Origin of the sequence: Tepidimonas aquatica, assembly GCF_007556585.1 — a bacterium.
Lineage (GTDB): Bacteria > Pseudomonadota > Gammaproteobacteria > Burkholderiales > Burkholderiaceae_C > Tepidimonas > Tepidimonas aquatica.
Genome location: NZ_VJNA01000018.1, coordinates 1 through 55,415, shown reverse-complemented (window position 1 = coordinate 55,415; position 55,415 = coordinate 1). Strand labels below are relative to the sequence as shown.

At 69.0% G+C, this 55,415-nt stretch carries 49 protein-coding genes and 5 pseudogenes; 38 read left to right on the top strand and 16 right to left on the bottom strand.

The window, feature by feature from the left end; translation table 11 throughout:
* The 4 genes and pseudogenes from Taqua_RS13525 to Taqua_RS08275 form a co-directional block, all read left to right on the top strand.
* A pseudogene (locus Taqua_RS13525) lies at positions 1 to 132 on the top strand (IS481 family transposase); the annotation flags it as partial.
* Positions 133 to 159: 27 nt separating this feature from the next.
* Positions 160 to 651, top strand: a complete 492-nt coding sequence (locus Taqua_RS08290; protein WP_144326227.1) for a chemotaxis protein CheW — start codon at positions 160 to 162, stop codon at positions 649 to 651.
* Positions 652 to 681: 30 nt separating this feature from the next.
* A pseudogene (locus tag Taqua_RS13520) lies at positions 682 to 2,174 on the top strand (methyl-accepting chemotaxis protein).
* A 19-nt stretch (positions 2,175 to 2,193) separates the two neighbouring features.
* Positions 2,194 to 4,374 carry a putative bifunctional diguanylate cyclase/phosphodiesterase gene (locus Taqua_RS08275; protein ID WP_144326225.1) on the top strand — a complete coding sequence of 727 codons (2,181 nt, stop codon included), beginning with the start codon at positions 2,194 to 2,196 and terminating at the stop codon, positions 4,372 to 4,374.
* A gap of 55 nt (positions 4,375 to 4,429) precedes the next feature.
* Here Taqua_RS08275 and Taqua_RS08270 read toward each other — a convergent pair.
* Positions 4,430 to 5,224 (bottom strand): annotated as a pseudogene (locus Taqua_RS08270) (hypothetical protein).
* A gap of 140 nt (positions 5,225 to 5,364) precedes the next feature.
* Between Taqua_RS08270 and gshA the strand changes: the two are divergent.
* Genes gshA through Taqua_RS08255 form a run of 3 tightly spaced genes read left to right on the top strand, consistent with a single transcriptional unit; the run spans position 5,365 to position 8,004 of the window.
* A complete protein-coding gene (gshA, locus tag Taqua_RS08265; RefSeq protein WP_144326224.1) occupies positions 5,365 to 6,660 on the top strand; it encodes a glutamate--cysteine ligase in 1,296 nt (431 codons plus the stop codon).
* Positions 6,653 to 7,648: a glutathione synthase gene (gshB, locus tag Taqua_RS08260; protein ID WP_144326223.1), complete on the top strand. Its 996-nt coding sequence runs from the start codon at positions 6,653 to 6,655 to the stop codon at positions 7,646 to 7,648. The genes gshA and gshB overlap by 8 nt, the downstream gene beginning before the upstream one ends.
* On the top strand, positions 7,645 to 8,004 hold the full coding sequence (locus tag Taqua_RS08255; RefSeq protein ID WP_068607021.1) for a hypothetical protein: 360 nt from the start codon (positions 7,645 to 7,647) through the stop codon (positions 8,002 to 8,004). The genes gshB and Taqua_RS08255 overlap by 4 nt, the downstream gene beginning before the upstream one ends.
* A 7-nt stretch (positions 8,005 to 8,011) precedes the next feature.
* Here the strand turns inward: Taqua_RS08255 and Taqua_RS08250 are convergent, their stop codons facing one another.
* The 6 genes from Taqua_RS08250 to Taqua_RS08225 all read right to left on the bottom strand — a co-directional run bounded on the left by Taqua_RS08250 (position 8,012) and on the right by Taqua_RS08225 (position 13,431).
* Positions 8,012 to 8,788, bottom strand: coding sequence for a class II glutamine amidotransferase (locus tag Taqua_RS08250; RefSeq protein WP_144326222.1), 777 nt, complete (start codon positions 8,786 to 8,788; stop codon positions 8,012 to 8,014).
* A 10-nt stretch (positions 8,789 to 8,798) separates the two neighbouring features.
* A complete protein-coding gene (locus Taqua_RS08245; RefSeq protein ID WP_144326221.1) occupies positions 8,799 to 9,131 on the bottom strand; it encodes a DMT family transporter in 333 nt (110 codons plus the stop codon).
* A gap of 19 nt (positions 9,132 to 9,150) precedes the next feature.
* On the bottom strand, positions 9,151 to 9,978 hold the full coding sequence (locus tag Taqua_RS08240) for an ABC transporter permease (RefSeq protein WP_068607020.1): 828 nt from the start codon (positions 9,976 to 9,978) through the stop codon (positions 9,151 to 9,153).
* Positions 9,979 to 10,002: 24 nt separating this feature from the next.
* Positions 10,003 to 10,818 carry an ABC transporter ATP-binding protein gene (locus Taqua_RS08235; protein ID WP_144326220.1) on the bottom strand — a complete coding sequence of 272 codons (816 nt, stop codon included), beginning with the start codon at positions 10,816 to 10,818 and terminating at the stop codon, positions 10,003 to 10,005.
* Position 10,819: 1 nt separating this feature from the next.
* Entirely contained in the window at positions 10,820 to 11,851 is a 1,032-nt protein-coding gene (locus Taqua_RS08230; RefSeq protein ID WP_144326219.1) for an ABC transporter substrate-binding protein, read from the bottom strand.
* Between the two features lie 95 nt (positions 11,852 to 11,946).
* Positions 11,947 to 13,431 (bottom strand): MFS transporter, encoded by a 1,485-nt coding sequence (locus Taqua_RS08225; protein ID WP_246094663.1) that lies wholly within the window; start codon positions 13,429 to 13,431, stop codon positions 11,947 to 11,949.
* A gap of 32 nt (positions 13,432 to 13,463) precedes the next feature.
* Between Taqua_RS08225 and pyrF the strand changes: the two genes are divergently transcribed.
* Entirely contained in the window at positions 13,464 to 14,306 is an 843-nt protein-coding gene (gene pyrF / locus Taqua_RS08220; protein WP_144326218.1) for an orotidine-5'-phosphate decarboxylase, read from the top strand.
* A 9-nt stretch (positions 14,307 to 14,315) separates the two neighbouring features.
* Here the strand turns inward: pyrF and Taqua_RS08215 are convergent, their stop codons facing one another.
* From Taqua_RS08215 to sucC, 3 genes are all read right to left on the bottom strand, one after another.
* A complete protein-coding gene (locus Taqua_RS08215; protein ID WP_144326217.1) occupies positions 14,316 to 15,113 on the bottom strand; it encodes a Stp1/IreP family PP2C-type Ser/Thr phosphatase in 798 nt (265 codons plus the stop codon).
* A gap of 103 nt (positions 15,114 to 15,216) precedes the next feature.
* The gene (gene sucD, locus Taqua_RS08210; RefSeq protein WP_144326216.1) at positions 15,217 to 16,110 is read right to left on the bottom strand and encodes a succinate--CoA ligase subunit alpha; all 894 of its coding nucleotides are present in this window, start codon (positions 16,108 to 16,110) and stop codon (positions 15,217 to 15,219) included.
* Between the two features lie 20 nt (positions 16,111 to 16,130).
* Positions 16,131 to 17,300, bottom strand: a complete 1,170-nt coding sequence (sucC, locus tag Taqua_RS08205) for an ADP-forming succinate--CoA ligase subunit beta (protein WP_144326215.1) — start codon at positions 17,298 to 17,300, stop codon at positions 16,131 to 16,133.
* Positions 17,301 to 17,446: 146 nt separating this feature from the next.
* Between sucC and argC the strand changes: the two genes are divergently transcribed.
* Positions 17,447 to 18,367, top strand: coding sequence for an N-acetyl-gamma-glutamyl-phosphate reductase (gene argC / locus Taqua_RS08200; protein ID WP_144326214.1), 921 nt, complete (start codon positions 17,447 to 17,449; stop codon positions 18,365 to 18,367).
* A gap of 14 nt (positions 18,368 to 18,381) precedes the next feature.
* On the opposite strand, the gene Taqua_RS08195 is transcribed toward argC, so the two are convergent.
* Genes Taqua_RS08195 through Taqua_RS08185 form a run of 3 tightly spaced genes read right to left on the bottom strand, consistent with a single transcriptional unit; the run spans position 18,382 to position 21,496 of the window.
* Complete coding sequence (locus tag Taqua_RS08195; protein WP_144326213.1) at positions 18,382 to 19,335, bottom strand: MBL fold metallo-hydrolase; 954 nt, start codon at positions 19,333 to 19,335, stop codon at positions 18,382 to 18,384.
* Between the two features lie 9 nt (positions 19,336 to 19,344).
* Positions 19,345 to 19,746 carry a GGDEF domain-containing protein gene (locus Taqua_RS13720; RefSeq protein ID WP_185969585.1) on the bottom strand — a complete coding sequence of 134 codons (402 nt, stop codon included), beginning with the start codon at positions 19,744 to 19,746 and terminating at the stop codon, positions 19,345 to 19,347.
* 55 nt (positions 19,747 to 19,801) lie between these two features.
* Entirely contained in the window at positions 19,802 to 21,496 is a 1,695-nt protein-coding gene (locus Taqua_RS08185) for an AMP-binding protein (RefSeq protein ID WP_144326211.1), read from the bottom strand.
* A 195-nt stretch (positions 21,497 to 21,691) separates the two neighbouring features.
* Between Taqua_RS08185 and Taqua_RS08180 the strand changes: the two genes are divergently transcribed.
* The 12 genes from Taqua_RS08180 to Taqua_RS08125 are packed head-to-tail and all read left to right on the top strand — an operon-like array spanning position 21,692 to position 34,479.
* Complete coding sequence (locus tag Taqua_RS08180) at positions 21,692 to 22,348, top strand: GNAT family N-acetyltransferase (RefSeq protein ID WP_144326210.1); 657 nt, start codon at positions 21,692 to 21,694, stop codon at positions 22,346 to 22,348.
* A gap of 54 nt (positions 22,349 to 22,402) precedes the next feature.
* Positions 22,403 to 23,644, top strand: coding sequence for an AAA family ATPase (locus tag Taqua_RS08175; RefSeq protein ID WP_144326209.1), 1,242 nt, complete (start codon positions 22,403 to 22,405; stop codon positions 23,642 to 23,644).
* Positions 23,645 to 23,690: 46 nt separating this feature from the next.
* Positions 23,691 to 24,563: a CorC family transporter gene (locus tag Taqua_RS08170; RefSeq protein WP_144326208.1), complete on the top strand. Its 873-nt coding sequence runs from the start codon at positions 23,691 to 23,693 to the stop codon at positions 24,561 to 24,563.
* A complete protein-coding gene (gene lnt, locus Taqua_RS08165; RefSeq protein ID WP_144326207.1) occupies positions 24,560 to 26,188 on the top strand; it encodes an apolipoprotein N-acyltransferase in 1,629 nt (542 codons plus the stop codon). The genes Taqua_RS08170 and lnt overlap by 4 nt, the downstream gene beginning before the upstream one ends.
* A 12-nt stretch (positions 26,189 to 26,200) precedes the next feature.
* Positions 26,201 to 27,124 carry a glycine--tRNA ligase subunit alpha gene (gene glyQ / locus Taqua_RS08160; protein WP_144326206.1) on the top strand — a complete coding sequence of 308 codons (924 nt, stop codon included), beginning with the start codon at positions 26,201 to 26,203 and terminating at the stop codon, positions 27,122 to 27,124.
* Between the two features lie 2 nt (positions 27,125 to 27,126).
* Positions 27,127 to 29,250, top strand: a complete 2,124-nt coding sequence (gene glyS, locus Taqua_RS08155) for a glycine--tRNA ligase subunit beta (RefSeq protein WP_144326230.1) — start codon at positions 27,127 to 27,129, stop codon at positions 29,248 to 29,250.
* Positions 29,251 to 29,275: 25 nt separating this feature from the next.
* On the top strand, positions 29,276 to 29,860 hold the full coding sequence (gmhB, locus tag Taqua_RS08150; RefSeq protein ID WP_144326205.1) for a D-glycero-beta-D-manno-heptose 1,7-bisphosphate 7-phosphatase: 585 nt from the start codon (positions 29,276 to 29,278) through the stop codon (positions 29,858 to 29,860).
* Positions 29,857 to 30,621 carry a lysophospholipid acyltransferase family protein gene (locus tag Taqua_RS08145; protein WP_144326204.1) on the top strand — a complete coding sequence of 255 codons (765 nt, stop codon included), beginning with the start codon at positions 29,857 to 29,859 and terminating at the stop codon, positions 30,619 to 30,621. Before gmhB ends, Taqua_RS08145 begins: the two co-directional genes overlap by 4 nt.
* Positions 30,587 to 31,201: a M48 family metallopeptidase gene (locus tag Taqua_RS08140; protein ID WP_144326203.1), complete on the top strand. Its 615-nt coding sequence runs from the start codon at positions 30,587 to 30,589 to the stop codon at positions 31,199 to 31,201. The genes Taqua_RS08145 and Taqua_RS08140 overlap by 35 nt, the downstream gene beginning before the upstream one ends.
* Positions 31,202 to 31,206: 5 nt before the next feature.
* Complete coding sequence (locus Taqua_RS08135) at positions 31,207 to 32,457, top strand: efflux RND transporter periplasmic adaptor subunit (RefSeq protein WP_144326202.1); 1,251 nt, start codon at positions 31,207 to 31,209, stop codon at positions 32,455 to 32,457.
* On the top strand, positions 32,441 to 33,739 hold the full coding sequence (locus Taqua_RS08130; RefSeq protein ID WP_246094662.1) for an ABC transporter permease: 1,299 nt from the start codon (positions 32,441 to 32,443) through the stop codon (positions 33,737 to 33,739). The genes Taqua_RS08135 and Taqua_RS08130 overlap by 17 nt, the downstream gene beginning before the upstream one ends.
* Positions 33,736 to 34,479: an ABC transporter ATP-binding protein gene (locus Taqua_RS08125; protein WP_144326201.1), complete on the top strand. Its 744-nt coding sequence runs from the start codon at positions 33,736 to 33,738 to the stop codon at positions 34,477 to 34,479. Before Taqua_RS08130 ends, Taqua_RS08125 begins: the two co-directional genes overlap by 4 nt.
* Before the next feature lie 6 nt (positions 34,480 to 34,485).
* Here Taqua_RS08125 and Taqua_RS08120 read toward each other — a convergent pair whose 3' ends face one another.
* The gene (locus Taqua_RS08120; protein ID WP_144326200.1) at positions 34,486 to 35,433 is read right to left on the bottom strand and encodes a prenyltransferase; all 948 of its coding nucleotides are present in this window, start codon (positions 35,431 to 35,433) and stop codon (positions 34,486 to 34,488) included.
* Between the two features lie 100 nt (positions 35,434 to 35,533).
* On the opposite strand from Taqua_RS08120, the gene Taqua_RS08115 reads away from it, so the two are divergent.
* The 10 genes and pseudogenes from Taqua_RS08115 to Taqua_RS08070 all read left to right on the top strand — a co-directional run bounded on the left by Taqua_RS08115 (position 35,534) and on the right by Taqua_RS08070 (position 47,102).
* Positions 35,534 to 35,956, top strand: a complete 423-nt coding sequence (locus Taqua_RS08115) for a MerR family transcriptional regulator (protein ID WP_144326199.1) — start codon at positions 35,534 to 35,536, stop codon at positions 35,954 to 35,956.
* Positions 35,957 to 36,087: 131 nt separating this feature from the next.
* Entirely contained in the window at positions 36,088 to 36,462 is a 375-nt protein-coding gene (locus Taqua_RS08110) for a PaaI family thioesterase (protein ID WP_144326228.1), read from the top strand.
* A 38-nt stretch (positions 36,463 to 36,500) separates the two neighbouring features.
* Positions 36,501 to 37,682, top strand: coding sequence for an isovaleryl-CoA dehydrogenase (locus Taqua_RS08105; protein WP_144326198.1), 1,182 nt, complete (start codon positions 36,501 to 36,503; stop codon positions 37,680 to 37,682).
* Positions 37,682 to 38,356 (top strand): carbonate dehydratase, encoded by a 675-nt coding sequence (gene can / locus Taqua_RS08100; RefSeq protein ID WP_058616744.1) that lies wholly within the window; start codon positions 37,682 to 37,684, stop codon positions 38,354 to 38,356. Before Taqua_RS08105 ends, can begins: the two co-directional genes overlap by 1 nt.
* Before the next feature lie 16 nt (positions 38,357 to 38,372).
* Positions 38,373 to 40,307: a bifunctional isocitrate dehydrogenase kinase/phosphatase gene (gene aceK / locus Taqua_RS08095; RefSeq protein ID WP_144326197.1), complete on the top strand. Its 1,935-nt coding sequence runs from the start codon at positions 38,373 to 38,375 to the stop codon at positions 40,305 to 40,307.
* Complete coding sequence (locus Taqua_RS08090) at positions 40,304 to 41,494, top strand: acetyl-CoA C-acyltransferase (protein WP_144326196.1); 1,191 nt, start codon at positions 40,304 to 40,306, stop codon at positions 41,492 to 41,494. Before aceK ends, Taqua_RS08090 begins: the two co-directional genes overlap by 4 nt.
* Positions 41,495 to 41,508: 14 nt before the next feature.
* Positions 41,509 to 42,636: an acyl-CoA dehydrogenase family protein gene (locus Taqua_RS08085; RefSeq protein WP_144326195.1), complete on the top strand. Its 1,128-nt coding sequence runs from the start codon at positions 41,509 to 41,511 to the stop codon at positions 42,634 to 42,636.
* Between the two features lie 124 nt (positions 42,637 to 42,760).
* Entirely contained in the window at positions 42,761 to 44,152 is a 1,392-nt protein-coding gene (gene trkA, locus Taqua_RS08080) for a Trk system potassium transporter TrkA (RefSeq protein ID WP_144326194.1), read from the top strand.
* Between the two features lie 15 nt (positions 44,153 to 44,167).
* Positions 44,168 to 45,639 (top strand): annotated as a pseudogene (locus Taqua_RS08075) (TrkH family potassium uptake protein).
* Positions 45,640 to 45,650: 11 nt separating this feature from the next.
* A complete protein-coding gene (locus Taqua_RS08070; protein ID WP_144326193.1) occupies positions 45,651 to 47,102 on the top strand; it encodes a TrkH family potassium uptake protein in 1,452 nt (483 codons plus the stop codon).
* A 66-nt stretch (positions 47,103 to 47,168) separates the two neighbouring features.
* Here Taqua_RS08070 and Taqua_RS08065 read toward each other — a convergent pair whose 3' ends face one another.
* A complete protein-coding gene (locus Taqua_RS08065) occupies positions 47,169 to 47,543 on the bottom strand; it encodes a carboxymuconolactone decarboxylase family protein (protein ID WP_144326192.1) in 375 nt (124 codons plus the stop codon).
* A 143-nt stretch (positions 47,544 to 47,686) separates the two neighbouring features.
* Between Taqua_RS08065 and Taqua_RS13785 the strand changes: the two are divergent.
* Both Taqua_RS13785 and Taqua_RS08055 read left to right on the top strand, forming a co-directional pair.
* Positions 47,687 to 47,797, top strand: a pseudogene (locus tag Taqua_RS13785) (IS481 family transposase); the annotation flags it as partial.
* A gap of 337 nt (positions 47,798 to 48,134) precedes the next feature.
* A complete protein-coding gene (locus tag Taqua_RS08055; RefSeq protein WP_144326191.1) occupies positions 48,135 to 48,314 on the top strand; it encodes a hypothetical protein in 180 nt (59 codons plus the stop codon).
* A 44-nt stretch (positions 48,315 to 48,358) separates the two neighbouring features.
* Here the strand turns inward: Taqua_RS08055 and Taqua_RS08050 are convergent, their stop codons facing one another.
* Positions 48,359 to 49,477, bottom strand: coding sequence for an AraC family transcriptional regulator (locus Taqua_RS08050; RefSeq protein WP_144326190.1), 1,119 nt, complete (start codon positions 49,475 to 49,477; stop codon positions 48,359 to 48,361).
* Between the two features lie 78 nt (positions 49,478 to 49,555).
* On the opposite strand from Taqua_RS08050, the gene Taqua_RS08045 reads away from it, so the two are divergent.
* From Taqua_RS08045 to Taqua_RS08025, 5 genes are all read left to right on the top strand, one after another.
* Positions 49,556 to 51,163: a carboxyl transferase domain-containing protein gene (locus Taqua_RS08045; RefSeq protein ID WP_144326189.1), complete on the top strand. Its 1,608-nt coding sequence runs from the start codon at positions 49,556 to 49,558 to the stop codon at positions 51,161 to 51,163.
* Positions 51,164 to 51,204: 41 nt separating this feature from the next.
* Positions 51,205 to 52,026 carry an enoyl-CoA hydratase/isomerase family protein gene (locus tag Taqua_RS08040; protein ID WP_144326188.1) on the top strand — a complete coding sequence of 274 codons (822 nt, stop codon included), beginning with the start codon at positions 51,205 to 51,207 and terminating at the stop codon, positions 52,024 to 52,026.
* 25 nt (positions 52,027 to 52,051) lie between these two features.
* Entirely contained in the window at positions 52,052 to 54,085 is a 2,034-nt protein-coding gene (locus Taqua_RS08035; protein WP_144326187.1) for an acetyl/propionyl/methylcrotonyl-CoA carboxylase subunit alpha, read from the top strand.
* A 26-nt stretch (positions 54,086 to 54,111) separates the two neighbouring features.
* Positions 54,112 to 55,020: a hydroxymethylglutaryl-CoA lyase gene (locus tag Taqua_RS08030; protein ID WP_144326186.1), complete on the top strand. Its 909-nt coding sequence runs from the start codon at positions 54,112 to 54,114 to the stop codon at positions 55,018 to 55,020.
* A 95-nt stretch (positions 55,021 to 55,115) separates the two neighbouring features.
* On the top strand, positions 55,116 to 55,415 hold a 300-nt coding region (locus Taqua_RS08025), incomplete at its 3' end, for a type I restriction-modification system subunit M N-terminal domain-containing protein (protein ID WP_144326185.1).

The following is a 55,415-nucleotide window of genomic DNA, read 5'->3' as shown; positions in this document are numbered from 1 at the left end:
CTGTACAATCACCACATCCCCCAGAAAGCCCTGGGACATGTCCCGCCCATCGAGGCCATGAAAAGATGGTACAAAGAAAAACCGGAACTTTTCATAAAAGTGCCACGCAATCGTCCGGGACCTGACACTTAGGGCTTTGGGCCGATGAGGAGTGCTGCCATGACCGCCATTGCCGCCGCGCACAGCCACGACGCTGCCGCACGCGACAGCGCCGAGTACTTGACGTTTCGCCTTGGCGCCGAGGAATACGGCATCGACATCCTGCGCGTGCAGGAAATCCGCTCGTACGAAAACCCCACCCGCATCGCCAACGCGCCGCGGCACATGCTGGGCGTGGTCAACCTACGCGGTGTCATCGTGCCGGTGGTGGACCTGCGCATCAAGCTGGGCTGCCCCAGCGTCGAGTACAACGGCCTGACCGTCGTCATCGTGCTCAACGTCAAGGGGCGCGTGGTGGGCGTCGTTGTCGATTCGGTGTCCGACGTGCTGGAGCTGCCGCGCGACCAGATCCGCGCCGCGCCCGAGATGACATCGACCACCGTGGACACGGCCTTCATCACCGGCATTGCCAGCGTTGGGGAGCGCATGCTGATTCTGATGGACATCGAGGCGCTGATGAGCAGCCCCGACATGGGCCTGATGGACGCCTGAGACAGTAGCCCCTACCTCCGAGGCCATACGATGAACAGCAACCATTGGATGCGAGCGTGGCGCGTACGCACACGCATGCTGGGTGCCATTGCCGTGGTGCTGGTGCTGGTGCTGCTGCTGGCGCTGGCGGGTGTGGGCGTGTGGGCGGTGCATCACATGCAAATCGCCCAGCACGAAGCCTTGACCCTGGCCTGGACCGCTGCCGGCAACGGCGGCGACGAGGCGTTTGCGCAGCAGATGATCCAACTCACCGAGCGCGGCGAACAGATTCGTCAGCAAAGCCTGTGGGCCTTGGGGGTGGCGCTGCTGGTGGCCATGGCGGTCGTGGCGCCGACCACCTGGATCAACATGCGCAGCATCGTGCGCCCGGTGCAGCAAGCGCAGGCGCTGGCCGTGGCCATTGCGCGCGGCGACCTGACCACCCGTGCCGACACCCGAGGCCAGGACGAACTGGCCGAGCTGATGCGCAGCCTGGCCGACATGCAGGCGTCGCTGGCGCGCACCGTGGGCGCCGTGCACGAAACCGCCGCACGGCTGCGCGCCACCGCCGAAGCGGTGGCCAGCGGCAGCCAGGACCTGGCGCAGCGCACCGAGCAAACCGCCGAACACCTGCGCCAGACGGTCGCCAGCATCGACGAGCTGACCCGCCATGTGGCGGCCAGCAGCGAGGCCGCGCAGGCCGCGATCGAACTGGCGCGACGCAACGCCGAGGTGGCCGAGCGCGGTGGCGAGGCCGTCGGCCAAGTGGTGGCGACGATGGACGGCATCCAGGCCGCCAGCCGCAAGATCGCCGACATCATCGGTGTCATCGACGGCATTGCCTTCCAGACCAACATCCTGGCGCTCAACGCGGCGGTGGAGGCGGCGCGCGCCGGCGAGGCCGGCCGCGGTTTTGCCGTCGTGGCCGGCGAGGTGCGGCAACTCGCGCAACGCAGCGCCCAGGCCGCCAGGAGATCAAGACGCTCATCGAGGCCAGCGTGGTGCAGGTGGGCACGGGCACGGCCCAGGTGCATGCGGCCGGGGCCACCATCCGCGACATCGTCGCCAACGCCGAGCAGGTGTCCGCCTTCATCCGCGAGATCACCGCCGCCACCCAGCAGCAGGCGCAGGGCTTGTCCCAGATCAATGCGGCAGTGGGGCAGTTGGACCAGACCACACAGCAGAATGCGGCGCTGGCCGAGCAGGCCACCGCCGCAGCCCAAAGCCTGCTCGATCAAGCGCAGCGCTTGCGGGAGTTGGTGTCGTTTTTTCATACCAGCGATGCCACGGTGATGGTGGCGCGTGCGCCGACGTCCAAGGCGATGGGGAGCGTTTCCGCGCGGCCGGTACCCAAGGCCGTGGGCAACGCCGCCAAACCCGCTGTCCGTTTGAGTGCTCCCGCCTCCAAGCCATCAAGCGGACCGGCTGCCGCTTTGGCGACCCCAGCGCAGGGGGCCGCCGGGCCGGCCCAATCGACGCCGGCTCGGCCGGTGGCGGCCCCTGCGTCCAAGCCAGCCGACGACGGCGACTGGGAAACCTTCTGACCCTGGCTGACCGCGCGCGATGACCGACGACTTCATCGCCACCCTGCCCGGGATGGCCAGTGCGGCCGCCGACGAGGCCGCGCGCGCCGGCCGGCTGTCGGTGGCGGAGCTGCTGGACCATCTGCAGCATGCCTTGGTGGTGATCGATGCGCAGGGTCACATCATCGGGTACAACGCCAGCGTGCTGACGCTGCTGGAGCTGCCTGAAGACCTCATGGCGCGCGGCCCGCTCATCGACGAGGTGGTGCGCTGGCAGGCCGCGCGCGGCGACCTGAAGGGCGACCCGGAGCGCCTGCTGCGGCGTGTCTGGCACCACCTGCGCGCCACGCAGACCAGCGGCCAGCCGCACGTCTATTCCTACACCACCGCCAGTGGCCGCACGCTGCAGGGCTCCACGATCGCATTGCCCGGTGGGGGGTGGGTGCGCATCTACACCGATGTTTCCAAGCATGCCCAGGCACTGGCCGCGCTGCGCGACAGCGAGGCGCGGTTTCGCAGCCTGACCGAGCTGTCGGCCGACTGGTACTGGGAGTGGGACACCGAGGGCCGCTACACGCGGCTGGAGGGGCGCGTGGTGCGCGAGCGCGACATCGCGCCGTTGTTTATCGGCCGGCGGCCGTGGGATGTGCCGGCGCCCAACCGGCCGCGACCCGAGGACTGGCGTCCGCTGCTCGACGCGGTCGAGCGGCGCGAGCCGTTTCGCCACTTCGAGGTGCAGCGCGTGCTGCCCGATGGGCGCACCTATTGGTTTGCCCTGAGCGGCGAGCCGGTGTTCGACGCGCACGGCACCTTCGTTGGCTACCGCGGCATCGGCCGCGACGTCACCGCGCGCAAACAGGCCGAGGCGACCATCGAGCGCCTGGCGTACTACGACGGTCTGACCGGTTTGTGCAACCGGCGCTCGTTCCAGGACCGGGTGGTGCAGGCGCAGGCCTCCAGCGCGCGCAGCGGCCAGTGGGCGGCGCTGTGCTTCATCGACCTGGACAACTTCAAGGACATCAACGACGCGTTCGGCCACGCCGCGGGCGATGGGCTGCTGCGCGAGATGGCGCAGCGCCTGCGCGAGTCCGTGCGCGCCGAGGATATGGTGGGCCGGCTGGGCGGCGACGAATTCGTCGTGCTGCTGGAGGATTTGCGCGAGGACGAGGAGCAGGCCGCCTGGCGCGCCCAGCACGTGGCCGAGAAGCTGCGCCAGGCGCTGGAGCGGCCGGCCGTCATCGACGGACACGACCTGCAGGCCACGCCCAGCATCGGCATCACGCTGTTTCGCGGCCAGACCGACACGGTGGAGGACATCCTCGGCCGTGCCGACCTGGCGATGTACCACTCCAAGGCCGCCGGGCGCAACGCGGTGCGCTTCTTCGACCCGGCGATGCAGGCGCGCGTCGTGCAGCGCGCCACGCTGCAGCGCGAGCTGCGCCACGGCTTGCGCGACGGCGAACTGCTGTTGTTCGGCCAGCCGATCGTCGACGTGCGCGCGCAGGTCTGCGGGCACGAGGCGCTGCTGCGCTGGCGCCACCCGGTGCGCGGCATGGTGCCGCCGGCCGAGTTCATCCCGGTGGCGGAGCAGACCGGGCTGATTCTGCCGATCGGCCAGTGGGTGCTGCGCGAGGCGTGCCGGGTGCTCGCGCGCTGGGCGGCCGACCCGGCGCGCGCCGGCTGGACGCTGGCGGTCAACCTCAGCGCCCGCCAGCTGCGCCAGCCGGACTTCGTCGACAGCGTGCGGCAGGCCCTGCACGCCGCCGGCGCCGACCCGCGCCGGCTGAAGCTGGAGCTGACCGAAAGCCTGCTGCTGCACGACGTGGAGGACACCATCGCGAAGATGGAGGCGCTCGCCGGCCTCGGCATCCAGTTCGCGCTGGACGACTTCGGTACCGGCTACTCGTCGCTCAGCTACCTGAAGCGCCTGCCGCTGACGCAGCTCAAGATCGACCGCAGCTTTGTGCGCGACCTGCTGACCGACCCCAACGACGCCGCCATCGTGTGCACCATCCTGCAGCTGGCGCAGAGCCTGGAAATGGAGGTGGTGGCCGAAGGCGTGGAGACAGCCGAGCAGTTCGAGGTGCTGCGGGCGATGGGGTGCCGGCTGTTCCAGGGCTACCACTTTGGCCGGCCAGCGCCGCTGGAACCCGCCCAGCCGCTGGGCGAAACCCCAACCGGATTTGGTGTCACCATCATCGGCGCCGCACCGCCCGCGTGATGCGGGCACGGCCCGTGCGGGGCGGTGGGTGGTGCCGTCGGCTGGATGCCGCTGTTCAGGTCCCCGAACCTGCGGCCGCGGTGCGTTGCCGCCACGCCAGCGCGGCCAACGCCACCGCTATCACGGCCACCGGCACCGTCGAGCCGACGTTGAGCCACCACCACCCCTGCGTCGTCACCAACGCGCCCGACGCAAACGAAGTCAGCGCCATCGTGGCGAACACGCCGAAGTTGATCAGCGCCTGGGCGCGGTCTTTTTCCTCCGCGCGGTACGCCTGCATGGCCAGCGTGGTGCTGCCGGTGAACAGAAAATTCCACCCTACCCCCAGCAGGAACAGCGCCACCACGGCCAGCGCCAGGTAAGCGCCCAAAAACGGCCCGCCCAGCACGTCGCGCGTGTGGTTGGCCAGGTTGGGGCCGGCGATAGCGCCGATCAGCCCCCCGGCCAGCACCAGCGAGACGGCCTTCTCGCGTTCACTCGGGGCGGCCAGTTCGCCGGCGGCGAAGCGGTACAGCTGCCCGTTGGCACTGTAGTAACCAGCCACCACGGTGGCGGCCACCAGCAGCGCAAAACTGCCCAGCTACACCGCCCGGGCCGCCAGCAAGGCCGAACCCAGCGCCACCAGCAGCCCGAACTGGAACGCGCGCTGGCGGCCCCAGCGTGCCTGGGCGCGTGCCACCCAACCGGTGGACAGCGCGCCACCGACCACGTAGCCCATCACCGGTAGCGTGGCCATCCAGCCCACCGGCGCCAGCTGCAGGCCCACCAGCCCGTTGATGGCGATAAACACCACGTTGTTGGTTAGAAACAGGCCTTGCGCGGCGGCCAGCAGCCATAGGTTGCGGTTCACGGGGCGCTGTTATAGCGCATAGCGGTTGGCGACAACGCCGCCGGCTGGGGCTTCCGCGGGGCGGGGAGCTTTCTACAATGCAGCCCATCGCGCCCTTGCTTGCGCCTGGGCATCCACAACGCGCAGGAGGACACCCCCCCATGGTTCCGCACCTCGTCACCGCACTGACCGGCCCCATCAACGAGCTGGAGCAGCGCATTCTCGAGTCCACCCCGGTCATTGAGCGTTGGTTTCGCCTGGAATGGATGGAGCACACGCCGCCGTTTTACACCTCGGTGGACATCCGCAACGCTGGCTTCAAACTGGCCCCGGTGGACACCAACCTGTTTCCCGGCGGCTGGAACAACCTGACCAACGAAATGCTGCCGCTGGCCGTGCAGGCGGCCATGGCGGCGATCGAAAAAATCTGCCCCGAGGCCAAAAACCTGTTGTTGGTGCCGGAAAACCACACCCGCAACACGTTTTACCTGATGAATGTGGCGCAGCTGCAGCGCATTTTTTACTCGGCCGGGCTCAACGTGCGCATCGGCTCGCTCAACCCCGAGGTCAAGGAACCCACGCCGATCGTCCTGCCCAACGGCGAGCGCATCGTGCTGGAGCCCATCATCCGCCAGGGGCGCCGCATTGGCCTGAAGCACTTCGACCCGTGCACCATTCTGCTCAACAACGACCTCAGCGCTGGCGTGCCGGGCATGCTGGAGGACCTGCACGAGCAGTACGTGCTGCCCCCGCTGCACGCGGGCTGGCACGTGCGGCGCAAGAGCAACCACTTCCGCGCTTACGAGGAGGTTGCCAAGCGCTTTGGCAAGTTGGTCGGCATCGACCCGTGGCTGATCAACCCCATGTTCGCGCACTGCGGCCAGGTCAACTTTGCCGAAGGCACGGGGTTGGAGTGCCTGCAAACCAACGTCGACGCGCTGCTGACCAAAATCCGCCGCAAGTACAAGGAGTACGGCATCCAGGAGCGGCCCTTTGTCGTCGTCAAGGCCGACAACGGCACCTACGGCATGGGGGTGATGATGGTGCGCGACGCCGCGGAACTGAGCAACCTCAACCGCCGCACCAAGAACAAAATGAACGTCATCAAGGACGGCCAACAGGTCAGCGACGTCATCATCCAGGAGGGCGTCATGACGCACGAACGTATCCACGACGCCGTGGCCGAGCCGGTGGTGTACATGATGGACCGCTACGTGGTTGGGGGGTTTTACCGCGTGCACGCCGAGCGCGGCGTCGACGAAAACCTCAACGCCCCCGGGGCCAGCTTCGTGCCGCTGGCGTTCGAAAAAAGCGCGCTGCAGCCGCAGCCTGGCAGCAAACCGGGGGCCAGTGTGCCGAACCGCTTTTACATGTACGGTGTGGTGGCGCGGCTGGCCATGCTGGCCGCAGCCTACGAGCTGGAAGCCACCGACCCGGAGGCCGAGCACGATGCCTGAGCCAGCGTTCTGGCACGGTCGGCGCGTGCTGGTGGTGGCCGACCCGCTGCACACCTTCGTCACCTACAAGGACAGCACCTACGCCATGATGCGCGAACTGGCGCGCCGCGGGGCCCGGCTGGCCGCGTGCGAGCCGCAGCACCTGCAGTGGAGCAGCGGCGGCCCGGTGACGGCGTGGGTACGCGACATCGAGCTGCGCGACGACGCGCACGATTGGTTCCACGTGCGCGCGCAGGCGCGCGAGCCGCTGCACGGCTTCGATGCGGTGCTGATGCGCAAGGACCCCCCGTTTGACGCCGAATATTTCTACGCGACGCACCTGCTGCAGCAGGCCGAGCGCGACGGCGCGCGCGTGTTCAACGCCCCGGCGGCGCTGCGTGACCACCCGGAAAAGCTGGCGCTGATGGAGTTTGCCGCGTTCGCGCCGCCGACGCTGGTGACGCGCTCGACCGAGGCGATCCGGGCCTTCCACGTCGAACACCGCGACATCATCCTCAAACCGCTGGATGGCATGGGCGGGCGCGGCATTTTCCGCGTCGGACCTGATGGCCTCAACCTCGGCGCGATCGTCGAGACGCTGACCCAGCACGGCCACACCACGATCATGGTGCAGCGCTTCGAGCCCGCCATCGCGCAGGGCGACAAGCGCGTGCTGATCATCGGCGGCGAAGCGGTGCCGTACGCGCTGGCGCGCATTCCCCAAGGCGGCGAGGTGCGCGGCAACCTGGCCGCCGGAGGCAAGGGGGTGGCGCAGCCGCTGACCGAAGCGGAGTGGGCGATTGCCCGCGCGCTGGGGCCGCGGCTGGCCGCGCGCGGGCTGCTGCTGGTGGGGCTGGACATCATCGGCGAGCACCTGACGGAGGTCAACGTCACCAGCCCGACGTGCTTTCAGGAAATCACGCAGCAGACCGGCTTTGACGTGGCGGCGCGCTTCGTCGACGCGCTGCAGGCGGCGGTCGTCGCCGCGGCGGCGGAGGGCGGGGCGTGAGCGCGCGCTGGGGGCTGGCGCGGCTGGCGTTCGCGGCGGCGCTGCTGGCGGTGACGGTGCTGTCGCTGCTGCCGCCGCGCCACCTGCCGCAGGTCGCCGTCGACGTCTGGGACAAGGCGCAGCACGCGCTGGCCTACGCGGGTCTCGCGCTGCTGGCGTGGGCCGGCTGGCCGCGCGCGCCGTGGGCAGTCGTGGCCGCGGCGCTGCTGGCGCACGGGGCCGCCGTCGAGCTGGCCCAGCAGGCCAGCGGCTGGCGCCAGGGCGACCCGCTCGACTGGCTGGCCGACGCGGTGGGGGTGGGCATGGGCTGGGGGTTGTGTATCGCCTGGCTGCGCCAGCGGCCGGGCGCGGCCTGAGCCGCGTTCAGGTGCCCGTGTCGGTCATCGGGGCGCCATCGACGAACACGCGCAGTTCCCCTGGGGCGAACGGAATCCAGACCTCGTCCCTCGTCAGCGGGGTGGTGACGATCACCGCCACGCGGTCGCCCGGTTGGGTGACGGTGGAAAAGTCGATCGTCCAGTCTTCGTCGGCCAGTGTGGCGCGAGAAAACGGGTAATCCCGCACCCGGTAGTGCAAATGCGTGCTGCAGTGGGCCCACATGGCATCGCCGCACGACAGCAGAAAGTTGAACGTGCCGTGGCGGCTGATGTGCGGGATCAGCTCGCGCAGCGTCGCGGTCAGCTCCGGCACCGGCGGCAGACTGGCGTGCGATTTGTCCAGCTCCTGCAGCAGCCAGCAAAAGGCGCGCTCACTGTCGGTGTCGCCCACCGGGCGGAAGTGGCGGTGCAGCTTGGGCTGGTGGCCGTGCAGGTCGCCGTTGTGCGCAAACACCCAGTAGCGTCCCCACAGCTCGCGCATGAAAGGGTGGGTGTTTTCCAGCGCCACCGCGCCGGTGGTTGCCTTGCGCACATGGGCGATCACGTTGCGGCTGCGGATCGGGTAGCGCTGCAGAAAGTCCGCCATCGGCGAGCGGGCTGCCGCATCCGGGTCGATGAACAGCCGTACCCCCCGGCCTTCGAAAAAGGCCACCCCCCAGCCGTCGGCATGGGTGTCGGTGGCACCGCCGCGCCGACGAAATCCCGTGAAGCTGAACACCGCATCCGTCGGTGTCGCGCAGTTGAGGCCGAGCAGCTGACACATGGCCCCGTGCTCAATGCGCCGAGGCGCGCGAGAACAGGTTGAGTACGAGCACGCCGGCGATGATCAGCCCCATGCCGATCCAACCCGCCAAATCGATGCGCTGGCCGTACAGGACGAAGGCCGTCAGCGTGATCAGCACGATGCCCAGCCCCGACCACACCGCGTAGGTGATGCCCACTGGAATGTGGCGCAGCACCAGCGATAGGCAGTAGAACGATACGACATAGCCCACGACGACCACGACCGACGGCAGCAGCCGCGTGAAGCCGTCGCTGGCTTTGAGCGCGCTCGTGCCCACCACCTCCGCGACGATGGCCAGCGCCAGCAGCAGCCACGGGTTCATCGCTTCCCGTTCCCAAGCGTTACAGCTTTTCGGTCTCGCCCGCCTTGGGCTGCCAGGTGAGCAATCTGCGCTCGATGCGGCCGACCAGTCCGTCCAGCACCAGCGCAAAGGCCGTCAGCACCAGGATGCCGGCCATGACGGTGTTGATGTCGAAGGTGCCCTCGGCCTGCAGGATCAGGTAGCCCACGCCCTGGCTGGAGCCCAAATATTCGCCCACCACCGCGCCGACGAAGGCCAAGCCCACGCTGGTGTGCAGCGAGCTGAACACCCAGCTCGTGGCGCTGGGCAGATAGACGTGGCGCAGCAACTGCTTGGGCGCAGCACCCAGCATGCGCGCATTGGCCAGGATGACCGGGCTGACCTCCCGCACGCCTTGGTAGACGTTGAAGAACACGATGAAGAACACCAGGGTCACGCCCAAGGCGACCTTGGAGCCGATGCCCAGGCCAAACCACACGGCAAAAATCGGCGCCAGGATGATGCGCGGCATGGAGTTGAGCGCCTTGATGTAGGGCTCCAGGATGGCCGAGGCCATGGGCGACAGCGCCAGCCACAGCCCGGCGGCCAGCCCCGTCACCGAGCCGATGCCAAAGGCCAGCAGCGTCTCGGCCAGCGTCACGCCCAGGTGGCGGTAAATATCGGCATCGGTCACGAACCAGGCCCAGATGCGCTCCAGCACCTTCAGCGGCTCGCCAAAAAAGAAGGCGGCCTGCCGGTCGTTGTCGAACAGAAAGGGCGGGATCAGGCCCGGCTGCGTCAGCACGTGCCACAGCAGGAACAGCGCGACCAGCAAGCCCAGTTGCCACAGCCGCAGGTTGCCCGGTCGGGGTTTGATCAATTGCCACATAGCGGGGGTCGGGGTTGGGTACGCTCAGGCGGCGCGGCGCAGTTGCTGTTGGTAGCCCTTGAGCACCTCCTCGCGCAGCACGCCCCAGATGGCGGCGTGCAGCTTCAGGAAGCGCGGGGTCATCTTCACCTCGGCCACGTCGCGCGGGCGCGGGATGTCGATGGCGAATTCGCCGATCGGGCGCGAGGCCGGCCCGGCGCTCATCACCACCACCCGGTCGCTCATCGCGATGGCCTCGTCCAGGTCGTGCGTGATGAACAGCACCGCCTTGCGTTTGGCCTGCCACAGCGCCAGCACCTCGTTTTCCATCAGCTGCCGGGTCTGGATGTCCAGCGCCGAGAACGGCTCGTCCATCAGGATGATGTCGGGGTCGAGCACCAGCACCTGCGCGAGGCTGGCACGCTTGCGCATGCCGCCGCTCATCTGGTGCGGATAGCGGTCGCCAAAGGCCCCCAGACCCACGCGGCGCAGCCACTCCTCGGCCTGTGCGCGTGCCTCGGCCGGCGGCATGCCGCGAAACTCCAGCCCCGCCATCACATTGCCCAGCGCCGTGCGCCACGGCATCAGGCTCTCGGCCTGGAACATGTAGCCCGCGCGCGCATTCAGGCCCGTCAGCGGCTGGCCAAAAATGCGCACCGTGCCCCGGCTGGGGGCCAGCAGCCCCGCGGCGACGTTGAGCAGCGTGCTCTTGCCGCAGCCGGTGGGGCCGACGACGCTGACGAATTCCCCAGCCCCCACCGTCAGCGAGACGTGCTCGACCGCCGTGTAGCGCTGGCCCGGGGCGTCCTTGCTGATGAAGGTGCAGGCGATGTCCTGCAGCTCGATCGCCGGGGTCGTCACGTCAGCCTTTCGGATACTTGGCGTTGGCCTTTTGCACGAAGGCGTTGGTGTAGACGGCGTTCAGGTCCAGCTTGGCCGCGGCCAGCTTGTCGTCCACGCTGCCCAGTGCGCGGAAGGCGGTTTCCGCCCCCTTGGCCGGGAACGCCCCGTCCGGCGACAGCGCGGGCTTGGACGCCAGAAAGCCGTCGATGTACACCGCCCGGTCACCCAGCAGGTAGCTCTCAGGCACGACCTTGATGATGTCGCCCGGGCCGGCTTGCTGGATCCACTTGTTGGCGCGCACCATGGCGTTGGTCAGGGCCTGCACGGTGGCGGGGTGCTTGTCGACGAAGGCCGCCGGGGCGTACAGGCAGCCCGCCGGCATCGGGCCGCCAAAGACTTGTTCAGCCTCGGCGGGCTTGCGCGTGTCCACCACCACCTGCAAGTCGCCCGAGCGCCGCAGCAGTGTGATGACGGGGTCCAGGTTGCTGATCGCGTCGATTTGCCCAGCACGCATGGCCGCCACTGCGCCGTTGCTGGCACCGACGCCGATGACGCTGACGTCGCTGGGCTTGAGCCCGGCTTTGGCCAGCACGAAGTTCAGCATGATGTGCGTGGAGCTGCCCGGCGCGGTGACGCCGACCTTTTTGCCCCTGAGGTCGGCCACCGTCTTGAAGCCCGGCAGCGTCTTGGGGTTGACGCCCAGCACGATCTGCGGCGCCTGCCCCTGCAGCACGAAGGCACGCATCGGCTGCCCCTTGGCCTGCATGTTGACGGTGTGCCCGAAGGCGCCCGAGACCACGTCGGCGCTGCCACCCACCACGGCTTGCAACGCGCGCGACCCGCCGGCGAAATCGACAATGGTGACGTCCAGCCCCTCGGCCTTGAAGTAGCCGAGCTGCTCGGCAATCGTCAGCGGCAGGTAGTAAAAGAGGTTTTTGCCGCCGACGGCGATCGTGACCTTGGGTTTTTCCAGCGCCTGGGCGCGCACCCAGGGGCTGATGCCCACCGTGGTCAGGGCAGCGGCGGTGGTCAGCAGTTGGCGTCGTTGCATGGTGGTCGTCTCCTCGAGAAGGTGGCCTTGGGCACCCAAACACTGTAGCGCAAAACTGCGCACGGTCGTGTCAAGCCGGTGTGGGGCGTCGGGCGTCATCGCCGCGGGGCCAGGGCGCGCGCGCTCAGCAACGCCAGCGCGCACACGGCCGTCAGCAGCCCGAACGTCTCGGCAAACGCGGCCAGCCGGGCATCGGCCAGCGCCGCGCTGCCGGCGTCCAGCGTGGCGCCGTGGGCGCTGAGGCGCCATTCCAGGAACACCCCGCACACACTCACCCCGGTGGCGCCGCCCAGCATCCGCAGTACGTTGATGGCGCTGGAACCCTGCGCCAACGCCGGTGCCGGCAGGCCGCGCATCGCCCCCAGGTTCAGCGACGGCAGCACAAACCCCAGGCCGACGCGCCCCAGCACCGCCAGCAGCGCCAGCACCAGCAGCGGCGTGCCCTGACCGACCAGCCCAAAGGCGGCGAATGAGGCCGTCAGCAGCGCCAAGCCCACAGTGACCAAGCGGTGGGCTGGCTGGCGGTCGGCCAAGCGGCCCACGACGGCGATGGTCAGCGCCAGCACCAACCCCGCCGGGAGCAGCAACGTGCCCACGTAGGCCGCAGGCAGGCCAAGGCCGAGCTGCAGGTACACCGGAAACAGGTAGGTGGATCCAAACAGGGCCGTGCCGTAGATCAGCGACACCACGCTGCCGGCGGCAAACGCGCGGTGCGTGAACACGCCCAGGTGCATCAGCGGTTGCGGCGAACCGAGGCGGGCGCGGCGGCGTTGCCAAGCCACGAACGCGGCCAGCCATGCGGCGGCGGCCACCAACAACGTTGCCGCCTGCGCCGGTGGCCCGCCGTGCAGCCCGGCCAAGCCCAGCAGCATGGCCAGGGTGGCCGCCGAGGCCAACGCCAGCCCGACCACGTCCAGCGGCAGCCCCGGTTGCGCCGGCACGCCGCCGGGCGCAGTCACCGGCACGTAGCGCCGCGCCAGCCACCACGACAGCAGGCCAAACGGCACCACGAGGAAAAAAATCGAGCGCCAGCCCAGCGCCTGCACCAGCACGCCGCCGACGCTGGGGCCCAGCGCCGGGGCCAGCACCACGCCCATGCCGAACAGCCCGCTGGCGCGTCCCTGCTCGTGGGGCTCGAACGCGCGCAGGATGATGACGGCCGGGATCGGCTGCACGATGCCGGCAGCCACCCCTTCGGCCAGCCGCGCGGCCAGCACCAGCGCGTAGTGGTCGGCCAGTCCCCCCACGACCCCACCGGCCACCAGCACCGCCATGCACAGCACGTAGGTGCGCCGAAAACCAAACCGCGCCAGCATCCACGGCGTGGTCAACATCGCCACCACCGATGCTGCCATGAACCCCGAGGTGACCCATTGCGCCTGATCCTGCCCGAGGTGAAAGTGGTGGCTCAGGTCGGGAATGGCGACGTTGACCACGGTGGAGGACACCAACGCCGCCATCGCACCGATCATCACCGACAGCAGCAACCGCCAGCGGTAGCGCGGCCCGTAGCGCGCACGCAGCGCCTGCAGGCTGCCGGGCGGGTGGTGGGTCGGGGGTGGGGCGCTGGTCAGGCTCACACCGGCATCGTAGCGGCTTCTACAATGCCGGCATGAGCTTTGTTGACATGCTGCTGCGCGCCGAGGCGCGCCACCGCTCGCGCCTGTGCGTGGGGCTCGATCCGGACCCGGGTCGGCTGCCGGGCCGCTGGCGCGGCGACGCGGCGCATCTGTACGATTTTTGTGCCGCCATTGTGGACGCCACCGCCGACCTGGTGTGTGCCTACAAGCCGCAGATCGCCTACTTTGCGGCCTGCGGCGCCGAGGATCAGCTCGAGCGGCTGATGGCGCACATCCGCGTCACAGCGCCCGAGGTGCCGATCATCCTCGACGCCAAGCGTGGTGACATCGGCAGCACAGCCGAGCAGTACGCGCGCGAGGCGTTCGAGCGCTACGGCGCCGACGCGGTGACGCTGTCGCCGTTGATGGGCTTCGATTCCATCGAGCCGTACCTGCGCTACCCGGGCAAGGGGGTGTTTTTGCTGTGCCGCACCAGCAACCCCGGCGGCGACGACCTGCAGGCGCAGCGGCTGGCCGACGTGCCGGGCCAGCCGCGGCTGTACGAACACATTGCCACGCTGGCCCAGGGGCCGTGGAACCGCAATGGTCAGATGGGCCTGGTGGTGGGCGCGACGTACCCGTCCGAGATTGAGCGTGTACGGGCGCTGGCGCCCACCGTGCCGCTGCTGATCCCCGGCGTCGGCGCCCAGGGGGGGGATGCCGCCACCACGGTGCGCGCCGGTTGGCGTGGGGATGCCGAAGGCCGCACCACCGGGCCGGTGGTCGTCAACTCGTCGCGTGCCATTTTGTACGCCAGCGGGGGCGAGGACTTCGCCACCGTCGCGCGCGCCGAGGCCGAGCGCACGCGCGCGGCGCTGTGGCTGGCGCCGGCCTGACCCCGCCGCTTAGGCTCCGCAGCGGCGCGTCGGGGGCGTGGCCTGTGGCGGTGTTGGTCCGGCCGGGCTGCAGCGCACCAGCGCCACCGAGATGTTGTCGCGCCCCCCAGCCTCGTTGGCCGCTTGCACAAGGCGCTGCGCGGCCTCGTCCAACGGGCCGTGGGCGCGCAACACGGCGGCGATGGCAGGGTCGTCCAGCGCGTCGGTCAGGCCATCGGTGCACAGCAGCAGGGTGTCGCCAGCGGCCAGATCGAACTCGGCCACGTCGGCCCACAGCATCGGCCCCACCCCGACCGCGCGCGTGACCAGGTTGCGGTAGCCGGCGGCGCGCGCCAGCTCCGGTGGCAACAGGCCGGCGTCGATGTGCTGCTGCACCAGCGAATGGTCGCGCGTCAGCTGCACCAGCTGCCCCTGGCGCAGCCGGTACAGGCGCGAGTCCCCAACGTGCGCCACCACCGCGTGGGCGTTCGGGCTGAGCAGCACCGCCACGACGGTCGTGGCCATGCCGCGCTGGGCGGGGTGTTGTTGGGCGTGCGCCCACACCGTGTGGTTGGCTGAGCCAAGGGCGTCTTGCAACCGCTGCGCCGCCGGGGCATCGGTGGGCGCATGCATGAGCGCAGTGCGCACGCCGTCGCAGCACAGGCGGCTGGCCACTTCGCCGGCGTTGTAGCCCCCCACGCCATCGGCCACCACGACCAAACCCAGCGCGGGTTCGATCAGCACGGCGTCTTCGTTGTTGTCGCGCACCCGCCCCGGGTCCGAGGCGCAGGCGTACTGGAACGTCAGGAAGGCGGCGGGCGTCGGCATCGTGGCCCGCAGTGTAGCGTGGGCGCCGGCCAGCCGGCCGCAACAACAAGCCCCGCCGCGGCGGGGCTGTCACAGGGGCGCAGCCGGCGCATGGCGCAGTGCCTTACAGCAGGCTTTTCAGCAGCTTGCCCATCTCGGACGGGTTGCGCGTGACCTTGAAGCCGCACTCCTCCATGATGGCGAGCTTGGCTTCGGCGGTGTCGGCGCCGCCCGAAATCAGCGCCCCGGCGTGGCCCATGCGCTTGCCCGGGGGTGCGGTGACGCCAGCGATGAAGCCGACCACGGGCTTTTTCATGTTGTCCTTGCACCAGCGCGCGGCTTCGGCCTCGTCCGGACCGCCGATTTCACCGATCATGATGACGGCGTCCGTGTCGGGGTCGTCGTTGAACATCTTCATCACGTCGATGTGCTTGAGGCCGTTGATCGGGTCACCGCCGATGCCTACCGCCGAGCTTTGGCCCAAGCCCAGCTCGGTCAGCTGCGCCACGGCCTCGTAGGTCAGCGTGCCCGAGCGCGACACCACGCCGATGCGACCCTTGCGGTGGATGTGGCCGGGCATGATGCCGATCTTGATCTCGTCGGGCGTGATCAGGCCCGGGCAGTTGGGGCCCAGCAGCAGGGTTTTCTTGCCGCCGGCGGCCTCCTTGGCCTTCATCTTGTTGCGCACCATCAGCATGTCGCGCACGGGAATGCCCTCGGTGATGCACACCACCAGGTCCAGGTCGGCTTCGACCGCCTCCCAAATGGCGTCGGCGGCGCCGACGGGCGGCACGTAAATCACGCTGACGGTGGCGCCGGTGGCTTCCTTGGCTTCGCGCACGCTGGCGTAGATGGGAATGCCCTCGAAGTCCTCACCGGCCTTCTTGGGGTTGACGCCAGCGACGAAGCAGTGTTTGCCGTTGGCGTAGTCGCGGCACATGCGCGTGTGGAACTGGCCGGTCTTGCCCGTGATGCCTTGGGTGATGACCTTGGTGTTCTTGTCGATCAGGATGGACATGGTGTGCAACTCCGAACGCTTCACTTGGCCCCAGCGGCCGCGGCGACCACCTTTTGCGCCGCTTCGGCCATCGTGTCGGCGCTGATGATGGGCAGGCCGGATTCGGCCAACATCTTTTTGCCCAGGTCTTCGTTGGTGCCCTTCATGCGCACCACCAGCGGCACCTTCAGGCCGACTGCGCGTGCCGCGGCGATGACGCCTTCGGCGATGACGTCGCAGCGCATGATGCCGCCAAAGATGTTGACCAGGATGGCCTTGACGTTGGGGTTGCGCAGCATGATCTTGAAGGCCTCGGTGACCTTCTCGGTGGTGGCGCCGCCGCCGACGTCGAGGAAGTTGGCCGGTTCACCGCCAAACAGCTTGATGGTGTCCATCGTGGCCATGGCCAGACCGGCGCCGTTGACCAAGCAGCCGATGTTGCCGTCCAGGCTGATGTAGGCCAGGTCGTATTTGCTGGCCTCGACCTCGGCCGGGTCTTCTTCGTCGAGGTCGCGCAGCGCCACGATTTCGGGGTGACGGAACAGCGCGTTGGAGTCGAAGTTGAACTTGGCGTCCAGCGCGATCAGGTTGCCTTTGCTGTCGCGGTTGAGCGGGTTGATCTCGAGCAGCGAGGCGTCCGTCTCCATGTAGCAGCGGTACAGGTTTTTGAACAACGGCACCGCTTGCTGGGCCGTGTGGCCTTCCATACCGATGCCCTGCGCCAGTTGCAGTGCTTGCTCATCGGTCAGACCCACCAGCGGGTCGATGAAAATCTTGACGATTTTGTCGGGCGTCTTGGCGGCCACCTCCTCGATGTCCATGCCGCCTTCGCTGGAGGCGATCATGGCCACCTTCTGCGTGGCGCGGTCGGTCAGCACCGAGACGTAGTACTCCTTGCCGATGTCGGCGCCCTCTTCGATGTACAACCGGCGCACCTTTTGGCCTTCGGGGCCGGTTTGGTGCGTCACCAGCTGCATGTCCAGCATCTTGCTGGCGAGTTCGCGCACCTCGTCGAGGCTGCGCGCGAGCTTGACACCACCGCCTTTGCCACGTCCGCCTGCGTGGATCTGGGCCTTGACGACCCACACCGGGCCGCCCAGTTTTTGGGCGGCTTCCACCGCCTCTTGCACCGTGAACGCCGGGATGCCACGCGGCACCGGCACACCGTATTGACGCAAGATGTCCTTGCCTTGGTACTCGTGAATCTTCATGGGAGTCGAGGTCCGTTGGGGGGCAAACGGCAAAACTGTATCATGGTGCGCTGCACCAACCTGAAACGACGCTGACATGCCTGGGCACCGTCGCGCGCCGCGATGGTACGCCCATGCGCAAGGCAGCTTCCCCCGGGGGTATTCTCATGCACCGCATCTTCATCGACGGCGAGGCCGGCACCACCGGGCTGCAGATCCGCCAACGGCTGCAAGCCATCGCCGGCCTGGAGCTGCTGGCCATCGCGCCCGATCAGCGCAAAGATCCGCAGGCCAAGCGCGCGTTGATGGCGCAGGCCGATCTGGTCATCCTGTGCCTGCACGACGATGCGGCGCGCGAGTCGGTGGCGATGATCGATGCGGTGCGCGCCGACCGCGGGCGCGCGCCGCGCGTCATCGACGCGTCCACCGCGCACCGGGTGGCGCCGGGGTGGGTGTACGGCTTCGCCGAACTCGCGCCCGGGCAGGCCGAGGCCATCCGCAACGCCGACCGTGTGGCCAACCCTGGCTGCTACGCCACCGGCGCCATCGCGCTGATCCGACCGTTGGTCGAGGCCGGCTTGGTGCCGCCCGACCACCCGCTGTGCCTGCCCAGCGTCAGCGGCTACACGGGCGGGGGGCGCGCGATGATCGAGGCCTACGAGTCGGGCCAGGCGCCTGCGTTCGAGCTGTACGCGCTGGGCCTGAACCACAAGCACCTGCCGGAGATCATGGCCTACGCCGGCCTGCGTCGCCGCCCGCTGTTCGTGCCGTCGGTGGGCAACTTTGCGCAGGGCATGCTGGTGCAACTGCCGCTGCACCTGGACACCCTGCCGGGTACGGTGCGGGCGCCAGACCTGCACGAGGCGCTGGCGGCGCACTACGCCGGCAGCACCTGGGTGCGCGTGCTGCCGCCCAGCGAAGACGGCAAGCTCGACGCCGTCGCGCTGGCGGGGCAGGATCACCTGGAGCTGCGCGTGTACGGCAACGAGCAACACCGTCACGCGGTGCTGGTGGCGCGGCTGGACAACCTGGGCAAAGGCGCCAGCGGCGCGGCGGTGCAAAACCTGCGCTTGATGCTGGGGGTCTGAGGCCGCGGTGGCCATCAGGCGTCGATCAGCACCCCTGCAGCAACGCGTGCGGCCCCGCTGGCGCACAGCTCGTCGATCAAGCCGCGCAGCCAGACGTCGAAAGGCGGCTGGCCGCCGTCAGCGGCGTGCAGCCGCACCAGGTAGGGCACCTCGCGCGCCCAGCCCAGCACGTCGGCCAACGGGCGACGTTGCCACTGCAGTAGCTTGAACTTGAGCAGCACCTTGAGGCCGTGGCGACGGTGGCGCGCGGGGTCGGCGCGAAACGCCTGCAGGCGCTGCCGCGCAACCTCCAGGGCGGCGGCCACCGGGGCGGCGGGCCCGGGCCCGCGATGCAAGGCGTCGCCAAACGGGCTGCCGTGGCCGGGGATGACGATGCACGGCGCCAGCGCTTCGATGACGTTGAGCGTGGCGGCCACGGCGTCGAAGCCCGGCTCGCCGTCCAGCTCCGGAAAGACCACGCCAAAGCCGTGTTGCCACAGCGCGTCGCCGCTGATCAGCGTGCGTGAGTCCGGCTCGAACAGCATCACGGCGTCGGTGTCGTGCCCGGGGGCGGCGTGCACCTGCCAGTCGTGGTTGCCCAGCGGCACCGTGGAGCCGGGTGGCAGCACGGCGTCGAAGCGAAAGCGCGCGCAGCACTGCCCGGTGGCGCGGTAGCTCAGGCGCGCTTCGTCCCACACACGCACGGCCTCGGCTTGCCCGGGGGGGATGGCCGTGTGCACCCCCGGGTAGCGTGCCTGCAGCGCGGCGTTGCCACCGCAGTGGTCGCTGTGCAGGTGGGTGTTGAGCAGCCGCTGCAAGGGGCGTCCGCCCAGCGCGTGCTCGACCAGCGCCAGCGTCTGCGCCGCGTGGGTGACGTAGCCGCTGTCCACCAGCGCCGTGCCGTGCGCGCCGTCGAACACGATGTTGTTGGCCGACAACCAGCCGCGCTCCAGCACGCGCACACCGGGGGGCAGGGCAAGGCTAGGCATCGCGGTGGCTCAGGCGGTGGCTGCCGTACCGCTCGTGGGCGTCGCCGCGGGCGGAGCTGGCGCATCGGCGGGTGCGCACACCACGCGATCGCGGCCGTGCGTGTCGTTGATGCGCTTGAAGTGGTCCAGGTCCAGCATCAGCGGCGTCAGCGGCGCCCCCTGACGCCGCTGGCGCAGCACCTCGTGCAGCGCCGCGTTCCACCACGCTGCCCGCGTCATGGCGCCGGTGAGGCTGTCGTGCGAGGCCAGTTCGCGCATGTGCTGCTGCAAGCGCTGCTGCGACAGCAGCACGAATCCGATACCCTTGCCCAGCAGCGCACGGTTTTGCCGCGAGACGTGCTGCAACACCACCGAGGTCAGCACCCCGATGGCGCCCAGCAGCACCAACGCCCGCAAATCCAGCTCGCCCATGGCCACCCTATCCAACGCGTCCAGTGCCGCCAGTGTAGCGCGCAGGCCGTGCGGATCAAGCCTTGCCGCGCAGCTCGCGGCGCAGGATCTTGCCGACATTGCTCTTCGGCAGCTCTTCGCGGAATTCGATGTATTTCGGGCGTTTGTAGCCGGTGAGGTTGTCGTGGCAAAAGCGCATCACCTGCTCTTCGGTCAGCGTGGGGTCGCTGCGCACGACGTACAGCTTGACCGCCTCGCCGGAGTGGGGGTCGGGCACACCCACCGCCGCGCACTCCAGCACGCCGGGGCAGGTGGACACGACGTTGTCGATCTCGGTGGGGTACACGTTGAAGCCCGAGACGATGATCATATCCTTCTTGCGGTCGACGATGCGGATGTAGCCGCGCTCGTCCATGATGCCAATGTCGCCCGTGCGCATGTAGCCGTCGGCGGTGAAGACGCTGGCTGTTTCGTCCGGGCGGTTGTAGTAGCCGCGCATGACGTTGGGGCCGCGGATGCAGATTTCGCCGGCGGTGCCCGGTGGCAGGTCGCGCCCGTCGTCGTCCTTGATGGCGATCTCCACGCTGGGCAGCGGCAGGCCGATGGTGCCCGAAAATTCGGTGGCGGTGACCGGGTTGTTGGTGCCGATGGCGCAGGTTTCGCTCATCCCCCAGCCCTCGATCATCGTGCAGCCGGTGACCTTTTTCCACTGGCGCGCCGTGCCCTCGGACGCCGCCATGCCCCCGGCCTGCGACAGCACGAGGTTGGAAAAATCAAGCTGCCGAAAGCGTGCGTTGGCCAGCAGCCCGTTGAACAGCGTGTTGACCGCGGGCAGCACGTGGAACGGGCGGCTCTTGAGCACTTCGACGAATTTGGGGATGTCGCGCGGGTTGGGGATCAGCGTGGCGTGTGCTCCTTGGCGCATCACCAGCAGCATTAGCGTCAGCGCAAAGATGTGGTACAGCGGCAGCGCCATGATGTGGTTGGTGCGCCGCGCATCGCCCACCTTATCCAGTGCGGGCTGGAACCACGCTTCGGCCTGCAAAATGGCGGCCACGATGTTGCCGTGGGTCAGGATCGCGCCTTTGGACAGGCCGGTGGTGCCCCCGGTGTACTGCAAAAAGGCGATGCTGTCGCGGTTGACCTGCGCGGGCTTGAGGGTGAGCGCCTCGCCCTGGCGCAAGGCGCGGTGGAACGACACGATGGTGCGCGGTCCGCGCGGGCCCTGCAGCGGCAGCTTGAACGCCGGCACCAGCTTGGCCACGTGGCGAACCAGAAACGTCATCCAACGGCCGTACCAGGGGCCAAGCAGATCCCCAAAGCTGGCCACCACCACGTGCTCTATCGGGCTGCGGTCGATGACTTCCTGCAGCGTGTGGGCAAAGTTTTCCAGGATGACGATAGCCTGCGCGCCGCTGTCGTCGAGCTGGTGCTCCAGTTCGCGAGCGGTGTACAGTGGGTTGACGTTGACGCAGGTGTAGCCGGCGCGCAGCACGGCGGCCATCGTGACCAGGAATTGCGGCAGGTTGGGCAGCATGATGGCCACACGGGCCCCGGCCGGCAGCCCCAGCGACTGCAGGTACGCGCCCAGCGCGGTGCTGAGGCGGTCCAGCTCACCGTAGGTCATCCAGTGGTCCATGCACACCGACACAGGGTCGTGCGCGCTGCGCCGAAACGCCTGCTCCAGCAGCTCCACCAGCGAGGTGTATTGGGTCGGGTCGATGTCGGCGGGCACGCCGCTGGGGTAGCTTTGCAGCCAGATTTTTTCCATGGCATCATGTCAAAAGGCGAGGGGATCTTGGAATTGTGGCCGCTGGCTGGGCCGGGCTGCCTAGGGGATGCCCGTACAAGTTGTCGCACGCGGCACATCTGGGGTGGTTGTTGGTCTGGCTGTTGCCGCGCCCAGCCGATCGGATACTAGGGAAAACCCTTAACCCTACGGCGCGTTTCGCGTATAGTCCAGGTCATGTCCGCTGCGCCTGTCGCCCCCGCCACCGCCCGCCCGAGCGCTCCCCCGCGGCGTGACGCCGGTGTGCCGATTCGCACCCTCAGCGCCGATGACCGCGACGTGATCGTGGCCCACTTGCTGGCGCTGGAGCCACGCGACCGCTACCTGCGCTTTGGCTACGCGGCGCAGGATGAACACATTCGGCGTTACGTCGAGTCGATCCGCTTCGGCATCGACGATGTGTTTGGCATTTTCAACCGGCGCCTGCAACTGATCGCGATGGCCCACCTGGCCTACATGGTCACCCCCGGAAGGGGCAGTGACGCGGCGGAGTTTGGGGTCAGCGTCAGCCGCCATGCGCGGGGGCGCGGCTATGGACACCGGTTGTTCGCGCGCGCCATCCTGCATGCGCGCAACCACGGTGTGCATCGGCTGTACATCCATGCGCTGAGCGAAAACGCCCCGATGCTGCACATTGCCCGCTCAGCCGGCGCCACCGTCGTGCAGCAGGCGGGCGAGAGCGAATGTCACCTCGAGCTGCCGCCAGCGGATTTCGACTCGCACCTGATCGAGTTGCTGCAAGAAGAAGTGGCACGCGCGGACTACGGTCTGAAGGCCTTGCGAGGAGCATGGCATCGCGTGGCGCGCTGGTGGGCGCGGCTGCTGCAGGGGTGACGGCTGCCCACGGCGGGCGCTGCCCTGCGCGTAGGGCAGCGCTACACTGCCCCCATGGCCGAAAAGCAATTCAACACCGCCGGCCCCAGCAAGCCGGAGCTGCACTACCTACTGGATCCGCTGGAGCGGGTGGATTTGCAAGAGATCGAAGCGCTGATCGAAGCGCAGCGCTACTTCGTGCTGCACGCCCCGCGCCAGACTGGTAAAACCACCGTGCTGCTGGCGCTGATGCAACACCTCAACACCCACGGCAGGTACCGGGCGCTGTACGCCAACATCGAAACCGCGCAAGCCGCGCGCGGCAACGTCGAGCGTGGCATCCAAGCCGCCTGCAGCGCCATCGCCCGCAGCGCCCAGGTCTACCTGGGCGACGCTCGGCTCGATGACTGGCTGCTGCGTGGCGAGGGCCGTGCCATTGAAGCCGAAGAAAAACTCTCCCGCCTGCTGGCGCACTGGAGCCAACTCGACCCCGCGCACCCCGCAGTGCTGCTGCTCGATGAGGTCGACGCGTTGGTGGGCGACACGCTCATTTCGCTGCTGCGCCAAATCCGCGCCGGCTACGCGCAGCGCCCGCAGGCTTTTCCGCAAACCGTGGTGCTGTGCGGTGTGCGCGAAGAGCGTGTGCACCGCGTCATCAGCCGCTTGCTGGCCAGCGAGCATTCTGATGACACGTTGCCCACCGACGACGTGGAGTACGTGGCTGACCTTGGCCTCATCACCACCCGCCCGCAGCTGCGCATTGCCAACCGCATCTACCGTGAGGTCATCCCGCGCGAGCTGACCTGGACGCGGCAAATCACCATCGCGCACGAGCAGGCCTGGTACCTCACGCCTGAGCGCCGGCTCGACATGCCCAAGCTGCTGGCGGCGTTTCAGCAGTTCTTCCGCGAAAACGCCGACGCCTGGATCGAGCGCTTTCAGTACAAGGAAGCTGGCCCACAGCTGCTGCTGCAGGCGTTTTTGCAGCGCATCGTCAACGGCGGTCGGCGCATCAGCCGCGAATATGGCTTGGGGCGGCGGCGCACCGACCTCTTGATCGAGTGGCCGATCGACGAAGCGCAGGGGCTGCTGGGGCCGCTGCAGCGGGTGGTGCTGGAGCTCAAGATCGTGCACAAGAGCCTGGAGGCCACGCTGCACGAGGGGCTGGCCCAGACGGCGCAGTACGCCGACCACTGCGGCGCGGATGAGGCGCACCTGATCGTCTTTGACCGCCGGCCGGGTATCCCATGGGACGACAAGATCTGGCAGCGCACCGAGCAAGTCGGCAGCCGCACGGTGGGGGTGTGGGGGATGTGACGGGGCTGGTGTATGCTTGCCCCATCGCAACTCCTGTCCACCGTCCGTGGCTGACCCTGAACCTGCCCATGAACGCGACCCCGTGCGCGGCCGCCACGATGACAAGCGCACGTTTTTGCAGCGCCTGGTCGAATTTTTGCACCCGGGGCCTGACTCGCGCGCCGAGCTGATCGAAGCGCTGGCCGAGGCCGAAGACAACGACGTTATCGGTGCCGAGTCGCGCGTGATGTTGGAGGGCGTGCTGCGCATCGCCGACATGACCGCGCGCGACGTCATGGTGGCCGCGCCACGCATGGACGCGCTGGATATCCAGGCGCCATACCCGGAGCTGCTCAACACCGTCATCGACACCGGGCATTCGCGTTTTCCGGTGTACGACGGCGAGCGTGACAACATCATTGGCATTTTGCTGGCCAAAGACCTGCTCAAGCTGCAGCGCGCGCCGGAGCTCAACCTGCGCGCGTTGCTGCGTCCGGCGGTGTTTGTGCCCGAGACCAAGCCGCTCAACGATTTGCTGCGCGACTTCCGGGCCAACCGCAACCACCTGGCCATCGTCATTGACGAGTTCGGCCGGGTCGCAGGGCTGGTCACGATCGAAGACGTGCTGGAAGAAATCGTCGGTGACATCGAAGATGAGTTTGACGCCGACGACGAACCCGACGGTGACATTTTTGCGCTGGCCGATGGGACATGGCGGGTCAGCGGCGACACGCCGCTGGAGCGCGTCAACGCCTGGTTTCAGGTGCACCTGCCCGAGGGCGAGTTCGAAACCATCGGCGGCTACGTGGCGCACGCCATGGGCCGCGTGCCGCGCCGCGGCGAAACGTTTCAGGTCGAAGGCCTGACGCTGACCGTGCAGCACGCGCGTGGTGGCGCAGTGCGCTGGTTCAAGGTGACGCGCACGCCCGCGTCGGCATGAGCACGCGCGGGCACGCCACGGTGGCTGGGGCGGTGCTGGCGGTGGCCGCCGCGCTGGGGGTGTTGCAGGCTTGGGCGTTGGCGTGGCCGTGGCCAGTGGGGGTGGGGCCATGGTTGCGTCCCGGCGAGCCGGCGGCCTGGCTGGCGCTGCTGGCGCATGCCGGCGCGGTGGCCTGTGTGGTGCGGGCGCGCAGCGGCCGTGCGGTGCTGGCCCGCGTGCTGGCGTGGGCCAGCGCGTGGCTGGCCGCCACGTTTGGGTGGCTGTACATCTCGATGCATGTGTACGGCGGCATGCCGGGTTCGCTGGCCGCGGTGGCGGTGGCGGCGCTGGCGCTGTTTCTGGCGCTGGACTACGCGGCGGCCGCCTGGGTTTGGTGGCGCTGGCGGCCGCTGGCGCCGTGGGCGGCGGCGCTGGCTTGGGCCGCGGCGTGGACGCTGGCCGAGCTGGCGCGTGGGGTGCTGTGGACCGGCTTCCCCTGGGGGGCGCTCGGTTACACACAGGTGGACGCGTTGGGTTGGGCCGCGCCTTGGGTGGGAGTGTACGGCCTGGGGCTCGTCACGGCGGCGCTGGCGGCGTGGCTGGCGCTGGCGCGCGGGGCGTGGCGGTGGGCCGCAGCGGCGCTTTGCGTGCTGCTGTGGGGTTGGCCCGGCCTGGGCGCGTGGGTGCAGCAGCGGCTGCCCGACGCGACGGCTGCGGCGGGCACGCTGCCGGTTCGTCTGCTGCAAGGCGCCATCGCGCAGGACGACAAATTCGACCCTGAGCGCGGCATCGCCGTGGCGCTGCGCTGGTACGGCCAGCAACTCGTCCAAGCTGCGTCCGACGAACGGCTGGCCGGCGGGTTGGTCGTGGCGCCCGAAACCGCCATTCCGCTGCTGCCGCAGGACGTGCCGGCGCACTACTGGCGCGCCTTGCTCGGGCACGTGGGGCAGGGCCATGCAGCGGTGCTGATCGGCTTGCCGCTGGGCAGCTTCGAGCGCGGCTACACCAACTCGGTGGTGGGCTGGCGCCCGGGGCTGTCACTGCCGGCCGACGACGCGGAGCTGCCCACGGCGTTGAGCGCGTACCGCTACGACAAGCACCACCTGGTGCCGTTTGGCGAGTTCATACCGCCGGGTTTTCGTTGGTTCGTGGACCTGATGCGCATGCCGCTGGGGGATTTTGCCCGCGGTGCGCTGCCGCAGCCGCCTCTGGTCTGGGCCGGGCAGCGCATCGCCCCGCACGTGTGCTACGAGGATGTGTTTGGCGAGGAGCTGGCCGCCGCTTTTGCCGACGCGGCCAGCGCGCCGACGGTGCTGGTCAACGTCAGCAACATCGCGTGGTTTGGCGACACGGTGGCCATCGACCAGCACCGCCAGATTGCGCGTGTGCGGGCGCTGGAGTTGGGCCGCCCGATGCTGCGCGCCACCAACACCGGCAGCACCGCCGCCATCGACCACCGTGGCCGGGTGCTGGCCGAGCTGCCGCGTGCGCAACGCGGCGTGCTGGATGTGGTGGTGCAAGGGCGAAGCGGCCTGACGCCGTACGCACGGTGGGCGTCGCGCTGGGGTTTGGCGCCGGTGCTGCTGGCGTCGCTGCTGTTGTGGGGGCTGGCCGGGTTGTTCGGGGGGCGGCGGCGCGCGCCGTAGAATGCGGCGCTTATGCTGACGTTTCAACAGATCATTCTCAAGCTCCAGGCGTACTGGGACGCCCAGGGCTGCGCGCTGCTGCAGCCGTACGACATGGAGGTGGGGGCGGGCACCAGCCACACGGCCACTTTTTTGCGTGCGTTGGGGCCGGAGCCATGGAAAGCGGCTTACGTCCAGCCCAGCCGCCGCCCCAAGGACGGCCGCTACGGCGACAACCCCAACCGGCTGCAGCACTACTACCAGTATCAAGTCGTGCTCAAGCCGGCGCCCAGCAACATTTTGGAGCTGTACCTGGGCAGCCTGCAGGCGTTGGGTTTTGACCTCAAGGCCAATGACATCCGCTTCGTCGAGGACGACTGGGAGAACCCCACCCTGGGCGCCTGGGGTCTGGGCTGGGAGGTCTGGCTGAACGGCATGGAGGTGACGCAGTTCACCTACTTCCAGCAGGTGGGCGGCATCGACTGCCGCCCCATCACCGGCGAGATCACCTACGGGCTGGAGCGCCTGGCCATGTACCTGCAGGGCGTGGAAAACGTCTATGACCTCGTCTACGCCCCGGGGCTGACCTACGGCGACGTGTTCCACCAAAACGAGGTCGAGCAGTCGGCCTACAACTTCGAGCACGCCGACGTGTCGTTTTTGTTCGACGCCTTCGCCGCGCACGAGCGGCAGGCGCAGTACCTGATGCAGCAGCAACTGGCCCTGCCGGCCTACGAACAAGTGCTGAAAGCCGCGCACACCTTCAACCTGCTCGACGCGCGTGGCGCGATCAGCGTGACCGAGCGCGCCGCCTACATCGGGCGCATTCGCAACCTGGCGCGCAGCGTGGCGCAGAGCTACCTGGACAGCCGCGCGCGGCTGGGCTTCCCGATGGCCCCGCGCGCCTGGGCCGACGAAGTGCTGGCGCAACTCGACAAGAAGGGGGCCGCGGCATGACGATCCACACCGCCAACCTGCTGGTGGAGCTGCTGGTCGAAGAACTGCCGCCCAAGGCGCTGCCGCAGCTCGGGGCCGCCTTCGGTCGGGTGCTGGCCGACGCGCTGCGCGACCAAGGGCTGGCCGGCGCCGACGCCGCGCTGACCACCTACGCCACGCCGCGACGGCTGGCCGCGCACCTGACCGAGGTGGCGGCGCGTGCCCAGGACCGTGCCGTGCAACTCAAGCTGATGCCGGTCAGCGTTGGGCTGGACGCGCACGGCCAACCGACGCCGGCGCTGCTGAAAAAACTCGCCACGCTGGGCGTGGACACCGGCGACCACGCGGCGCTGACGGCGCGGCTGCAACGCCAGCACGACGGCAAAGCCGAGCTGCTGTACTGGGACAGCGTGGTGCCCGGCGCCACCTTGGCCGAGGGGCTGCAAAAGGCCCTGGACGAAGCGCTGCGCCGCTTGCCCATCCCCAAGGTCATGACCTACCAGCTGGCCGATGGCTGGCGCAACGTGCACTTCGTGCGCCCGGCGCATGGGTTGGTGGCGTTGCATGGCGACCAGGTTGTGCCGGTGCAGGCGCTGGGCCTGAGCGCGGGCCGTACCACGCGCGGGCACCGCTTCGAAGCCGCGCGCGACCCGATCGAGCTGCCCCACGCCGATGCCTACGCCGAGACGCTGGCGCGCCAAGGCGCCGTTCTGGCCAGCTTCGAGCAGCGCCGCGCCGAGATCCAGCGCCAGTTGGCCGCGGCGGCGGCCCGCGTGGGGGGCGGCTGCCGTCCCATCGATGACGACGCGCTGCTGGACGAAGTCACGGCGCTGGTCGAGCGCCCCAACGTGCTGGTGTGCCAGTTCGATCCGGCCTTCCTGGACGTGCCGCAGGAGTGCCTGATCCTGACGATGAAGGCCAACCAGAAGTACTTCCCGCTGCTGGACGCGCAGGGGCGCCTGACGCACCGCTTCCTGGTGGTCAGCAACATCACGCCGGCCGATCCCAGTGCCGTCATCGGGGGCAACGAACGCGTGGTGCGCCCACGCTTGGCCGATGCCAAGTTCTTCTTCGACCAAGACCGCAAGCGCCCGCTAGAGTCGCGCGTGCTGGGGTTGGCCAAGGTGGTGTACCACAACCAATTGGGCACACAGGGCGAGCGGGTCGAGCGCGTGGGGGCGATTGCGCGCGCCATCGCGGCCAGGCTGGGCGGCGAGGAGCTGGTGCGCCTGGCCGACCGCGCGGCGCTGTTAGCCAAGGCCGACTTGCTGACCGACATGGTCGGCGAGTTCCCCGAGCTGCAAGGCACGATGGGGCGCTACTACGCGCTGCACGACGGCGAAGACCCGCGCGTGGCCGAGGCGATCGAAGACCACTACAAGCCCCGCTTTGCGGGCGACGCGCTGCCGCGCGGCGACGTTGGCGTGGTGCTGGCACTGGCCGACAAACTGGAAACGCTCACCGGCCTGTTTGGCATCGGCCAGCTGCCCAGCGGCGACAAAGACCCGTACGCGCTGCGCCGCCACGCGCTGGGGGTGGTGCGCATGCTGATCGAGCGCGCGCTGCCGCTGCCGTTGCCGGAGCTGCTCGACATCGCGGTGGCCGCTTTCGGCGAGCGCATCCGCGACCCGCGCGCAGCGCTGCGCGACTTCATCGACGACCGGCTGGCCGTCAGCCTGCGCGAGCAGGGTTACCGCCCGCAAGAGGTGGACGCCGTGCTGGCGTTGCGCCCCGCCTTGTTGCACGAGGTACCGCGCCGGCTGGCGGCGGTGCGCGCCTTTGCCGCGCTGCCGGAGGCGGACGCGCTGGCCGCGGCCAACAAGCGCGTCACCAACATCCTGCGCAAGGCCGATGCCGCGGCGGTGGCCGCGCAGGTGGACGTGGCGCTGTTGCGCGAACCCGCCGAGCAGGCGCTGCACCAGGCGCTGCAGGCCGTGCAACCGCTGGCCGAGGCCGCCTACGCCCGCGGCGACTACACCGACAGCCTGCGCCAGTTGGCGGCGCTGAAAGCGCCTGTCGATGCGTTTTTCGACAGCGTCATGGTCAACGCCGACGACACCGCGCTGCGTGCCAACCGACTGGCGCTGTTGGCGGCGCTGCAGCGTGCCATGAACCGCGTGGCCGACCTGGCACGGTTGGCGGTGTAAGGCGCCGGTCTGCAAGGGGAACCTCATGCCTGCCCGCGACGCCCGGCTGCTGGTCATCGACCGCGACGGCACCCTGAGCCGCGACCCCGAGGACTTTGTGCGTGACCCGCAGGACTGGCAGCCGCTGCCCGGCGCGCCCGAGGCGTTGGCGCGCCTGAACGAGGCGGGTTGGCGCATCGTCGTGGCCACCAACCAGCCGGGCCTGGGCCGCGGTGTGTTCGACCTGGCCACCCTCAACGCCGTGCACGCGCAGATGCACCGCCTGCTGGCGCAGGCCGGTGCGCGCGTCGAGGCGGTGTTTTTCTGCCCCCACGCACCCGACGAGGAGTGCGATTGCCGCAAACCCGCGCCGGGTATGCTGCGCGACATCGCGCGCCGCCGGGGGCTGGCGCCGACGCAACTGGTGATGGTGGGCGACTCGCTGCGCGACGTGCAGGCCGGGCTTGCCGCCGGGTGCGAGACCCACCTGGTGCTCACTGGGCAGAGCGTGCACTGGCGGGGTGCGCCACGCCCCCCGGAGCTGCCGCCGTCCGTAGCCGTGCACGACGACCTGGCGGCGCTGGCCGACGCCTTGCTGTCCCGCGACGAACCCGAGGGGGTGCGCCCATGAACGTCGTGCGCTCCTGGCTGCACCTGCTGTTCATGGCCGTGACGGTGGTGCCGTGGGCCACGGCGGCCGTGCTGCTGTCGCCGGTGCTGCCCTCGACGCGGCTGTACTGGTTTTGCATCGTCTGGGTGCGCCTGCAAATCTGGGCGGCACGCTGGCTGCTGGGCATCCGCAACGAGGTGATCGGCTGGGACAACCTGCCGACCGACGCGCGTGCGCCGGCCATTTTGCTCGCCAAGCACCAGTCGACGTGGGAGACGTTCGCGCTGCCGGCCATGATGCCGCACCCGCTGGCCTTTGTGTTCAAGCGCGAGTTGCTGTATATCCCGTTTTTTGGCTGGGCGCTGGGTCGGTTGGACATGATCCACATCGACCGCGCCAAGCGCGCGCAGGCGTTCCAAAAAGTCGTCGAGCAAGGCCGTGCGCTGCTGCAGCGCGGGGTGTGGGTCATCATGTTCCCGGAGGGCACGCGCGTGCCGCGTGGCGCGGTGGGGCAGTACAAAACGGGTGGTGCGCGGCTGGCGGTGGCCACCGGCGTGCCGGTGATCCCGATCGCCATCACGTCCGGGCGTTGCTGGCCGCGGCGCGCCATCGTCAAACGCCCGGGCACGGTGGTGTTTTCGATTGGTAAGCCGATCCCCAGCGTGGGCCGCGACCCCCACGACCTGATGCGCGAGGTGCGCGACTGGATCGAGGCCGAAATGCGCCGCCTGGACCCGGAGGCCTACCGTGAACCCGCGTCACCCGAGCGCCTCGTTGCCTGAGGGGGCGGCGCCGTGGCGCCACCCGGCGGCCAACGCCACCGTGTGGTTGCAGGGCCAGCGCATCGACTGCCGCTTCGAGCGCAGCGCACGGCGCACGATCGGCCTGCAGATTGGCCCGCAGGGCCTGAGCGTGCGGGCGCCGCGCCAAGCCCCGTGGCCGCTGGTCGAGGCCTTTGTGCAGCGCAAGGCACGCTGGGTGTTGCACCACCTGCAGCGGCAGGCCAGCGTGCCGGCCAGCGTCTGGCCCGAACCCACCGAAGCCCTGTTGCAGCAGGCGTGGCGCGACCTGCAGGCGCGTGTTTCGCACTGGGCGCCGCGGTTGGGGGTGCAGCCGCGGCGCGTGCGCCTGTCCAACGCGCGTACGCGCTGGGGCAGCGCCAGCAGCCGCGGCACCATTAGCCTCAACTGGCGTCTGGTGTGCCTGCCGGAGCCGCTGCGCGACTACGTCGTCGTGCACGAGCTGGCCCACCTGCACGAGATGAACCATGGCCCAGCGTTTTGGGCCTGGGTGGCGTCGGTGCTGCCCGACCACGCCGAGCGCCGCGCCGCCCTGCGGCGTCACCGCTTGGTGGTAGGCTAGCCTCCATGAACACGCAAACCAAGTGGGTGCTGGGGGTGGGGGCGGCGGTGGTCGCGCTGGCGCTGGCGGCCGCGCTGGGCGCGCGGGGCACCGCGGTGCGCGCTGTGGCGGTGACGCGCGGCGCCATCACCCAGTCGGTCGTCGCCACCGGGCGCATCGAAGCGCCGGCGCGCATCGACATCGCCGCCGAAGCCACTGGCACCGTGCGCACGGTGCGCGTGCGCGAGGGCGACCGCGTGCGTGCCGGCCAGCCCCTGGTCGAGCTGGTCGACGACGAGGCGCGCGCGGCGTTGGCGCAGGCGCGCGCGCAGCTGGCTGAGGCCCTGCAGCGTCAGCGCGAGCAGGCCAGCGTCACCACCCCGGTGAGCGACCAGGCGCTGGAGCAGGCGCGCGCCAACCTGCGCAACGCCGAGCGCGAGGCCGAGCGGGTGCGGGCCCTGGTGGCGCAGGGCTTTTATCCCCCGCAGCGGCTCGACGAAGCCGAGCGCGTGCTGGCCAACGCGCACAGCGCATGGACGGCGGCGCAGGTGCAGGCCGAAGCCAACCGTGCCGGCGCTGTGGGGCCGGCGCTGGTTCGCACCCGCGTCGAGCAGGCGCACGCGGCCGTGGCGTTGGCGCAAGCGCGGCTTGAGCGCCTGACGCTGCGCGCCCCGATGGACGCGGTCGTGCTGACCCGCACGGTCGAACCGGGCGCGTTGGCCCAGCCGGGGCGCGTGCTGCTGACCTTGGCGGCCGACGGGCCGCCGCGCATCGAAGCGGCCATCGACGAAAAAAACCTGCGGCTGCTCAGCCCCGGCATGGCGGCCCGTGCAGCGACGGATGCCTACCCCGACCAGCCGTTCGACGCCGTGCTGGATTGGGTGGGGCCGGCGGTGGACGCGCAGCGCGGCACGGTGGCGGTGCGGCTGCGAGTGCCGCAGCCGCCGGCCTTTGTGCGGCCGGACATGACGGTGTCGGTGGAGCTGCTGGGCGGCCGGCGCGAGGATGCGTTGCTGTTGCCGGCCACCGCCGTGCGCGACGCCGACCGCGACGCACCCTGGGTGTTGGCGGTGCGTGAGGGACGCGCGGTGCGCGTGCCGGTGACGCTGGGGCTGCGTGGTGTGGGCGTGGTCGAAGTCGCCGACGGGCCGCTGCGCGAAGGCGAGCGCGTCATTCCTCAGACCGAAAAGGCCGCCGAAGGCGAGCGCGTGCGCGTACTGCCTGACGCCGCCGTCCGCCGTGGGCTGGAGGTGCCCGCCGGTGCGTTGGGGCGCTGAGGTGGGGGCGATGGGGGCGCGCTGGCGGATGCGGCGGGCACGCGCAGCGCTGAGCCCGTGGGCGCGCCGCCTGCCGTTCGAGCTGCTGGTGGCGCTGCGTTTTTTGCGCGAAGGGCGCATGCAAAGCGCGCTGATCCTGGCTGGCGTGACCGGTGGCGTGGCGGTGATCGTCTTTCTGACCCAGCTGATCAACCAATTGCAGGACTCGATCATCGACCGCGTGCTGGGCTCCCAGGCGCACGTCGTCATCCGTCCGCCCGAGGAGGTCAACCGTCCCGTCGTCACCGACGCCGCCGTGGCGGCGCGCGTGCAGCCGCGCGAGCAGCGCCTGCGCTCGGTCGACCAGTGGGAGCGCGTGGCCCAACTGGCCGCCGCCACCCCGGAGGTGCTGGCGGTGTCGCCGGTGGCCAGCGGGCCGGCGTTTGCGGTGCGCGGCGCCGGCAACAAAAGCGTGGCGCTGATCGGCATGGTGCCCGATGCCTACAGCCGCGTCGTGCGCATCGACGACAAGATGGTGCGCGGGCGCTTTCAGGTCAGCGGCAGCGAAGCCATCATCGGCACCGAGCTGGCCGCCGACCTCGGCGTGAGCGTGGGCGACAAGCTTCGTTTGCAAGCGGCCAACGGACGGGGCGAGGTGGTCACCGTCACGGGCCTGTTCGACATCGGCAACCGCGACCTCAACCGGCGCTGGGTGTTTGTACCGCTGAAGCTGGCACAAACCCTGCTGGACGTGCCGGGCGGCGTCACCAACCTGGACCTGACCGTCAACGACCTGTTCGGGGCTGACGCCGTGGCGGCCGAGCTGCGCGCCGCCACCGGCTTGACGGTGGAAAGTTGGATGCAGACCAACGCCAGCCTGCTGACCGCGCTGTCCAACCAGACGGTGTCCAACAACCTGATCCGCAGTTTTGTCGTCATCATCGTCGCGCTGGGCATCTCCAGCGTGCTGGTGGTCAGCGTCGTGCAAAAGCAGCGCGAGATCGGCATCCTGCGCGCCATGGGGGCCGGACGGCGGCAGATCATGGCGGTGTTTTTGCTGCAGGGCGGCATCGTGGGGCTGGTCGGCTCCACCCTGGGGGCTGCATTGGCCTACGCGCTGTTGGTGGTGTTTTCGCACGTGTTCAAAAACCCCGGCGGCGGCGGGCCGCTGTTCAACGCCGAGCTCGACCCGCGGTTGGTGCTGTTGGCGGCGCTGGTGGCCTGTGCCGTGGGCCTGTTGGCGGCGCTGATCCCGGCACGGCGCGCGGCGCGCATGGACCCTGTGCAAGCGATCCGATCATGAGCGACCCCCTGGCTCCACCTCCCGCGCGGTCGCCCGAGCAGGGCGACGTGCTGGTGCTGCACGGCATTCGCAAAAGCTACAACGTCGGCACCCCGGTCGAAAACGAAGTCCTGCACGGCATCGACCTGCGGCTGGGGGCGCACGAGTTCGTCGCGCTCACCGGCCCGTCGGGGTCGGGCAAAAGCACGCTGCTCAACGTCATCGGGCTGCTGGAGCGGCCCAGCGCGGGCCGGCTGGTCATCGACGGCCACGACACCGCAGCGCTGGACGAGGCGGCGCTGACCGGCTTGCGCGGCCGCACGATCGGCTTTGTGTTCCAGTACCACCACCTGCTGCCGGCCTTCACCGCACTGGAAAACGTGCTGCTGCCGTCGATCATCGCGCACGGCGTGGCCACCCCGCAGGCCGAAGCGCGCGCCCGCGCGCTGTTGCAGCGCGTGGGGCTGGCGCAGGCCATGGGCAAGCGGCCCGGCGAGCTCTCCGGCGGTATGCAGCAGCGCGTGGCCATCGCACGCGCGCTGGTGTTGCAGCCGCGCTTGATCCTGGCCGACGAACCCACCGGCAACCTCGACACCGCCAGCGCCGACGCCGTGTTTGCGCTGCTGCGCGACTTCAACCGCGAGCACGGCAGCGCCTGCCTGATCGTCACGCACGACCCCCGCCTGGCGGCCCGGTGCGACCGGGTGCTGGAACTGGTCGATGGCCGGTTGGTGGCCGACACGCCGCGCCGGGCTGCGTAGACCCCGTCAGCGCTGCAGCGCCACCGCCGCGAACGCCGCGGCCAGCGCCAGCGCATGCACGAGCGTCGCCCCGATGGTGAGCCCGATCGCCGGCCGCAGCGCCGTCACCGCCCGCCCCAGCGCCACATGGCGCCACAACAGCCACGCCGCGGCCAGCGCCAGCGGCCCCGAGGCCAGGCCCCACCACGCGGTGCTCGGCGGCACTTGTGCCAGCCACAGCACCAGCAAGATGCCGTGCGCCAGCAGCGCCAGCACCGTGTACAGCGCCGCCACCCCCAGCGGCCCCAACCGCACCGCCAGCGTGCGCTTGGCCACCCGCGCGTCGTAGGGGGCATCGGGCACGCCGTTGATCAGCAGGATGTTGACCACCAGCAACGCAAACGGCACGGCGCTGGCCGCGGGCACCCAACTCCACTGGCCACGCTCGGCGTAGTCCGCCCCCACGACGATCAGCCACCACGCCAGCGCGACCGTCAGCTCCCCCAGCCCGCGTGCCATCAGCCGCAGCGGCGGCGCCGAGTACGCCCACCCCAGCGTCAACCCGGCCAGCCCGATCAGCACCAAGCCGCCGCCCGCGTGCAGCGCCAGCCACAGTCCGCCCAGCACCACCAGCGCCGCCAGCGCCAGCGCCAAGCGCCGCGCGTCGTCGGCGCTGGCCAGGCCCTGTTGGATCACGCGTGACCCACCGGTGAACGGCGACAGCGGCGCCGGGTTGGCGGCGTCGGCGCCGTTGAGCGCGTCGTGGTGGTCGTTCCATGCGTTGGCCGCGGCATGCGCCAGCAGCGCCAGCAGCAGCGTCAGCGCCGCGCGCCCCACGTCAAAGCCGCATCCGCACGCGGCCGCACTGGCCAGGCCCAGCAGCACACCGGCCAGCGTCACCCACAAAAAACCAGGCCGCGCCAACCGCCATGCGACGGCGGGCTGCAGCGGGGCGGTGCTGGGCGTGGGGTCCATGCCCATGCACTATACGGCAGCGGCGCTGGCGCGTATCATGCGTGGCATCTGACGTTGACGTCAACGTCAACCGTGCCCCGCGCAGTCCCAGTCGTCCACCATGAGCAAAAGCACGACCTACACCATCGGTGACCTGGCGCGTGAATTCGACCTCACCACCCGCGCCATCCGTTTTTACGAAGACATGGGCCTGCTGCAGCCCCGCCGTGCGGGGCCGGGTGGGCGCAGCCGCGTGTACTCGGCGCGGGATCGCACACGCCTCAAGCTGGTGCTGCGCGCCAAGCGGTTGGGTCTGAGCCTGTCTGAAGCCAAGGAGCTGATCGACATGTACGACAGCCCGCGCGACACTGGGCCGCAGTTGCGCAAATTTTTGCAGGTGCTGGCGGTGCACCGGCGCCAGATCGAAGACCAGATGGCCGACCTGCAAGCCACGCTGGACGAAATCAAAGCTCACGAAAAAGAAGCGCGTGCGCTGCTGGCCAAGCTGGGCGACGGGGCGAGTCCGCCGGAAAAAGCGGCATAATTGACGTTTACGTAAACGTCAATCAAAGCGCTCGCCGCCCCGCGCCGGAGACCTCGCCCGTGACCGCCACCACCCCCGATCTGACCGCGCTGCGCGAGCGTGTTGCCGCCAGCCTGGCCCGCCAGGGCATGATGCGCCACTTGGGCGTGCGGCTGGTCGAGGTGGGCCCGGGCACCGTGACGCTGGCGCTGCCCTATTCGGACAAGGTGACGCAGCAGCAGAACGGCTTCCACGGCGGCGCGATGGGGGCGCTGGCCGACATCGCGGGCGGCTACGCCGGCCTGACCGTGGCCCCGGACGGCATGGAAGTCACCACCGTCGAATACAAGATCAATTTCCTGGCCGCCTTTCAGGACGGCGAGTTGCTGGCCCTCGGTCGCGTCGTGCGCGCCGGCCGGCGCATCATCGTCACCACGGCGGAGCTGGTGCATGTGGCCCCCGACGGCACGCGCAGCCCCTGCGCGGTCATGCAGCAGACGCTGGTGCCGGTGCCCAAGACCTATTGACCGCCATTCCACCCCGATCCCACTCCAGGAGACGACCCATGACCCATTTGCCCGGCCTTGACTTTCAGCTTGGTGACGACATCGATGCGCTGCGCGACGCGGTGCGCGCCTTTGCCCAGGCCGAAATCGCCCCGCGGGCCGCGGAGATCGACCGCACCGACCAGTTCCCGATGGACCTGTGGCGCAAGATGGGCGAGCTGGGCGTGCTCGGCATCACCGTCGAGGAGGAGTACGGCGGCGCGGCCATGGGCTACCTGGCGCACATGATCGCGATGGAGGAAATCAGCCGCGCCAGCGCCTCGGTGGGGCTGTCGTACGGCGCGCACTCCAACCTGTGCGTCAACCAGATCCGCCGCAACGGGACCGAGGCGCAAAAACGCAAGTACCTGCCCAAGCTGATCAGCGGCGAGCACGTCGGCGCGCTGGCCATGAGCGAGCCGGGCGCCGGCTCCGACGTCGTCAGCATGAAGCTGCGCGCCGAGGACAAGGGCGGCTACTACCTGCTCAACGGCAGCAAGATGTGGATCACCAACGGGCCGGATGCCGACACGCTGGTGGTCTACGCCAAGACCGAGCCGGAACTGGGTGCGCGCGGCATCACCGCCTTCATCATCGAAAAGGGCATGAAGGGCTTTTCGGTGGCGCAAAAGCTCGACAAACTGGGCATGCGCGGCAGCCACACGGGCGAGCTGGTGTTCCACAACGTCGAAGTGCCGGCCGACAACATCCTGGGTGGCCTCAACAACGGCGTCAAGGTGTTGATGAGCGGACTGGACTATGAACGCGCCGTGCTCGCTGCCGGCCCCGTCGGCATCATGCAGGCGGTGATGGACAACGTCGTCCCCTACATCCACGAGCGCAAGCAGTTCGGCCAGAGCATCGGCGAGTTCCAGCTGATCCAAGGCAAGGTGGCCGACATGTACACCACGCTGCAGGCGGCGCGCTCGTTCCTGTACACGGTCGGCAAAAACCTCGATCGCCTGGGGGCGGCGCATGTGCGCCAGGTGCGCAAGGACTGCGCCAGCGTCATCCTGTGGTGTGCCGAGCAGGCTACCAAAATGGCCGGCGACGGCATCCAGATCTTCGGCGGCAATGGCTACATCAACGACTACCCGCTGGGGCGCCTGTGGCGCGACGCCAAGTTGTACGAAATCGGTGCCGGCACCAGCGAAATCCGCCGCATGCTGATTGGCCGCGAGCTGTTTGCGGAGACCGCCTGATGCCGTGGCGCGTGCTGCTGCAGCGCAACCGCGCCTGGGCCGAGCGCATCCAGGCCGAGCGCCCCGGCTTTTTTGCCGAGCTGGCGCGGCAGCAGTCGCCGCGCTACATGTGGATCGGCTGCTCCGACAGCCGTGTGCCGGCCAACCAGATCACCGGCCTGGAGCCGGGCGAGGTGTTCGTGCACCGCAACGTGGCCAACGTCGTGGTGCCCACCGACCTCAATTGCCTGTCGGCCGTGCAGTACGCGGTCGACGTGTTGCGGGTTGAGCACGTGATGGTCGTGGGGCATTACGGCTGCGGCGGTGTGCAAGCGGCGCTGCTGGGCCAGCGGGTGGGGCTGGCCGACAACTGGCTGCGCCACGTGCGTGACGTCGCCGAGCACCATGCCGCCACGCTGCAGGCGCTGGCGCACGACGCGCGCCTGGACGCCCTGTGCGAGCTCAACGTCATCGAGCAGGTGCGTCACGTGGCGCAATCGACGGTGCTGCAAGACGCCTGGGCGCGCGGGCAGGCGGTCACCGTGCATGGCTGGGTGTACGGTTTGCGCGACGGTTTGCTGCAGGACCTGGGGGTGTCGATCGGGTTGGGCGGCGACATCGAGGCGGGTTATGCTGCGGCCTGTGCGGCGGTGCGGCAACGGCACCAGGGGGCGCACGACCGCCCCGCCGCCTGAAGCAAAGGTCTGCACCATGCTGCTGCAACGCATCGACTCCAACGTCGCCTGGGGCATCGCCCGCGCGATGATCGACGGCTTCAACCGCCACTACCGCCTGTTTCGGGCCGAGTCGGCGCGCGCCAAGCACCGCTTCGAAACCGCCGATTGGGCCGGGCAGCAACGGGCGCAGCGCGAGCGCATCGAGTTTTACGACCTGCGCGTCAAGGAGTGTGTGACGCGGCTGGAGCGCGAGTTCCAGGCTTCGCAGCAGCCGATGGAGGTGTGGCAACAGGCCAAGCTGCTGTACATCGGCATGCTGGTGGACCACCGCCAGCCCGAACTGGCCGAGACGTTTTTCAACTCGGTCACGACCAAAATCCTGCACCGCAGCTACTTCCAAAACGACTTCATCTTCGTGCGCCCCGCGATCAGCACGGAGTACATCGAACCCGAAGACCCGAGCAGCCACACCACCTACCGTTGCTACTACCCGCAAACGCTGGAGGAGCTGCAGCCGACGCTGCAGCGCATGGTGCAGGACTTTGGTCTGCGCGTGCCGTTTGAGGATTTGGCGCGCGACGTGGCCGACGTGCACGACGCGCTGCTGCCGCTGTTCGACCACAGCCGGCTGCGCCCCAACTTCCAAATCCAGGTGCTCGACAGCCTCTTTTACCGCAACAAAGGCGCGTACGCGGTGGGCAAGCTGATCAACGGGTTTCAGGAAGTGCCGTTCGCGCTGCCCATCCTGCACAACGCGCACGGCCAGCTGGTCATCGATGCGTTGCTGCACGGCGAAGACGACCTGCTGATGCTGTTCAGCTTTGCGCGCGCGTACTTCATGGTCGACATGGAGGTGCCCAGCGCCTACGTGCAGTTTTTGCGCAGCATGATGCCGCGCAAGCCGCGCGCCGAGTTTTACAACGCGCTGGGCTTGGCCAAGCAGGGCAAGACGCTCTTTTACCGCGACTTTCTCTACCACATGCGGCACAGCACGGATAAATTTCGCATCGCCCCCGGCATCAAGGGCATGGTGATGCTGGTGTTCGACTTGCCGAGCTTTCCGTTCGTGTTCAAGGTCATCAAGGACCGCTTCCCGCCGCAAAAGGACATCACGCCCGAGCAGGTGCGCGCCAAATACCAGCTCGTCAAACAGCACGACCGTGCCGGCCGCATGGCCGATACGCTGGAGTTTTCGGAGGTGGGGTTTCCGCGCGCGCGCTTCACCGACGAGCTGATCGAAGAAATCCTGCGCGAGGCCCCAAGCCAAATCGAAATCGGTGACCGCAACGGCGACGGCAACGTCGAAGTGGTGCTCAAGCACGTCTACATCGAGCGGCGCATGATCCCGCTCAACATCTACCTGCAAGAGTGCTTCGACGCGCTGCAGGCCAACCCCGACGACCAGCGCGCGCGCCAGCAGCTCGAGCACGCCGTCATCGAATACGGCAACGCCATCAAGGATCTGGTGGCGGCCAACATCTTCCCGGGCGACATGCTGTGGAAGAACTTTGGCATCACGCGCCACGGCAAGGTGGTGTTTTACGACTACGACGAAATCGAATACATCACCGACTGCAATTTTCGGCGCGTGCCGCCACCGCGCAACGAGGACGATGAGCTCAGCGGCGAGGTGTGGTACAGCGTTGGCCCGCACGATGTGTTTCCGGAGACGTTCGGGCCGTTTTTGCTCTCCAACCCGCTGGTGCGCGAGATTTTTATGCGCCACCACGCCGACTTGCTCGACGTCGAATTCTGGCTGGCGCACCAGCAGCGCCTGCGCGCGGGGCACGTGCACGACATCTTCCCCTACGAGCAGTCGCGCCGCTTTTCCACCCGCCGGGCGGTGGCGTTGAGCCCCACCGCCGAATCGGCCGCCCGCGCTGCCGCGCCAGAGCCGCCGCCGCTGGATGGCGCGGCGCTGGTGGCGGCTTCGTCCACCTTTTCATCCGCTGAAGGAGTGACCGCATGAGCACCACCACCGATCCCATCGTCATCGTTGGAGCCGCCCGCACCCCCATGGGCAGCTTTCAAGGCGACTTTGCGGCCCTGGCCGCGCACGACCTCGGCGCCGCGGCGATCCGGGCCGCCGTCGAGCGCGCCGGCCTGGCACCGGAGCAGGTCGACGAAGTCCTGATGGGCAACTGCCTGATGGCCGGCCAGGGCCAGGCTCCGGCACGCCAGGCGGCGCTCAAGGCCGGGCTGCCCAAGAGCGCCGGTGCGGTCACACTGTCCAAGATGTGCGGCTCGGGCATGAAGGCTGCGATGCTGGCGCACGACATGCTGGTCGCTGGCAGCGCCCGGGTCATGGTGGCGGGTGGCATGGAGAGCATGACCAACGCGCCGTACCTGCTGCTCAAGGGCCGCGGTGGTTACCGCATGGGGCATGACCGCGTCTTCGACCACATGATGCTCGACGGCCTGGAAGACGCCTACGAACCCGGTCGCAGCATGGGCACCTTTGGCGAGGACTGCGCCGCCAAGTACCAGTTCACCCGTGAGCAGCAGGACGCTTTTGCCACTGAGAGCGTCAAGCGCGCCCAGCGTGCCGTGGCCGACGGCAGCTTCGCCACCGAAATCACACCGGTCACCGTCAAAGACCGCAGCGGCGAGCGCGTCGTGGCCACCGACGAGGGTCCCGGCAAAATCAAACTGGACAAGATCCCGCAGCTCAAGCCCGCGTTCAAAAAGGACGGCACCATCACCGCAGCGTCCAGCTCCTCGATCAACGACGGCGCCGCGGCGCTGGTGCTGATGCGCGCCTCCACCGCCGCCAAGCTGGGCTGCCGGCCGCTGGCGCGCATCGTCGGCCATGCCACGCACGCGCAGGAGCCCAACTGGTTCACCACCGCGCCGGTGGGCGCCACGCGCAAGCTGCTGGCGCAGGTCGGCTGGCAGGTGGCCGACGTGCAACTGTGGGAGGTCAACGAGGCTTTTGCCGTCGTGCCGATGGCGCTGATGACCGAGCTGGGCATCGGCCACGACATCGTCAACGTCAACGGCGGCGCCTGCGCGCTGGGGCACCCGATCGGCGCCAGCGGCGCGCGCATCATGGTCACGCTGATCCACGCCCTGCAGGCGCGCGGCCTCAAGCGTGGTGTGGCCACCCTGTGCATCGGCGGCGGCGAAGGCACCGCCGTGGCGCTGGAGCTGCTCTGAGACCCGGGGCGTCCATGATCCTGACCGACGAACAGCAGATGATCCGCGACGCCGTGCGCGCGTTTGCGCGCGAGCGGCTGTGGCCCCACGCGGCGCAGTGGGACCGCGACCACACCTTCCCGCGCGAGGCGCACCGCGGCCTGGCCGAACTGGGCTGCTACGGGGTGTGCGTGCCGCCCGAGTACGGCGGGGTAGGCTTGGACTACTTGAGCCTGGCGTTGGTGCTGGAAGAAATCGCCGCGGGTGATGGCGGCACCAGCACCGCCATCAGCGTCAACAACTGTCCGGTGTGCGCCATCTTGCTGCGCTACGGCACCGAGGCGCAAAAGCAGCGCTGGCTCACGCCGCTGGCGCGCGGCGAGCTGCTGGGCGCGTTTTGCCTGACCGAGCCGCACGTCGGCTCCGACGCCGCCGGGCTGCGCACCACCGCCCGGCGCGACGGCGACGGCTACGTGCTTGACGGCGTCAAGCAGTTCATCACCAGCGGAAAAAACGGCCAGGTGGCCATCGTGATCGCCGTGACCGACAAGACGGCGGGCAAGCGCGGCATGAGCGCTTTCATCGTGCCCACCGACACGCCGGGCTACATCGTCGAGCGTCTGGAAGACAAGTGTGGCCAGCACTCCAGCGATACCGCGCAGATCCGGCTGGAGGGCTGCCGCATCCCGCTCGACCACCGCATCGGCGCCGAGGGCGAAGGCTACAAGATCGCGCTGTCGGCGCTGGAGGGCGGCCGCATCGGGATCGCCGCGCAGAGCATCGGCATGGCGCGCAGCGCGCTGGAGGTGGCCATCGACTACGCCAAGCAGCGCGAAAGCTTCGGCAAGCCGATCTTCGAGCACCAGGCGGTGGGTTTTCGCCTGGCGGAGGCGGCGGCCAAGCTGGAGGCCGCACGCCAGCTCACCTGGCACGCGGCGACGCTGCGCGACGCGGGGCAGCCGTGCCTGAAAGAGGCCGCGATGGCCAAGCTGATTGCCAGCGAAACGGCGGAGTGGGTCTGCTCGGTGGCGATCCAGACGCTGGGCGGCTACGGCTACGTGCGCGACTTCCCGGTCGAGCGCATCTGGCGCGACGTGCGCGTGTGCCAGATCTACGAAGGCACCAGCGACGTGCAGAAGATTTTGATCCAGCGGGGGTTGTAGCGGCGGTCAACCGCCGCGACCCGGGCGGCGGGCGCTGCCTCGCCGGTGCGTGTCGTTCGGGGTTGCGCCGCCGGCACGGCGGCGGGTGGGACCCGCGGGGTTCGTGGCGTAAGATACACACGCCATGAATATCATCATCTTCGGCGCCGGGCGCGTGGGCGAAAGCGTCGCCGAGAGCCTGGTTTCTGAGCAAAACGACATCACCGTCATCGACCAGGACCCGGAGCGTGTGCGGGCGCTGGAGGAGCGGCTCGACCTGCGCGGCATGGTCGGCAACGGCATCCAACCCTCGGTGCTGGCCGAGGCGGGCGCCAAAGACGCCGACATGTTGATCGCCTGCGCGGCGCTGGATGAGTCCAACCTGGTCGTGTGCAAGGTGGCGCACGACGTGTTCCACGTGCCCACGACGATCGCGCGGCTGCGCTCGCCCGAGTTCGAGGAGGGCAGCGACCTGCTGGGCAAGTCGGGCTTTGCGGTGGACCACGTCATCTGCCCGGAAGAGTCGGTGATGCGCTACATCCACCAACTCATCGACTACCCCGAGGCGCTGCAGGTGCTGGAGTTCGCCCAGAGGCGCGTGTGCCTCATTGCGGTGCGGGCCACCGCCGGCAGCGCGCTGGTGGGGCACACGATCGGGGAGTTCCGCCAGCTTGTGCCGCAGGTGGACATGCGCGTGGTGGCGCTGTACCGGCTGGACGCCGAGATGACGCCCAGCGCCAGCACCCGCATCCTGCCCGGCGACGAGGTGTTCATCCTCGCGGCCAACGACCAAATCCGTTCGGTGCTGGCGGCGCTGCACGCGCGCGACAAGCCGGTGCAGCGCGTCATGATCGCCGGAGGCGGCAAGGTGGGGTTGCGGCTGGCGCGCTCGCTGATCGGCCAGTGCCAGGTCAAAATCGTCGAAGCCAGCGCCAAACGCTGCGAGTATTTGGCCAGCCAGTTACCCTCCAGCACGCTGGTGCTGCACGGCGACTGCACCGACGAGGCGCTGCTGGAAGAAGAAAACGTCGCCGAGATGGATCTGTTCCTGTCGCTGACCAGTGACGACGAGGACAACATCATGGCGGCGATGCTGGCCAAGCGGCTGGGCGCGCGGCGCGTGCTGGCGCTCATCAACCGCCGCGCCTACGCCGAGATGATGCAGGGCAGCACGATCGACATTGCGGTGTCGCCGGCGCAGACGGTGATCGGCGAGGTGCTGGCGCACGTGCGCCGCGGCGACGTGGTGGCGGTGCACAGCCTGCGCCGCGGTGCCGCCGAGGCGCTGGAAGGCGTGGCGCGCGGCGATGTCAAGAGCTCCCGCCTGGTCGGGCGGCGGGTCGAGGAGGTCAAGTTGCCCCCGGGGGCGCGCATCGGCGCCATCGTGCGCGGCGAGGGTCGTGACGCCGAGGTGCTGATGCCGCACCACGACACGCTGATCCAGGCCGACGACCACATCATCATCTTCATCCCCAACAAGCGCCTCGTGCGCGAAGTGGAAAAGCTGTTCCAGGTCGGCGCCACGTTTTTTGGCTGACCGGCGTTGCAGACCATGCCGTTTGTCCGTATCGCGCCCATTTTTGGCGTCGTCGTCATGGTCTTTGCGCTGACCATGTTGGTGCCCCTGGCCGTGGCGCTGAGCATGAACGACGGCACCGCCGAGCTGTGGGGGGGGCCGTTGCTGGCCGCCTTTGCGGCCGGTGGTGTGTTGTGGTGGGCCGGCCAGCGCATGGTGGGGCGCGAGCCTGACCTGCAGCCGCGCGACGGTATGCTGCTGGTGACACTGGCCTGGACGGTGCTGCCGGCCATTGCCACCGTGCCGTTGCTGCTGTTTTACCACCGCCACGGCGGCAGCCTGACTTTCACCCAGGCGTACTTCGAGACGGTGTCGGCGATGACCACCACCGGCGCCACCGTGCTGGTGGGGCTGGACGCGCTGCCGCCGTCCATCAACCTGTGGCGCGGCTTGCTGCAATGGTTAGGCGGCATGGGCATCTTGGTGCTGGCGGTGGCCATTTTGCCGATGCTGGGGGCGGGCGGGCAACTGCTGCGTGCCGAATCCACCGGGCCGATGAAGGACACCCGCCTGACGCCGCGCATCGAAGAAACCGCCAAAGGGCTGTGGAGCGTCTACGCTGGCATTTCGCTGGCGTGCGTGCTGGCCTACCGCTGGGGGGCATGTCGTGGCTGGATGCGTGGATCCATATGTTCACGACGATGAGCCTGGGGGGGATGTCGTCGCACGACGCCAGCTTTGCGTACTTCGAGTCACCGCGGCTGGAGTGGATCGCCACCGTGTTCATGCTGGTGGCCAGCGGCAGCTTTGCGCTGTACTTCGCCGCGCTGGTCAAGCGCAGCCCCGCGCGCATCTGGCGCGATGCCGAGTGGCGCGGCACCTGGCTGCTGATGCTGGGCTCGGTGCTGTTGATCGCCTGGTTGCTGGTGCAACGCGGCATTGTGCCGCAGTGGTCCGAGGCGCTGCGGCTGGCGGCGTTCAACGTGGTGTCAGCCGCTTCCACCACCGGCTACGCCACCACCGACTACCTGCAGTGGCCGGTGTTTGCCCCGATCTGGATGCTGCTGCTGTCGGGCGTGGCCACCAGTGCCGGCTCGACGGGGGCTGGCATCAAGATGGTGCGGCTGCTGATCCTGCTGAAGCTGGTGCGGCGCGAGCTGGCGCGCATCATCCACCCGCGCATCGTCAACCCGGTGACGCTGGGTGGCCGGCCGGTTGACGCGCAGGTGGTGTACGCGGTGCTGGCGTTCATGCTGGTCTACGGGGGCACGATCGCGGTGCTGACGATGGCGTTGCTGCTGACCGATATGCCCTTTGACACGGCGCTGTCGGCCATCGTGGCCAGCGTCAACAACCTGGGGCCGGGCCTGGGTGAGGTGGGGCCGGCGGGCAACTACGCCGGGCTGTCGGCGCTGCAGTTGTGGTTGTGCACGCTGGCCATGATCATGGGGCGGCTGGAGATGTTGGCGCTGCTGGTGCTGTTCACCCCCGGGTATTGGCGCAAGTAGAGGAAGGGCACATGGGGGCGACGCTGCATGTTTTTGCGCACGTGTTGATGGCGTTTGCCCTGGTGTTCGTGGTGCCGATGGGCTGGGCCTGGGTTCACGACGACGTGACCCACGAGGTGCAGTGGGCGCAAGCCGCCGGCTTGACGCTGGCCAGTGGTTTGGCGCTGTGGTTGGCGACGCGGCGGCACAAGCGCGAGCTGGGCACGCGCGACGGCTTCGTGCTGGTCAACCTGGTGTGGGCGGTGCTGCCCGCGTACGCGGCGCTGCCGCTGTGGTGGATGGTGCCGGGCATCACCTGGCACCACGCGTACTTCGAGGCCATGAGCGCGCTGACCGCCACCGGCGCCACCGCGCTGGCGAGGCTGGATGCGCTGCCGGTGTCGATCAATGTCTGGCGCTGCTTTTTGCAGTACGTGGGTGGCCTGGGGGTGATGCTGCTGGTGGTGGCGGTACTGCCGATGCTGGGGCTGGGTGGCATGCAGCTGTACAAGGCCGAAACGCCGGGGCCGATGAAAGACCAAAAACTCACGCCCCGCATCGCGGAGACGGCGCGCGGCCTGTGGGGGGTGTACTTTGCCTTTTCGGTGGCGTGCTTGCTGGCGTACCGCTGGGCCGGCATGACCTGGGCCGACGCCTTCATGCACATGTGCACGACGATGGGGCTGGCGGGGTTTTCGTCGCACGACGCCAGCCTGGGCTACTTCCAGTCGCCGGCGGTGGAGTGGGTGGCCACCGTGTTCATGGGTCTGGCGGGCATCAGCTTTTTGCGCTACTTCATGGTCGTGCGCAGCCTGACGCTGCGGCCACTGTGGGCTGACCGCGAAATTCGTACCTACGTGGTGGTGGTGCTGGCCGCCACCGTGTGGGTGGCGGGCATGCTGGCGGTGGAGCGGGTGGTGGACGACGTGCCCACCGCGCTGCGCGTGGCGGCGTTTCACGTGCTGTCGCTGGCCACCACCACCGGCTATGCCACCACCGACTACCTGCTGTGGCCGCCGTTCATCCCGGTGCTGCTGCTGTTTTTGGGCACGTTCGTGTCGTGCGCGGGCTCCACCGGTGGCGGCATCAAGATGGTGCGCATGGTGCTGCTGATCAAACAGGCGCGGCGCGAGCTGGTGCGTATCCTGCACCCGCGCGTGGTCAACCCGGTCACGCTGGGCGGGCAGACGGTGCCGCCGGTGGTGATGAACGGCGTGCTGGGCTTTATGCTGATCTACGGCGCGGCCACCGTGGGGCTGGCGTTTTTGCTGCTGCTGTCGGGCATGGACGTGGTGACGGCGTTTTCGGCTGTGGTGGCCACGGTCAACAACATCGGCCCCGGCCTGGGGGAGGTGGGGCCAGCCGGCAACTACGGCGGGTTGACGCCGTTTCAGCTGTGGGTGCTCAGCGCCGCCATGTTGCTGGGCCGCCTGGAGCTGCTGAGCGTGCTGGTGCTGTTCACGCGGGCGTTTTGGCGCCGTTGAACGCGGCGGCCCACGCGGTGGTGACCGCTGCCGCTGCCCCACCGCGCAGGGGCGAGGTCGCGGTGTTTAGGCCGCGCTGGCGGTGGCGCACACCTGCTCGGCGCTCATCGCGTCCCAGCATTTCAGCGCTTCGGCAGCGTACATCAGCGCCGGCCCGCCCCCCATGTAGGTGCAAATCGTCAGCAACTCTTCCAGCTCCTGGCGCGTGCCGCCCAGCTTGATGAGCGCGCGCACGTGGTAGCCGATGCAGGCCGAGCAACGCTGCGTGATGCCAATGGCCAGCGCGATCAGCTCCTTGTGCTTGGCGCTGATGGCGCCCTCGGCCATCGAGGCCTGCGCCAACTGCGAAAAACCGCGCATGGCGTCGGGCTGGGCTTTGCGCAGGTTGGCCAGTTGCGCACTGATATCACAGATGAGGTCGTTGTGGTCGACGATCGGCATGGCATTGGACTCCGTGCATGGCAACGGGTGCATACTGCCATGGGTATTTGGCGTAGGGGTTGACGCACGTCAACCTGCGACCACGCTGCTGCTACGCTGGGCTTGGTTGGTTGGCGGGTGTGACAGTTAACACACTCCCGCCAGGGCAGCACGCCTTCGATGCGCTGAGTACAGTACTTGGTATCGAGCTCCGGTTGACGGCACCCCTGATGCCGCAGACCAATGGCATGGACAAGCGCTTCAACGGCCGCATCGGGGAGGCGCTGTCTGACTCAGGGCGCTCTCAAAGATGCAAACACCGCTGCAGGCCATGAAGGACGGGCACCGGCGAAGGTCGGAGTTGTTCCAAAAGCGACCCCATAATCATCCGGGACATGACACCTATCAAACAGATAGGCGAGGGAGCGAGCACCGCGCAACGCCGCAGATGGCCTACCGCAGCAGTTTTTCAACGGCCTGTTAGGGTGAGCGACATGGACATGCATTCTCGGCTCTTCACGGGAAAAGAAGAAGAGCCGGTAAGGACCTTCACGGACAACTGTCGGGGCCATGGGATTCTTGTCGGTCGATGCAGCCGTAAAGCACTCTACCATGCCATTGATCTTTGGCCTCCTGGGCGGGGTGGGTCGGTGCTCGGGGGCCGGGGCCGCGCACAGCGGCGAAGGCATGCTGCCCAGTGGGCGTGCGCTCGCTGGTGGTGATGAAGTGGTCGGTGAGCGCCTCGCCAAGCAGGTCGGCATTCTTGCCAAGGTGTTGTCGGCCAAGTCGTGAGCACCGCACCGTTGGGTTGGCGAACATGGTTCGCCTCCGGGGTTTCACCCGTCCTGGGACGAAACGTTGCTCTCGGCCTTGACCGCTGCATCTGTGCCAACGGTCCGGACCGTGCGCTCGCGCCACGCCGCCGGGCTGGTGCCGGTCCAGCCGCGAAAGGCGCGCATGAAGCTTTTGTCGTTGTCAAACCCCACCGCGGCGGCGATGCGCTTGATCGGCCAGCGGGTGCGCAGCAGGTAGGTGGTGGCCAGTTCTTGGCGCACCTGGTCGCGCAGCGCTTGCACGCTGGTACCGCAAGTCTGCAGCTGGCGCTGCAAGGTGCGTGCCGAGACATGCAGCGCCTGCGCCAGTTGCGCGGTGTCGGCATGGGGGTGGGCGCGCAGCCACGCGCGCGCGCGCTCGGTCAGCAGGCGGTCGTGGTGGTAGGGGCGCACCATCAAGCGCACTGCGTGGGGCAGCATGGCGCGCAGGGCGGCGTCGTCGCGCCGCAGCGGCTCGCGCAGGTACGCGCGGCTCAGGCGCAGCGCGGTGGCGTCGGCGTCCCACAGCAACGGGGCGCCGCCAAACAGCAGCGGATAGACGTCGGCGTGCGCCGGCGCGGCCATGGCCAGCCGCACCTGCTGTGGCACGATGCGCGCGTCGATCAACCACGCGGCCAACCCCAGCACGTTGCGCAGCAACGAAACGTGCGCAAACTCCCGCATCGTGGCGCGTTGGGCAACGTCGGGCAGGTTCGCGCCCGGCGCGCGCTGTTCGATCAGTGTCAGCTCGGCGTGCTGTTCCTGTTCGCGCCACTGCAGCAGCACATCGTCCGTCAGCAGCGCGTGGTGGCGGCACCAGCGCCGCAGCGCCAGCCCCAGGTCCGGGGCGGTCAGCGAGGCGCGCGCCAGCATGCCGTAGCTGCCCCACGGCAGCCGGCGGCTGAACCAGCCCAGCGCCTCGTCGTCGAGCTCACGCATGGCGCGTGCGGCCAGCCGCTCGAACGGTAGGCTGGTGACGCGTGCGTGCGGCGTGGTCAGCAGCGCCGGGTCGATGCCGGCATCCAGCAGCGCCGGTTGTGGGTCCAGTCCGCGGCGCGCGTAGGCCAGCGCGATGGCGCGCACGAACGCGACCGGGGTGGCGGCCACCGGGCGGCGCTGGGTGGGCGGCAGGGTGGGCGACATGGTTGGCGCATTATGCAACCCAAGCGCCGGTGGGTGGGATTGGCGCAGCGGGCGCGTGCGCCCACAATGTGGCCCACCATGAGCACGCTGCCCACCCGCATCAACCCCCGCAGTGCCGACTTTGCTGCCAACGCCGCCGCCATGCGTGCGTTGGTTGATGATCTGCACGCCCGCATCGCCCAGGTGGCGCAGGGCGGCGGCCCCGCTGCGCGCGCCAAGCACACTGCGCGCGGCAAGCTGCTGCCGCGCGAGCGGGTCGAAATGCTGCTCGATCCGGGCTCGCCGTTTCTGGAGATCGCGCCGCTGGCGGCGCTGGACATGTACGACAACGAGGCGCCGTGCGCCGGGCTGATCGCGGGCATCGGGCGCATCGCCGGGGTGGAGTGCGTCATCGTGTGCAACGACGCGACGGTCAAGGGCGGCACCTACTACCCGATGACCGTGAAAAAACACCTGCGTGCGCAGGAAATCGCGCAGCAAAACCGCTTGCCCTGTGTGTACCTGGTGGACTCGGGGGGCGCCAACCTGCCCAACCAGGACGAGGTGTTCCCCGATCGTGACCACTTCGGCCGCATTTTTTACAACCAGGCCAACATGAGCGCGCAGGGCATCGCGCAGATCGCGGTCGTCATGGGCTCGTGCACGGCGGGCGGCGCCTATGTGCCGGCGATGAGCGACGAAACCATCATCGTCAAAAACCAGGGCACGATTTTTTTGGGTGGACCGCCGCTGGTCAAGGCGGCCACCGGCGAAGTGGTCAGCGCCGAGGACCTGGGCGGCGGCGATGTGCACACGCGCCTGTCGGGCGTGGCCGACCACCTGGCCGAAAACGACCTGCACGCGCTGGCCCTGGCGCGCGAGGCGGTGGCGCGCCTCAACCGCGGCAAGGAGTGGCCCGTGCAGCGCCGTGAGCCGCGCGCGCCGCTGTACCCGGCCGAGGAGCTGTACGGCATCATCCCCACCGACACGCGCAAGCCGTTTGACGTGCGCGAGGTCATTGCCCGCATCGTCGATGGGTCAGAGCTGCACGAATTCAAAGCCCGCTACGGCACGACGCTGGTGTGCGGCTTTGCCCACATCGAAGGCATGCCGGTGGGCATCGTGGCCAACAACGGCATTTTGTTTGCCGAAAGCGCCGACAAGGGTGCCCACTTCATCGAGCTGTGCTGCCAGCGCAAGGTGCCGCTGGTGTTTTTGCAAAACATCACCGGCTTCATGGTCGGGCGCAAGTACGAAAACGCTGGCATTGCGCGCGCCGGCGCCAAGATGGTGACGGCCGTGGCCTGCGCCCAAGTGCCCAAGTTCACCGTCATCATCGGGGGCTCGTTCGGCGCGGGCAACTACGGCATGTGCGGCCGGGCGTACTCGCCGCGCTTGCTGTGGATGTGGCCCAACGCGCGCATCAGCGTGATGGGGGGCGAGCAGGCCGCCAGCGTGCTGGCCACCGTCAAGCGCGACGGCATCGAGGCCAAGGGCGGCACCTGGAGCGCCGCAGAAGAAGAAGCCTTCAAGGCCCCCATCCGTGCCCAGTACGAGCGCCAAGGGCACCCGTACTACGCCACCGCACGGCTGTGGGACGACGGCGTCATCGACCCCATCGACACGCGCCGCGTGTTGGCGCTGGGGCTTAGCGCGGCGCTCAACGCGCCGATCCCCGACACGCGCTTCGGCGTGTTCCGCATGTGAGGCGGCGGCGCACGACGTTCAACCCACAAGGGAGCCTGACGATGGACGATACGGTGCTGGTGGACGGGCGCGGCCCGGTGGCGCGCGTGACGCTGAACCGCCCCGCGCTGCGCAACGCCTTCAACGACGAGGTGATCGCGCGGCTGACGCAGGCGTTCGAGGCCCTGGGCGCCGACGACGCGGTGCGCGTGATCGTGCTGGCGGCCGAGGGCCCGGCGTTTTGCGCCGGGGCGGACCTGAACTGGATGCGCCGCATGGCCGACTACAGCCACGCCGACAACCTGGCCGACGCCGGGGCGCTGGCGCGCATGCTGCGCACGGTGGCGCAGTGCCCCAAGCCCACGGTGGCACGCGTGCAGGGCGATGTGTACGCCGGCGGCATGGGGTTGGTGGCGTGCTGTGACATCGCCGTGGCGGTGCAGGGCGCGGGCTTTTGCCTGAGCGAAGTCAAACTGGGCCTGGTGCCAGCCACCATCGGCCCTTACGTCGTGCGTGCGATGGGGCTGCGCGCGGCGCAGCGCTACATGCTGACCGCCGAGCGCTTCGACGCCGCCGAGGCGCTGCGCTTGGGGCTGGTGCACGAGGTGGTGGACGCCGCGCGGCTGGACGAGCGCGTCGAGGCCATCGCGCAGACGCTGGCGGCCAACGGCCCACAGGCGCTGGCAACCTGCAAGCGGTTGTTGCGCGACGTCAGCACGGCGCCGCTGGACGACGCGCTGATCGAGCGCACGGTGCGCATGATCGCCGACGTGCGCGCCAGCGCCGAAGGGCGCGAGGGCGTGCAGGCCTTTTTGCACAAACGCAAGCCCGGCTGGCTGCCGCAGGCCGAGGCTGTGCCACCCACCGCACCCACCCAAGGCTGACCCCCAGCGCCGAGGACCACGCACCATGTTCGACAAGATTTTGATCGCCAACCGCGGGGAGATCGCCTGCCGCGTGGCGGCCACCGCGCGCCGCCTGGGCATTCGCACGGTGGCGGTGTACTCCGACGCCGACGCGCACGCGCGCCACGTGGCCGCGTGCGACGAAGCCGTGGCCATCGGTGGCGCCGCCCCGAAGGACAGCTACCTGCGTTGGGAGCGCATCATCGACGCCGCGCGCGCCACCGGCGCGCAGGCGATCCACCCCGGCTATGGGTTTTTGAGTGAAAACGAAGCCTTTGCCCAAGCTTGCGCCGACGCTGGCCTGGTGTTCATCGGTCCGCCGCCGTCGGCGATTGCGGCGATGGGCCTCAAGGCCGAATCCAAACGGCTGATGGAGGCCGCGGGCGTGCCGCTGGTGCCGGGCTACCATGGCGTCGACCAAGATCCCCGGCTGCTGCGGGCCGAGGCCGAGCGCATCGGCTACCCCGTGCTGATCAAGGCCAGCGCCGGCGGCGGCGGCAAGGGCATGCGGCGGGTCGACGCGCCCGAGGCGTTCGACGAAGCCTTGGCCGCCTGCCAGCGCGAGGCGCTCAACAGCTTTGGCGACGCAGCGGTGCTGATCGAAAAGTACGTGCAGCGCCCGCGCCACATCGAAATCCAAATCTTTGCCGACACCCACGGCCACGCCGTGTACCTGTTCGAGCGCGACTGCTCGGTGCAGCGCCGTCACCAAAAGGTGCTGGAGGAAGCCCCCGCGCCCGGCCTGACGCCCGAGCAGCGCCAGCAAATGGGCCTGGCGGCGGTGGCTGCCGCGCGTGCGGTGGGTTACGTGGGCGCCGGCACGGTGGAGTTCATCGTCGAGCAGCCGCTGGGCTACGACCACCCGGAGGCGATGCGCTTTTATTTCATGGAGATGAACACGCGGCTGCAGGTCGAGCACCCGGTGACCGAAGCCATCACCGGCCTGGACCTGGTCGAGTGGCAGTTGCGCGTGGCCGCCGGCGAGCCACTGCCGTTGCAGCAACACGAACTCGCGCTGCACGGCCACGCGATCGAAGCGCGCATCTGCGCCGAAGACCCCGAGCGCGGCTTTTTGCCTGCCACCGGCACGCTGCACGTGCTGCGCACCCCGCCCCACCGCGCGTTCGAGGTGGGCGACGTGCGGCTGGACGCCGGCGTGGCCGAAGGCGACACCATCAGCCCGCACTACGATTCGACGATCGCCAAGCTGATCGTGCGGGGCGAGTCGCGCGCGCAGGCGCTGGCGCGGCTGGACCAGGCGCTGGCGCGGTTGCACATCGTGGGCGTAGCCAACAACGTGGCGTTTTTGCGGCGCGTGGTGCAAAGCCCATCGTTTGCCCAGGCGCGGCTGGATACCGCGCTGATCGAGCGCGAGGCGGATCGGTTGTTTGGGCAGGCCGCGCTGCCCACGCCCGCGGCGGTGGCCGTGGCGGTGGCGCACACGTTGCAAGGGTGGCGGCAGCGTACCGACGCCGACCCCTGGAGCGCTGGCGATGGTTACGCCAGCCACGGTCAGCGCAGTCGGCGACTGGACTTCTTGGTTGGCGAGCAGGCCGTGTCCGCGCGCGTGACCTGGCGCCGAAGGGGCACGGTGTGGCTGCAGGTGGCGCAAGGGGACGGGGCTACCGACGCTGAGCTGTGCTGGCACACCGACCCCGGCGGTGGTTGGGCGTTGGCGGTGGCGTACGCCGGGCTGCAAACCCGCGCCACCGTGCACGCATGGGGCGAGCGGCTGCACATTTTCACCCCGCAGGGTGAGCACGTGCTGCTGGCGCAAGATCCCCTGGCGCACGCTGGCGACACCGCCACCGAGGGCGGCCGTCTGACCGCCCCAATGCCGGGCAAGGTGGTCGCGTTCCTCGTGCAGGCCGGCGATGCGGTCAAGGTCGGCCAGCCACTGGCCGTGCTGGAAGCGATGAAAATGGAGCACACCATCGCCGCCCCCGCCGACGGCGTGGTCGAGGAGCTGCTGTACGCCCCCGGCGACCAGGTGACCGAGGGCGCCGAACTGCTGCGCCTGCGCAGCGCCAGCGCCTGAGCCTGCCATCTGCACCGGACAACGCCATGCCGACCTACCCCGAACGTGTACGCATCCTTGACGTCAGCCCGCGCGACGGGCTGCAAAACGAAAAGCAGCCCGTGCCCGCGGCGGTCAAGATCGAACTGGTGCACCGCCTGCAAGCCGCTGGCCTGCGCGAAATCGAGGTCACCAGCTACGTCAGCCCCAAGTGGGTGCCCCAAATGGCCGACAACCACGAGGTGATGGCCGGCTTGCAGCGCCGCCCCGGTGTGCGCTACGCGGTGCTGACCCCCAACCTCAAAGGCTTCGAGGCCGCGCTGGCCGACCGGCCCGACGAAATCGTCGTCTTTGGCGCGGCCAGCGAAGCTTTCAGCCAGCGCAACATCAACTGCAGCATCGCGCAGAGCATCGAGCGCTTTGCGCCGGTGGTTGAGGCCGCGTTGCAGGCCGGCATCGCCGTGCGCGGGGCCATGAGCTGCACCGTCGGTTGCCCCTACGAAGGCGACGTGCCGCCCGAGCGGGTGGCGATGCTGGCCGGGCTGATGAAGTCCATCGGCGTGCAGCGGGTGGACGTGGCCGACACCATCGGCGTGGGCACGCCGCTGAAGGTGCAGCGCGCCATCGAGGCCGCCGCGCGCCACTACGACCTCGACCACATCAGCGCGCACTTTCACGACACCTACGGCCAGGCGCTGGCCAACACGCTGGCGGCGCTGCAACTGGGGGTGTGGAACGTGCAAGCCTCGGTGGCGGGGCTGGGGGGCTGCCCTTACGCCAAGGGCGCCACCGGCAACGTGGCCACCGAAGATGTGGTCTACATGCTGCACGGCATGGGCATCGACACCGGCATTGACCTCGATGCCCTGGTCGACACGGGGGCTTGGATCAGCGCGCAGCTTGGGCGCGCGACCGCATCGCGCGCCGCCCGGGCGCTGCTGGCGCGTCGTGGTTGAGCGTGAGAGAGGGCTGCTTGCACTGCGGCGGTGCGGCTGGGGTGCGCTAGCATGTCGGCTTGTCCGTCCAGTCCATCCCGAAGGGAGCTGCACCGATGCCCAAACGTCCGTCACCCGCCCCGGCGGCCGCGGGGGCCGACCTCGGCTTCGAAGCGCAACTGTTCAAAGCCGCCGACAAGCTGCGCGGCAACATGGAGCCCAGCGACTACAAGCACGTCGTGCTGGGCCTGATCTTCCTGAAATACATCTCCGACGCCTTCGAGGCCAGGCACCAGGCCCTGCTGGCCGAAGACCCGGCCGCCGCCGAAGACCACGACGAATACCTTGCCGACAACATTTTTTGGGTACCAAAGGAAGCACGTTGGTCCTACCTGCGCGCCAACGCCAAGCACCCT

What these genes read in the sequence shown, in the direction of transcription:
- Taqua_RS08290 (WP_144326227.1), top strand. Translation starts at nt 160, where the DNA reads ATGACCGCCATTGCCGCCGCGCACAGCCACGACGCTGCCGCACGCGAC.
- Taqua_RS08275 (WP_144326225.1), top strand. Translation starts at nt 2,194, where the DNA reads ATGACCGACGACTTCATCGCCACCCTGCCCGGGATGGCCAGTGCGGCC.
- gshA (WP_144326224.1), top strand. Translation starts at nt 5,365, where the DNA reads ATGGTTCCGCACCTCGTCACCGCACTGACCGGCCCCATCAACGAGCTG.
- gshB (WP_144326223.1), top strand. Translation starts at nt 6,653, where the DNA reads ATGCCTGAGCCAGCGTTCTGGCACGGTCGGCGCGTGCTGGTGGTGGCC.
- Taqua_RS08250 (WP_144326222.1), bottom strand. Translation starts at nt 8,788, where the DNA reads ATGTGTCAGCTGCTCGGCCTCAACTGCGCGACACCGACGGATGCGGTG.
- Taqua_RS08245 (WP_144326221.1), bottom strand. Translation starts at nt 9,131, where the DNA reads ATGAACCCGTGGCTGCTGCTGGCGCTGGCCATCGTCGCGGAGGTGGTG.
- Taqua_RS08240 (WP_068607020.1), bottom strand. Translation starts at nt 9,978, where the DNA reads ATGTGGCAATTGATCAAACCCCGACCGGGCAACCTGCGGCTGTGGCAA.
- Taqua_RS08230 (WP_144326219.1), bottom strand. Translation starts at nt 11,851, where the DNA reads ATGCAACGACGCCAACTGCTGACCACCGCCGCTGCCCTGACCACGGTG.
- pyrF (WP_144326218.1), top strand. Translation starts at nt 13,464, where the DNA reads ATGAGCTTTGTTGACATGCTGCTGCGCGCCGAGGCGCGCCACCGCTCG.
- Taqua_RS08215 (WP_144326217.1), bottom strand. Translation starts at nt 15,113, where the DNA reads ATGCCGACGCCCGCCGCCTTCCTGACGTTCCAGTACGCCTGCGCCTCG.
- sucD (WP_144326216.1), bottom strand. Translation starts at nt 16,110, where the DNA reads ATGTCCATCCTGATCGACAAGAACACCAAGGTCATCACCCAAGGCATC.
- sucC (WP_144326215.1), bottom strand. Translation starts at nt 17,300, where the DNA reads ATGAAGATTCACGAGTACCAAGGCAAGGACATCTTGCGTCAATACGGT.
- argC (WP_144326214.1), top strand. Translation starts at nt 17,447, where the DNA reads ATGCACCGCATCTTCATCGACGGCGAGGCCGGCACCACCGGGCTGCAG.
- Taqua_RS08195 (WP_144326213.1), bottom strand. Translation starts at nt 19,335, where the DNA reads ATGCCTAGCCTTGCCCTGCCCCCCGGTGTGCGCGTGCTGGAGCGCGGC.
- Taqua_RS13720 (WP_185969585.1), bottom strand. Translation starts at nt 19,746, where the DNA reads ATGGGCGAGCTGGATTTGCGGGCGTTGGTGCTGCTGGGCGCCATCGGG.
- Taqua_RS08185 (WP_144326211.1), bottom strand. Translation starts at nt 21,496, where the DNA reads ATGGAAAAAATCTGGCTGCAAAGCTACCCCAGCGGCGTGCCCGCCGAC.
- Taqua_RS08180 (WP_144326210.1), top strand. Translation starts at nt 21,692, where the DNA reads ATGTCCGCTGCGCCTGTCGCCCCCGCCACCGCCCGCCCGAGCGCTCCC.
- Taqua_RS08175 (WP_144326209.1), top strand. Translation starts at nt 22,403, where the DNA reads ATGGCCGAAAAGCAATTCAACACCGCCGGCCCCAGCAAGCCGGAGCTG.
- lnt (WP_144326207.1), top strand. Translation starts at nt 24,560, where the DNA reads ATGAGCACGCGCGGGCACGCCACGGTGGCTGGGGCGGTGCTGGCGGTG.
- glyQ (WP_144326206.1), top strand. Translation starts at nt 26,201, where the DNA reads ATGCTGACGTTTCAACAGATCATTCTCAAGCTCCAGGCGTACTGGGAC.
- gmhB (WP_144326205.1), top strand. Translation starts at nt 29,276, where the DNA reads ATGCCTGCCCGCGACGCCCGGCTGCTGGTCATCGACCGCGACGGCACC.
- Taqua_RS08145 (WP_144326204.1), top strand. Translation starts at nt 29,857, where the DNA reads ATGAACGTCGTGCGCTCCTGGCTGCACCTGCTGTTCATGGCCGTGACG.
- Taqua_RS08135 (WP_144326202.1), top strand. Translation starts at nt 31,207, where the DNA reads ATGAACACGCAAACCAAGTGGGTGCTGGGGGTGGGGGCGGCGGTGGTC.
- Taqua_RS08125 (WP_144326201.1), top strand. Translation starts at nt 33,736, where the DNA reads ATGAGCGACCCCCTGGCTCCACCTCCCGCGCGGTCGCCCGAGCAGGGC.
- Taqua_RS08120 (WP_144326200.1), bottom strand. Translation starts at nt 35,433, where the DNA reads ATGGACCCCACGCCCAGCACCGCCCCGCTGCAGCCCGCCGTCGCATGG.
- Taqua_RS08115 (WP_144326199.1), top strand. Translation starts at nt 35,534, where the DNA reads ATGAGCAAAAGCACGACCTACACCATCGGTGACCTGGCGCGTGAATTC.
- Taqua_RS08110 (WP_144326228.1), top strand. Translation starts at nt 36,088, where the DNA reads ATGCGCCACTTGGGCGTGCGGCTGGTCGAGGTGGGCCCGGGCACCGTG.
- Taqua_RS08105 (WP_144326198.1), top strand. Translation starts at nt 36,501, where the DNA reads ATGACCCATTTGCCCGGCCTTGACTTTCAGCTTGGTGACGACATCGAT.
- can (WP_058616744.1), top strand. Translation starts at nt 37,682, where the DNA reads ATGCCGTGGCGCGTGCTGCTGCAGCGCAACCGCGCCTGGGCCGAGCGC.
- aceK (WP_144326197.1), top strand. Translation starts at nt 38,373, where the DNA reads ATGCTGCTGCAACGCATCGACTCCAACGTCGCCTGGGGCATCGCCCGC.
- Taqua_RS08090 (WP_144326196.1), top strand. Translation starts at nt 40,304, where the DNA reads ATGAGCACCACCACCGATCCCATCGTCATCGTTGGAGCCGCCCGCACC.
- Taqua_RS08085 (WP_144326195.1), top strand. Translation starts at nt 41,509, where the DNA reads ATGATCCTGACCGACGAACAGCAGATGATCCGCGACGCCGTGCGCGCG.
- trkA (WP_144326194.1), top strand. Translation starts at nt 42,761, where the DNA reads ATGAATATCATCATCTTCGGCGCCGGGCGCGTGGGCGAAAGCGTCGCC.
- Taqua_RS08070 (WP_144326193.1), top strand. Translation starts at nt 45,651, where the DNA reads ATGGGGGCGACGCTGCATGTTTTTGCGCACGTGTTGATGGCGTTTGCC.
- Taqua_RS08065 (WP_144326192.1), bottom strand. Translation starts at nt 47,543, where the DNA reads ATGCCGATCGTCGACCACAACGACCTCATCTGTGATATCAGTGCGCAA.
- Taqua_RS08055 (WP_144326191.1), top strand. Translation starts at nt 48,135, where the DNA reads ATGCCATTGATCTTTGGCCTCCTGGGCGGGGTGGGTCGGTGCTCGGGG.
- Taqua_RS08050 (WP_144326190.1), bottom strand. Translation starts at nt 49,477, where the DNA reads ATGTCGCCCACCCTGCCGCCCACCCAGCGCCGCCCGGTGGCCGCCACC.
- Taqua_RS08045 (WP_144326189.1), top strand. Translation starts at nt 49,556, where the DNA reads ATGAGCACGCTGCCCACCCGCATCAACCCCCGCAGTGCCGACTTTGCT.
- Taqua_RS08040 (WP_144326188.1), top strand. Translation starts at nt 51,205, where the DNA reads ATGGACGATACGGTGCTGGTGGACGGGCGCGGCCCGGTGGCGCGCGTG.
- Taqua_RS08035 (WP_144326187.1), top strand. Translation starts at nt 52,052, where the DNA reads ATGTTCGACAAGATTTTGATCGCCAACCGCGGGGAGATCGCCTGCCGC.
- Taqua_RS08030 (WP_144326186.1), top strand. Translation starts at nt 54,112, where the DNA reads ATGCCGACCTACCCCGAACGTGTACGCATCCTTGACGTCAGCCCGCGC.